Raw genomic sequence first — 57,671 nt, 5'->3', positions numbered from 1 at the left:
CGCGGCACTCCCCCGACCCCGGCCACCACCGCGAGCCCCGCCACGACTCCCCCGGCCACGGCCCCCTCACCCGGAGCCCGCCACCCGGCGGCCAGCGCCACCACGGCACCGGTCAGCAGCAGCGCGCCCGGCCCCGCGGCGTCGAGCGGGCCGTCCGCCGCCAGCGACGCGCCCAGGCCGATCAGCAGCCCGGCCGCCCCGGCCACGGCGGCGCCCAGCCAGGCGACGGCCCGCACCTCGAGCCCGCGCCCGCCCACCCCCGCCAGGACACCCGCGGCGGCCGTCGCCAGCAGCGCCCAGCCGAAGCCGAGCGGCGACGCCCCCGCCGACCAGGCCCACAGCACCAGCGGGAACTGGCCCGCCACCACCGCCGCGGGCAAGGGCAGGCGCAGCCGCCCCAGCCCCAGCCCGTACGCCGTCCACACCGCGGCGAGCGCCGCCGACGCCAAGGCCGCGAACCCGGGGCCCTCCGCGCCGGGCACCACCGCCGCGTGCAGCGCGTACGCGTCGAGCACCGTCAGCAGCAGGCCCAGCCCGGCCACCGCCTCCGCCGTCGCGGTCAGCCCCCTGCGCAGCAGCGGTACCGGGGCCGCCAGCGTCCCGGCCGTCACCGCCGCCAGCACCACCGAACGGCCGGCGATCCCCATCTCGCCCCAGCCGACCAGGGTGAACGCGACGGCGGCGACGGCCAGCAGCAGCCCGCCGAGGATCAGCAGCACATGCTGCACCCCGCGCGTACCGCCAACGGCCGGCGCCTGCCGTGCAGGCGGCCCCCACGCGGGCGGCGCGGCCTGCGGCCCGGCGCCGGACGGCGGCTGCCACGTCGGCGCGGGCCACGCCCGCCCCGCCGCCACCAGCCAGGCACGCCGGTGCAGCAGCTGACCCCGCCGGGAGTCCAGCCAGACCAGTTCACGGTCGAGGAGCGCCAGCTCCTCGACGGGCGACGACGGCACGTGTGTCATGGCCGGAGCCTGCTGCCATCCGGCCACCTCCTGCATGCGCTCGGGTACTCACTTCGGGTACTCACCTCAGGGGGTGAGTAGCTCGGTGCCGCCCCGCGGAAGGTGCGGGGCGGACAGCGGCCGGAGCCCGGGGCGCGGCCGCGGTTCAGGGTGAACGACGCTCGGCCCCCGAGACCCCTGCGCCCATGGGCGGGCGCACCTGATGCGGGGTGCGGTCGCGTGTGCGAGATTGAGGCTCACCGGGTCCGGCGGCCTCCCCGGTCCGCCGCCCGGCCTCTCAACGCTGATCGGCAGGCAGAGGGAGGCCGGCTTGTTCCCGCTTCCATCCGCCTCGGGACGGGAGGACCATGCAGACGTTCCTGCCCTATCCCGACTTCGCCGCGTCGGCCACGTCGCTCGACGCGCGGCGCCTGGGCAAACAGCGGGTGGAGGCCCTCCAGGTGCTGCGCGGTCTGACGGTTCCCGGCTACGGGTGGCGGCACCATCCGGCCGTGCGCATGTGGACCGGCTACGAGGAAGCGCTGGTGCGCTACGGGCTCGTGGTCTGCCAGGTGTGGACGGAGACCGGGCGCCGGGACACCTGCGCGGCTTCCCTGGTCGCCGATTTCACGGCCCGCCGGACGGACGGGCACGTGCGGACCCAGGAACAGCTCGCCGCCGACGGCGAGTTGCCGCCGTGGCTGGGTGACCCCGCGTTCCACCGCAGCCACCGGTCGGCCCTGCGGACCAAGGCCCCGGAGCTCTACGCTCCCCTGTTCCCGGACGACCCCGACGGCCTGCCGTACGTCTGGCCCGCCTCGGACCGCTCCCGTTAGGTTCTGTCCGGCGGATCACTGGCGGAGCCAGAGTCGGATCGCTGCGGCGGCGACGGTGCCGTGGAAGACGCAGGCAGGTTTGCCGTAACGGGTGGGTGCGCCACGAGGCGTTATGAAATCGAGTCAGGTGAGAGACCTCACCACCGGGTTGTCGTAGCAATCCGGTTGAGGCTGGGGGCAGTTCGATCCCGAGGGATGCCGAGCCGAGCGGTAAGCAGCCCCGACAACGCCGGGACGGGTCGGTACTGCCAGACGACCCGGGTCCGGCTAGCGAGACAGGAAGGTGCACGCAAGAAATCAGTGCCTGACGCCCCGTGATTACGACACCGGCTCGAACCCGGCGGATCTGGGCCGGACGCAGTGCACGACCACCAGCGCTCGTCAGTGGTCGACTCCGAAGCCGACTCTACTCATCGGTGAGGAGGCCACGCTGAAAGTCTGCGGCGTAAGCGTGGCGATGCTGCCGGGGCAGAGCTGGGCACCTCACCTGTCGATCGATTCGTGGTGAACGTGGGAACTGTCCGCGTTCGCCCCCATATCGGACCTCCAGTCCGATCGGGGGCAGGCCCATCGCCGGCTGATGGCCGTCGGGCAGGACGGGGGCTCCGTAGTACTCCGAGGCCGGGAAAGCCGGTCACATGGGGAAGGGGGCCAGCAAGCCAGCAGTAAGGAGACTGGAATGCCAGGAGGCTGTCGCCGGTGAATACCGGCGAGCTGGAATGCGCCTTGATGAAGGCCGAACGCCGGGTACTGGAGATCCAGACCAAGCTGCACCGTTGGGCTGCCGATGATTCTCATCGCAGGTTCGACGACCTGTTCAACCTCATCGCCGATCCCGCCTTCCTGTTGGTGGCGTGGGACCGTGTCCGGGGAAACAAGGGTGCCCGCACGGCCGGAGTGGATGGGAAGACCGCCCGCTCCATCGAAGCCGGGCAGGGAGTCGAGGCGTTTCTCGACAAGCTACGGACCCAGGTCAGAGACCGCAGCTTCCATCCGGTTCCTGTCCGCGAGCGGATGATTCCCAAGGCGAATGGCACCGAACTCGGTGTCGCGGGGATGGGGCGCGTATTTCCGTCCTGGAGTTTCGAACGTCGGTTTCTGTTACCTCAGCCACTACGCTTGGATGAGGGTGACACGATGGATCCGACGCAAGCACCCTGGGATCACTTGGAAATAGCTCCGCCGACGCTATTACGGTGGCGGCTGGTGGCCCGTCACAGAGGAAGCGGAACTGTTCAACCCGGCCAAGGTAAGCACGACCAGATACCGATACCGGGGAAAACTCATTCCGGCTCCGTGGCCACTACGGCATGAGGAACTGAACAGCCCGGAACGGGATTTGCGGAGAGCCCGGTGCCTGGAGACGGGCACGCCGGGTTCGGGAGGCGGCTCGGGGAAACCCACTGGTGGAAACACCAGCAGGGCGCCCCGAGTCGACCTCACCAACCGCGCGGGAGTCCTTTGTGCCTGCGGGTCGATGCCGGACGTTCGATCGCACACGTCGCTGCGGAAGCAGGAATCTCCCGCCACTGCCTGGCCAAGTGGTACGCCCGCTGGCTCGCCCACGGCGAGGACGGCCTTACGGATCGCTCCTCCCCGCCCATCGCCAGCCCCAACCGCACGAGCGAGGACATCGCCGATCTGGTGGAGGCGCTGCGGCGCCAGACCAAGTACGGGCCTGCCCGGCTCGCCGCCGAACTGGAGAAGCTGCACGCATCACCGTGGCAACGGCCACCGTGCACCGAGTCCCTCGTCCGGCGAGGGCTTAGGTTCCGCCCAATGGATCATGTGACTTTCCGACCGGTCGCTCGTTGGTTGGGGCGTAGGTCGGGGGGATCCGACGGGTCATGAGTGGTCATTACTGGAGCCGCACCTACCTCCGCCGGGTGGCCGGGGCGGCCGGTGGGACGACCACCGCACCGTGATCGACGGGATCCTGTTCCGGGCCCGCACCGGTGCCCCGTGGCGTGACCTGCCGGAACGCTACGGGTCGTGGAAGACCGTCTACGAACGGCATAGCCGCTGGTCGGCGGACAGCACCTGGGACCGGATCCTGCAGTCGGTCCAGGCCGACGCCGACCTCGCGGGCACATACCCAAGCCCTCCTCCGACTCGCCCGCCAACGCATCAGCGTCGTGTTCGCCATGCTCCGCGACGGCACCTTCTACGAACCCCGCACGCCCGCCGACGTCGGACTCGCCGCATGACTCCAGCAACCCCGAACCACCCCAAACCCGCCAGGGACGCCTTGACGAAAACATAGAGGCACCCCCCGGGAGAGAGTCACGACTGCGCCCTTCCTGCGGACACTCCTCCTCATTTTTGCCGCTACGGCAAGGGAACTTGTCTGCGCTATGCGGGGCCGGTGAACTGGGGCCCATGACTGAACGTTGGGACGTAATCGTGATCGGGGGCAGCGCCGCGGGCCTGTCCGCCGCGCTGATGCTGGGACGCGCTTGCCGCAACGTGCTGGTCGTGGACGCCAGCGAGCCACGCAACCGCTTCTCCGCCCACATGCACGGAGTGCTCGGCCACGACGGCGACGAGCCAGCCACGCTTCTGGAGCGAGGCCGCCAAGAGATCAGCGCCTACGGTGTGGAACTCCGGCGGGGCCTGGTCACAGGGGTGACGGAGCAAGAAGACGGCGTCGAGGTTTCGATCGAGGGCGCCGGCGCACAGCACGCACGCGCGGTGATCGTCGCCAGCGGGATGACCGACCGGCTCCCCGACGTCCCCGGGCTGGCGAAGTACTGGGGGACCAGCGTCCTGCATTGTCCGTACTGCCACGGGTGGGAAGTCCGAGGCCGCCGCCTCGGAGTGCTCACCACTTCTCCGATCGGCCTGCACCAGGCTCAGCTCATCCGCCAGTGGAGCGAGCAAGTGGTGGTGTTCACCGCCGGCCTCGAGGACCTCGACGAAGCCACCCGTCAGCGCCTGCGGGCCCGGGACATGCGACTGGTCGGAGCACCGGTCACCGAGGTTCTCGGCGACGACAAGCAGCTCAGGTCCGTACACACGTCCGACGGCGAGCTCATCGAACTCGACGCGCTCTTCACGGCTCCGGAGGCCGTTCCGCACGACGGATTCCTCGCCCACCTCGGCCTGGAGCGCGGCGAAACCCCGATGGGCAGTTTCCTGACCGTGGACGCGACCGGCAAGACCGGCAGCGAGCGCATCTGGGCCGCCGGGAACGTGGTCAACCCCGCCGCCAACGTGCCCATGTCGATCAACGCAGGCACCGTGGCCGCCGGCGCGGTGAACATGGCCCTGATCATGGAGGACTTCGACCAGGCGACCACCGGCCCTGGCGTGTAGCCCTCCTAGGCCCTGGTCGGCGCGCGCTGCTCGCCGCCACTCCTGCGCCCGCGCGCGCAGGACTGGACCGCTCTGGGGGGGACACGCCGCGTACGTGTTCCCCCGCTCAGTCTCATGGTCCACGTCCACCCGGTCGTGGTGATGGCCGCCTACGCCGTCGCGGGCGTCGGAATCGAATCGGCTTCGCCGCACCGGCCCTCGCCGCGCTCGCACCGGGCGCCCGGCACTTCTCGCGGCGGCGGGCTCCGGTGCCCGACTCTCTCCGGGGGCGCCGGTTCAGCGCAGCGCGGCCACCAGTGAGTCGCTTGCCGAACACCAGATCTGCCGTGCCTCGCTGAAGCCCTGCTCGCGCAGTGTGTCGAGGTGCCACTGGACAGCGGTGGGGCGGTCGGGCCTCGCGCCCGCCGGTCGAGGTTCGCGTGGGTCGCCGAGCAGGGCGAAGCGGCGGGCGGCGGGTTCGGCGAGGGCAGGGTCGTCAGCGACCCCGCCCCACCAGTCGGCCCAGTCGAGGGCGCCCTCGTTGCGCTGCCGCTCCTGGCGTGTGGTGAGCAGGGCGTTCATCGCCGCGTTGAGGCGGGGCGCGGACTCGTCGTACATGTGGTCGGCGTTGAGGAACACTCCGCCCTCACGCAGCAGTCCGGCGAGGGTGCCGTAGAGGCGGCGCAGCGGCTCGGTGTCGAGCCAGTGCAGGGCGGTGGCGGTGACGACGGCGTCAAAGGTGGTGTGGGGAAGGCGGACGGTCCAGTCGGGGTCGGTGAGGTCGGCTTCGGCGAAGGTGACACGGTCGTCGTCGGCGAAGTGGCCGCGGGCGATGGTCAGCAGGGCCGGGTCGATGTCCACGCAGACGGTGCGGGCGCCGGGGAGCGCACGCAGGACGCGGGTGGTGATGCTGCCGGTGCCGCAGGCGAGGTCGAGGACGAGCGGGGCACGGCCCGCCACGGCTTCGACAGCGTCGGTCATGACCCGGAAGCGTTCCTCCCGGTCCGGCATGTACCACTCCTGCTGGCGGTCCCAGCTCGTCTGCCACTGCTGCCAGTCGGTGGAGGCGGGGGTGGTGGTCATGGGTGGTGGTGTTCCTCTCACTGGCGGGTGGCGGTGGCGAGGTTGCGGGACCGCAGCAGCAGTCGGGTGGTGTCGGCGACGGGCGCGGCCAGGACCGTGGCGCGGTCACCGCTCTCCACCACCCTGCCGGTGTCCAGGACGACCAGGTCGTCGGCGAGCCGCTCGACGAGGGCGAGGTCATGGCCGATCCACAGCACGGCCGTGCCGCACTCCTCGCGCAGCCGCGTGATCTCGGCGGTGACCAGGCCGACGCTGACGGCGTCGAGGGCGGTGGTGATCTCGTCGCAGATCAGGACGTCTGGATCGGCGAGCAAGGCCCTTGCCAAGGCGGCGCGTTGCAGTTCGCCGCCGGACAAGGAGGCGGCGTGCCGGGTTGTGTGCTCCGAGGTGAGGCCGAGCCGTTCCCACAACTGCCGGGCCTGCCGTCCGGCCTCGACCGGGGTGAGGCCGCGCAGACGTACGGCGGTGCGGGCGACCTGGTCGAGGACGGTGCGGCGGTCGTCGAAGGAGTTGCGTACCTCCTGCCAGACGTACTGCACCCCCCGGAGCTGACGGGTGGTGCGGTGACGGAGGACGGGCAGCGGCTCGCCATGGTGGGTGAGATGCCCGCGGTGGCGTCCGTGCAGTCCGGCGAGGCAGCGGGCGAGGACGGTCTTGCCGCTGCCGGAGGGTCCGACGACCGCCGTGCAGCCTCCCTCGCGCACCCGCACGGTCACGTCGTGCAGGATCTCGCCCCGGTGGCCCGGGTGCAGCCACGCGGTCAGGTTCTGGGCCTCCAGTACGGCCCCGGCAGATCTCGTGGGTGTGGCCGGTTCCGGCGGAGGGGGCGGTGCCGGCGGGACCGGGAGGACGTTCGGTGTCGGACCGGTCGCGGTGACCCGGCCGTGCTCCAGCAGGACCGTGCGGGCGGCCACCGCGCGTACCAGGTCGTGGTCGTGGCTGAGCAGGAGTAGAGCGTATCCGTCTGCGGTCAGCCAGGTCAGTTGTTCCGCCAACCGCAGCCGGGCCACCGCGTCCAGACCGGTGCTGGGCTCGTCGAGGACCAGGACGCGCGGGTCGCAGGCCAACACCTGGGCGAGGGCGACACGCTGTCGCTGGCCGCCGGAGAACTGGTGTGGGAAGCGACGCCGGGTCGCCCTGTCGTCGGGCAGGCCGGCCGTGCGCAGGGCGCCGGCCGCGCGCTCCGTGGCGGCCGACCGGTCACGGCCGCCGCCGTCCGGCCGGTGCAGCCGGGCGAGTTCGGTGAGGACCGAGCCGATGCGTCGGGCGGGGTTGAGGGCGTGGGCCGGGTGCTGGGGCATGTAGGAGACGATCCGGCCCCGGACTGCGCGGGCGGCTCCCGTCGGGCCCTCGTCGCCCACCACCTCCACGCCGGCGACCCGTACCGTGCCGCTCAGCCGTACGCCGGGTGCGGCCTCGCCCAGAAGGGCCAGCGCGGCGGTGGTCTTGCCGCTGCCGGACGGGCCCACCAGGGCGGTCACCTCGCCGGAGGTGACGGTGAGGTCGACGCCGTTCAGGAGCCGGGCCCTTCCCGCGTGAGCGGTGAGCCCGTCGACCTCGATCACCGGTTCCACGCCAGCACCTTCTTCCGGTCCCTCGCGGCGCCCGGCAGCAGCCCGTCCGCCAGCAGGTTGACGCCGACGACGAACATCACCAGCATCAGCGTCGGGGCCAGTACCGCCCACGGCTGCACGAACAGTGCCTCCCGGCTCGCGGCGATCACCACACCCCAGTCCGGGGAGGTCGGGTCAAGTCCGAGGCCGAGGAAGTTGGCGGCAGCCACCGTGAACACCGCCCCTCCCACCCGGGTGCCCGCGTCTGCGGCGGCCACCGGCAGCACCACCCGCCCGACGTGCCCGAACAGGACGCGCGCCGGAGACTCGCCCTGCAGCCGCATCGCCTCGGCGACGGGCCCACTGGCCGCGTCCAGCGCAGCCGCCCGCAACAGCCGGGCCACAGCGGGCACGTTCAGCACCGCCACGGCCAGCGCCACCGCGACGGGATGGCCGCGCCAGCCGACCCCGACCACGCTGATCACCAGCAGCGAGGGCAGCGGCAGCAGCAGTTCCACCGGCCGCATCAGCAGATCGTCCAGCCACCGGCTGCGGGCCGAAGCCGCCGCCAGGCCGAGCACGGCGCCCACAGCGACGGCCAGCGCCACCGCGGCACACGCCACGCCCAACGCGCTCGCCCCGCCCCGCAGTACCAGCGTCAGCACGTCCCGGCCCAGCGCGTCCGTCCCGAGAGGATGCCCGTCGCCGGGGGCGTAGGGCATCCCGTCGGAGGGAATGGCGGCGTCCGTCACGAACGGGCCGACGACGGCCGCGGCGACCGGCACCACCAAGAGCAGCGCCCCGCCCGCCGCCCGCCGGGTACTTCCACCGGTACTCATCGCAGTACCTCCGTACGGGGAGCCAGGCGGTGGCTGACGAGGTCCGCCGCCAGGTTGAGCAGGCACGCCACGGCGGCCAGGGCCAGGGTGAGGGCCTGCACGGCGGGCACGTCACGGTTCTGGACCGCCTCCACCAGTGCTGTCGCGGTTCCGGGGACGGCGAAGACGGCCTCGACGACGAGTACGCCGCCGAGCAACTGGTCACCAGTTCGGGCCAGTTCCTGTACGCCGGGCACGGCCGCGCCCGGCAGGACGTGCCGCAGCACCAGCCGGGGCGGCGGCACACCGAGACGGCGGGCCTGCACCGTGTAACCCGCGTGCAGTGCGGTGACCGTTCCGGCGCGGATCTGCCGGGACAGTACGCACACGGTGCGGGCCAGCAGGACCGCCACCGGCAGCACGAACAGCTCCGGACGCTGCCACCAGTCGTCCGCGCCCACCCAGGTCGACGGCAGCCACCCCAGCCGCAGCGCGAACACGCCCACGAGCAGCAACGCGAGGACGAAGTCCGGTACGGAGGTGAGCGTCAGGGTCACTGCCGACACGATCCGGTCGGTGCGGCTGCCCGCCCGCAGTCCGGTCAGCAGGCCGACGGCGACGGCCACCGGCACCAGCAGCACAATCGTCACAGCGGCCAGCGCGGCCGTCACCGGCACCGAGGACGCCAGTATCTCGCTCACCGGGCCCCCACCGACCAGTGATGTCCCCAGGTCACCGGTGACCAGTCCGTGCGCCCAGTCGACGAACCGCTCGACGGCCGGCCGGTCGAGGCCCATCTGCTCCCGCAACCGGGCGACCTGTTCAAGGCCCGCCTGCTCGTTGAAGTCGACGGTCGCGGCGTCACCCGGCAGCAGGTCGGTCAGCAGGAAGACGATGACGCTGAGCGCGGCGAGCTGGACGAGCGTCCATCCGGACCGCCGCATGGCGTAGCGCAGCACCGGGGTCAGGCCAGCCACACCGTGTCGAACCGGGCCCAGTCCACGGTGTTGGGCGGGGCCTCCTTCACTCCCTGGACGCTGCTGGACACAGCGTTCAGCCACTCGGGGTGCCCCCACAGCACCAGCCCGCCCCGATCGCGCAGGGTCGTCTGCACCGATCGGTACCGGGCGGTGCGCTCGTCGTCGTCCACGACGGCCCGCGCGGCGGTGAAGGCGTCGTCGAAGTCGTCGTGCTTCCAGGCGCTCTGGTTCTGCGGGGCGTCGGTGAGCAGCCGTTCGCTGATGTAGGTCGGAATCGTCATGGCGCCACAGCGGTGGTTGGTGACGGTGCCCTTGGTCAGCGCGTCCGTGAAGTACGACTCCGGCGGTCCGTTGACGATCTCCACCCTCAGCCCGGCCTCCCCTGCCTGCTCTTTGAAGAGGTGGGCGGCCTGCGTGAATCCGTCGGCGGCGGTGGAGGTGTAGAAGGTGACCTTCTTGTTGTACAGGCCGGTGCGCTTGAGCAGTCGGCGGGCCTCCGCCACGTCCTGCTCGCGCTGTTCCAGGCCGTCGGGGTAGTAGGTGTAGCCCTTGCCGTACAGGTCGTCGCCGATCTCGGCGCGACCCGAGCAGACCACCTCCACCAGCCGCTTACGGTTCACAAGCAGCTTGACGGCCATCGCCGCGTCCGGGTCGTCGAACGGCGCCCGGTCCGTCTTCAGCGCGAATCCCTGCACCCCGCTTCGCTTGGTGGCCACCACCCGCACCCGGCTGTCATGGGCGACGGTACGGGCGAAGGTGGGCGTCATCTCGTGCGCGAAGTGCACCTCGCCGCTGCGGACGGCGGCAGTGCGGGCCTCGCTCTCCGCCGAGAGGATGCGTATCTCGTCCACGTGCGGGGCACCGTTCCAGTGGTCGTCGAAACGACGGCCGGTGAAGACGCGCCCGGCCGTGAAGGAGACGAACCGGAACGGGCCGGTGCCGACGGGCTTCGTCGGATCGTCCCAGCCGTCACGGACGATGGGCGTGCCCGTCATCGCGAGCAGGCTGGGCAGTTCGGCGTTGGGCCGGTCGAGGGCGATCTCCACACCCCGCTTGCCGACCTTGCGGCAGTTGGCCAGGTCGACGTGGGACAAGGAGTTCTTCGCCAAGTGGTCGGCGGCGTTCGGGGCGAGGATACGGGACAGGCTGTACAGCACGTCGTCCGCGCCGAGGGCGTGGCCGTCGTGGAAACGGGCCTCGCGCAGCTCGAACCGCCACACCCGGGCCTCGTCGTCGCTGGACCAGGAGCGGGCCAGCCGCGGCACCGGCCGCAGGGTCGAGTCCAGCTCCACCAGCTTGTCGAAGACGGCCTTGTGCCGGGCGATGTCCACGAACTGGCGCTGCGCGTGCGGGTCCATGGTCTCCTTCACGCCCGCACCGGGAAAGGCCGCGCTCAGCCTCCCGCCCTTCTTCGGAGAAGAGGAAGCGGAACCGGCGGACGAGCAACCGGGAAGCAGCAGTCCGGCGCCGGTCGCAACCGCCGCGGTGAGCACACTCCGGCGCGTGGGGGTGACCGGCATGTGGACGAACCTTCCTGCCTGTTGTGCTTCGACACCACGGCATATACATCACAACCGTAACTGCAAGCTTTGCGCAATAGGGACAGTTGTGGAACTGATCACTCAGTTCCACAACGCTGCCGGGCATACTGCGCGGCGTACACACGAGCGACGGGAACCAGGAAGCCGGTGCGAATCCGGCGCGGTCCCGGAGGGCAGCGGCAGCGTGTCCTGGTGGCCCGAGCGCTCTCCGTCGAACCGAGCGTGCTGCTGCTGGACGAGCCCTGCACCGGTCTCGACGTGCCGACGCAGGAGCTGCTCACCGACCTCTTCGGCGAACTGAGCGACGAGGGGAAAGCCGTTCTCATGACCACCCACGACCTGGTCGGAGCCGTCCACACCTGCGACAAGCTCTGCCTCGTCAACCGCACGGTGATCGCCACCGGGACCCCCGACACGCTCCGCGACGGTGAATCGTGGCGGTGCTCTCCTCAGCCGTGTGCGGTGTCGTCGGCTGTTATGTGGTGCTGCGTGGTATGGCGTTCGTCGGCGACGCGGTGGCCCACGCCGTCTTCCCCGGCCTCGCCGCCGCCTTCGTGATCCAGGGCAATCCGGTGCTGGGGGGCGCCGTCGCCGGTGTGCTCACCGCGATCGGGATCGCTGTCTTCGCGCAGAACCGGCAGCTGCGCGAGGACAGCGTCATCGGAGTGTTCTTCGTCGCCGCGTTCGCTCTGGGCATCGTGATCATCAGTCGCTCGCCCGGCTACTCCGGCTCGCTGCAACAGTTCCTCTTCGGCTCCATCACCGGTATCCCCGGCGAGGACATCATGGTGGTCGCCGTCACCACAACGGCACTCCTGCTGTTCGCCTTTCTCTTCCACAAGGAGTTCGTCGCCGTCACCTCGACCGGGAATCGGCTCGCGCGGTGGGCCTGCCCGTCTTCGCCCTCGACCTCGCGCTGTACGTCATGGTCTCGGTCGCCGTCGTCATCTCGGTCCAGACGATCGGCAACATCCTCGTGCTGGCGCTCCTGGTCACTCCTGCGGCCGGTGCCCGTCCTCTCACCGACCGGCTCGGCGTCATGATGCTGCTCGCCCCGCTTCTCGGCGCCACGTCGGCCTCTACCTCTCCTGGAGCCTGGACCTGCCCACCGGAGGGACGATCGTCCTGGCCGCCACCGTCTTCTTCCTGCTCGCCTGGGTCCTCGCCCCCGCCACGGCGCTCTGACCCGCCTCTGGCAACGCAGGCAGCGCACACAGATACCCGCTCTGTGAGAGAACAGGGCCCAGGCTCAGGCGTCCGCCGCTGACCTTCGGCTACTGGACCGGCTGGCCCAAGCTCCCAACCGAGCGGGGCCAGCCGCCTCCGGGTGTCCGGGCCCCGAGGCACGGGCCCGGACACAACCATCGCCCCAGAAAAGCGTCCGCCTCAGCTCACGAAGTCCGCACGACGGTCGACACGGGCGTCGTGCGCCCCGCCCCGCCCCGTCGTCATGGTCCTGGCGGGCACCAGGTGGCCGCTGACGGCGCGGAGTTTCTCCCGCGTCTCCTCCAGTTCCCGTTCCGGGTCGGAGTGCGCCACGATGCCCGCGCCCGCGCGCAGCCAGGTCCGGCCGCCCCGGCGCAGGACGGTACGCAGCACCAGGGCGGCGTCCAGGGTGCCGTCGGCCTCCAGGCGTACGACGGCGCCGCTGTACAGTCCGCGCTCGTCTTCCTCGGCGTGGCCGATGGCCGTGAGCGCAGGGCCTTTGGGTATCCCGGAAGCGGTGACCGCGGGGAACAGCGCGGCGAGGGCGTCCCACCGGTCGCGACCGGTCGCGAGCCGGCCCCGCAGACGGGAGGCGAGGTGCTGCACGCTGCCTCGTTCCTCGACCCCCATGAACTCCTCGGTGCGCACCGACTCCGGCAGGCACACCGTGTTCATCTCCTCCTGCACCAGGCGCACGGAGACGGCGTGCTCGTACACCTCCTTGGCGTCGCGGTGGAGTTCGGCACGACGGGCGGCGTCCGCGTCGCCATCGCCGGTCAGGGCGCGCGTTCCGGCCAGCGGCTGGGCCGTGACGAGGCCCTCGGCGTCGATCCGGGCGACGATCTCGGGGCTGAAGCCGGCGGCCTCCCACCCCCCGTGCCGCAGCAGGAAGGAACGGGCCGGAAGATGGCTGCGCCTCCCGGCCAGATAGGTGGCCGGCAGGCTGATCTCCTCCGGTACGGACACGGTGCGGGAGACGATGGCCTTGTCGAACTCCCCCGCCTGGATGGCGCGTACGACAGCCGCGACTGCGACGCGGTACCGGTCGGCGCCCTCCTCCAGATCGACAGGCACGCGTGCCTCGGTCGGCTCACCGGCCGAGGCCGTCGCGTCGCACAGCCGTCTCTCCAGAGCGTCGAGCGCGTCCGGGTCGCCGGCCCGCAGGACCGCGGTGGTGGGCGTCAGTACGATCTCGCGCTCGGGGACGACGAAGCGGGCGACGGCTCCGTGACCGGACGTGCCGCCTCCGTGGTAGGCGTGGGCGAGTTCGAAGGCGATCCAGCCGTGCGCCGGTCCGGCACCGCCGGTCCGGTTCCGCAGCAGTTCACCGGCGGAGGCCAACGGGTGCGGGCCGACGGGTACTTGCACCGGGTCGCTGCCCGGTCCGTGCAGGCTGACGTTGGCCCGGCCCACCTCGACGACCACGGACTCGCCCTCACTCCAGGTGACGTGACCGTCGTGCTCGTAGAGGAGGTGGGGGGCGTCGGTGTTCGCGGCGAGCGCCGCGGCGACGGCGACGGGATCGCCGGTGAAGGTGAGTTCGCGTTCGAGGATGGGTTCCCGAGGGCTCACGGGATGTTCTCGCTTTCCGGTAGGTGGTGGGGCGTCGGCGGTCGCAGCGGTGTCGATGGACCGGCCACGAGGCACGCCGGTGGCGCCTCGCGGCGGTGATGCGTGACTTGGACGGCGGGAAGACGGGCGCGGGACGGCCGGTGCCGCCTCGTCAGCGGATGAGCTTGCCGATCTCCGGCGAGCCCGGGACCCCCGCGGCACTCACCAGGCTGCTGCTCATCCCTGCCTCGCACGCGAGCTGTTCGAGGCTGAGGTTCTCCCAGTCGTAGCTGTCGGAGTTGGTGCGCACCAGCTCGCCTTGGCGGAAGACTTTCCAGGTGGTCCGCCAGCGCATCACTTGGCCCTCGACGGGTTCGGCCTCCGTCCACCACTCGTACGTCTGCTCGCCGATCGACTCGCGCAGCATCCGGAAGGGCGGCACATGCCGGGCGGCGCCCACCCCCATCAGCTCCACGATGACCGGTCCGCCGACGGGCAGTCTGCTGCGCAGGTCGCGCCAGAGCTGGCCGCGTTCGGCCGTAGTGAGGTGGCCGACCACGCCGAAGATCACCACGGCGCTGACGGTGCCGGGCAGCGTCAGCTCCTGCGCGGGTTCCGCCACGACCGTGACGCGCTGGCGCAGGTCCTCGTCCCCGAACACCCGGCTCGTGAGCATCGCCCGCATCGGGACGGACGGCTCCGCGGCGATGATCGGGACGCCCGGCAGGGCCTGGGCGATGGTGGCGGTGATCCGTCCGGTACCCGCACCGATCTCGACGACAGGACCGTGGGTGGTGTCGACTCCCGCCAGGGCGGCGGTGAGGGGACCGGCGCTCGTCCGGACGTGGCGCGCGGCCACCATCTCGTAGAACTCCGCGGAGGCGGTGTAGTAGTCCGCGACCATGACGGTGACGTCCTTTCCGTTCTCGTCGGCCTCAGGGGGTGCTGGGCCAGGTACGCGTGGGCCGGCGGAGGTCGAGACCGAGATCCCGGCCGATGGCCGCGACCAGCGGAGTCCGCTGGGGGACGAGGAAGAAGTGGCCGCCGTCGAAGGCGGTGACGGCCAGGGGCTGCCGTGTGGTGCTCGCCCACGTCTCGGCGTCCGGCGCGCCGCACTCGGGGTCCCGGTCCCCGAAGAAGACGCTGACCGGGCAGTCCAGGGGGGCGGTGGAGGACGGCCGGTACGTCTCGATCAGCCGGTAGTCGCTGCGGACGTATCCCAGGACGGCGGCACGCAGTTCGGGGTCCGCGAGCACTTCCTGAGGTGTCCCGCCGTAGCGCGCCAGTTCGTCCATCAGCGCGCCGTCGTCCTGGCGGTGGAGGTCCCCCACCACGGCGTGATGCGGTGACGCCCGGCCGGCGACCAGCAGCCTGGCCGGCGCGGGGAGGCCCCGGCGGCGCAGCTCAAGAGCCACCTCGTAGGCGACCGCACTGCCCATGCTGTGGCCGAAGAGGGCGTAGGGGCGGTCGAGTTGGTACTGGAGGACGTCGACGACCTCGCTGACCAGGGCGTCCATCGAGCTGACCGGATCGTCGGCGAACCGGTCCTCCCGGCCCGGGTACTGCACGGTCACGTGCTCGATCTCGTCGGGCAGCAGTCGCTGCCAGGGGCGGAACGAGGAAGCCGCTCCGCCCGCGTGCGGAAAGCACACCAGGCGCAGACGCGCTTCGGGCCGGACCACCGGCTTGCGCAGCCACGGTCCGAGAACCGACTGATTCACCATTCTCTCCTACCGCGAGAGCCGCAGCCCTTACCGCGAGTCGCACAAGGCGGTCTCACCGCCACCAGTCCAGTCAGTTCACCATCAATATGCAATCTCGTCCAGACCCACTTGGAGGCTGGTTGAGTAAATGCCTTACTTTTCCATAGCAACCGTAGAACGTCGGCGCCTATGATGCCGATGTCGCCGTACGAAGGATGGACAGCCATGACTGAGAACGAGGCGGCAGGCGCCGCTTCCCACGCTTTTCCGATGGCCCGCGGGTGCCCTTTCGGACCGCCGCGGGAGTACGCGGAACTGCGCGAGCAGGGCCCGGTGTCCCGGGTGACCCTGCCCACCGGCCGGTCGGCCTGGATCGTGACGGGTTACCAGGAGGTCCGCTCGATACTGGCCGACCCCCGGGTCAGCGCCGACATACGGCACCCGAACTTCCCGGCGCTCGTCGCCGGCGAGCAGGAGGTGGGCGCCAGGACCAGGCCGTTCATCAGGATGGACCCTCCCGAGCACACGCGGTTCCGGCGCATGCTGCTCGCGGAGATGACCGTCCGCAAGGCGCGCGGCATGCGCCGGAACATCCAGCGCATCGTCGACGAGCGCATCGACGAACTGCTCGCCGGCGGCCCCCCGGTCGATCTGGTCACCCACTTCGCCCACACCGTGTCCAGCACGGTGATGTGCGAACTCATCGGGGTACGACGGTCCGACCCGTGGTTCCGGCGCGTCACGGGGACGCTGGGTTCCCAGGTCTTCGGCGGCGGCGCCAGCACCGCCGAAGGCGCGGCGGAAGGCATCGGCGCCCTCTCCTCCGTGGTGGACGGGATCATCGCGGAGCGGGAGGCGGCCCCCGGCGACGACCTGCTCAGCCGGTTGACGACCCAGCGGCTGCACACCGGCGAGGTGAGCCGCGAGGAGCTGATCACGACCATCGCGATCCTCGTCGTGGCCGGCTGGGAGACCACGACGAACCAGATCGCGCTGAGCGTGCTGGCGCTGCTGGAACATCCGCACCTGATCGCCGAGCTGCGCGCGGACCAGAGCAGGTTCCCGGCCGCCGTCGAAGAACTCCTCCGCGTTCTTTCGGTCGGCGACTCCATCGCTCTGCGCACCGCCACCGAGGATATCCACTTCGGCGAACACGTGATTCGCAAGGGCGATGGAGTCATACCGCTATTGGCTGCCGCAAATCATGATGACAGCATCTTCCCTTCACCCGAGGAGATTGATTTCGAGCGGAAAGGAAAGCAGCATGTCGCATTCAGTTACGGCGTCCATCAATGCGTCGGGCAGAATATCGCCCGCCTGGAACTGGTGACCGCGATCAGCACTCTTCTCGACCGCGTTCCCACGCTCCGTGCGGCGGCTCCGCTGCACGCGGTCCGGTTCCGGCACGAAGGCATCGCCTTCGGGCCGGAACAGGTACTCGTCACCTGGTGACCACCGGCCGTTCCGCACCGCGCAGCACGGCCAGGTGCGGAACGGCCGCCCCGTGGGGAGGTGGCGGCGGTTCGAGGGTCAGTCCCGCCTCCTCAGCGATCCGCTCCAGGGTCACCGTGTGCCAGTGGTACGCGTCCCGCACCTCCCGCACCAGCCGCGTCCCGTCGAACACGCGCCAGGTCGTCTCCAGGCGCATCCGCTCCTCACCGGCGGGCTCACCGGCCATCCACCACTCGTAGCGCAGGCCGCCGAGAGCCGCCTGACGCAACCGGGTCGGCGGCATCGAGACCGGGGTGTACAGCCCCATGAGTTCCACGACGAGCGGGGCGCCGGGAGCGAGACGGCCGGCCAGCTCCCTCAGCAGCGCTCGGCGCCGGTCCGGCTCCAGGTGCCCGAGCATCCCGCAGGCGATCACGCCGCAGAGCCGGCCGGGCAGGGCGAGGTCGTTCGCGGCGTCGGGCAGCACCGTCACCCGCTCCGCCGTCCCGGGGTCGTCCGCGAGGCGGCTGGTCAGGATGGCCCGCATCCCGGGGGATGGCTCGGCCGCGACGATCCGGCAGTCCGGGTAGGCGGCGGCCACCTGACGTGTCACCAGGCCACTGCCCGCGCCGATGTCGAGCAGGGGGCCCGCTTTCGGGTCGATGCCCGCCAGCGAGGCGACCACCGCGGGGCCGGTCCGGTCCGTGTGCTCCCGGGCCCCCAGGTCGAAGAACTCGGCCGGCTGGGTGTACCCGGCTCCGGGAGCGTCACCCTCGGCCCCGGACGGCTCCGACGGCGCCGACCTGGGCGACGCGGTCTTCCCGGCCGGCCCGCGGCCAGGGCGCTCTCCCGGCCCGAGCGGGCCGGACGAGGCCAGGTCCGCCGCGGCCAGTGGAGTGGGCGCGGACGGGCGGATGAGTTCGGGCGGCCCGAGCCGGGCCATCAGGTCCCGCCACACGTGGAACACGGCGAGGTCGTGCTGGGCCGTGCGCAGCACGTCCGTGCCGTCCCGGATCGCGTCGCGCAGCGCGCTGAGCGCGTCGGTCACCGCCGACGGCCACAGACCGGAGAAGACACCGTCGAAGCTGCGCGGCTCCCGTGAGACGTCACCGACGAGAGAATGTGTGGGCAGCCGCAGCCACTCCGCACCGGGCCCGGAACGGAAGACCAGCCGGTGCCCGTCGTCGCGCGGCGAGTGCATCCGGGGGTGCCAGAGCACCGGCCCGTGGGTGTCCGCGAGCGTCAGCACACCGCCCTCGGTGGCGATGGCCACGCGGTGCCAGAACAGGGCGTGGTTGTCCCGGTCCCCCGGATGGATCTGGTTCTGCACGCGCAGCGTCAGCGGCGCTCCGGCCAGGGCGCCGTGCAGGGTCCGTACCGGTACGCGCCCCTCGGAGGCGGCGAGCACGTCGTCCCCGACGGCCGCCACGTCCCCGAGCTGCCACGGGCGCAGTCCGCCGAGCGCCCGGCCCAGGATGTCGATGAGCGGGGCCAGCACGTGTACAGGCGACGCCGCGTCCACGTACAACACCTTCTGCCGGGCGCGGAGTTGGCGTGCCGCGTCGAGGAAGACGCGGACGGGCTCCACGTGGGGGTAGTGAGTGTTGACGCGGTACTGAAGCTTCCGCTTCCTGGCGACGCGGAGGGTCTCGGACAGTTCGTCCGGGTGCAGCGGGTGCTCCTGGAGTACGTGCACTCCCCGGTGCAGGAGGCCTAGGCTCAGTTCGGTTCCGGGCCCGCCCATCACGGCTGACGGCACGACGACGCAAGCGACGTCGAGGTCGTCCGGCAGTTCGTCGACACCGGTGTGGCAGGGCACGCCGAACCGCTCGGCGGTCTCCTTGGACTGGCTGCTGCCCTTGGCGAGGATGCCCACCAGCTCGAAGTTCGGGTGCTCGCGCACGGCGTCGAGGTAGAAGCGGCCGAAGTTGGTACCGGCCACCACCGTTCGCAGGGGCCGGCGGGGGGAGGCGTTCACAGCTCACCGTCCTCGAAGTCGTCGCCCGCCCGCTCGCCGCCGTGGCCTTCGCCCTCGTAGACCGAGAACTCGGCCGCCCCGGAGCGGGTCAGGTCCTCGATCGCCTCGGCGGGCGTGAGCACGTCGCCCGCGAAGTGCAGGCCGGACGGGACGCGGCCGTCCGTGAGGGCGCGGACGGTGTGGGCCGCGACGGCGCCCGTCAGCCGGTAGCTGTCGTCCGCGCGCACGACGGCGGTGCGTCGGCGGTCGGGCCCGGACAGCGTGAGGACCAGGCGGTAGTAGGGCTCGGTGCCTGCCAGGTCGATCTCGCCCGCCCGGATGATGCGCCGGACCAGTTCCCTGCGCTGCTCGGGCGTATCGGCGGGAAGGGTCGGAAGCGCGGTGAACAGCGCCCGTACCTGGGTGCCCGGGAAGACGTTGTACCACTCGGCGTCGGCCAGGCCGGTCGCTCGCGCGCCGCGTTCCAGCTCCGCGGTCAGCAGGGGCTGAAGGGCGACGCGTTGGGGGTAATGCGGCACTTCGGCACTCTCGTCCACCCGCAGCGCCCGCGGGACGCGCCGGCCGTCGCGCCAGGCCGCCAGCGGGTGCCCGTAGGGCTCGCCTCCGGCGCCGCCGACGTTCAGCGAGAGCAGGATGTCGGCGGCGACGGTCTCGGTGGCGCGTTCGAGCCCGCCGGCGTAGGCCACCAGGCGCGTCGCACGCGCCGGGTCCTCTTCGGCCAGTTCCGCGAGCCGCCGGTGGACCAGGAGGGAGAGCCCGGGCACGGTGCCGGCCGACAGGACGACGGTCCGGCCGGCCGGCACCGCGCGGTCGGCGGTCAGCGCCTCGTGCACCGGGTCGTCCCCGAGTACGTCGACGTAGTCGGCGCCCGCGTCGAGGGCGGCCCGGGCCACCGTGTCCTTCAGTGCGTAGCTGGGCCCGGCGCAGTTCACCACCACACGGCAATCCGCGCAGAACTCGGCGAGTGAAGCCGCCTCCAGCGCATCCACCCGGCGGGTCTCCGCCTTCGCCCGGCTCGCCGTCCCGGCCTGGCCGGCTTCGTCGCCGATCACCTCCGCACGGATGGCGTCGGGCCTGCGGGCGCCCAGACGCAGCGGGCCGGCCCCCGCCCGTGCCAGGGCGGTGGCGGCGTGGTGGCCCACCGCCCCGGACGCTCCCAGGACGCCGATCACGCTTCCATCCCTTCGATGATCTCGCGCAGATGCCCGAAGACGGTCGGCACGTTGTCGCCGGTCATACAGGTGAAATGCTCACCCGGGATCTCGCGGCTCTCCAGGTCGCCGAGGCAGATCTTCGCCCAGTGGTCGGTGATGGTGTCCGCGCTGCCGGGGAAGGGGTACGCGCCGTTGTGCCGCAGAAAGGTGATGTCCCCCGCGTACGGTTCGGCCCGGTGCCGGCTCAGCGCGTACGTGCTCTGCTGGTAGGTGCGCAGGGCCCTCAGCAGCCCCTCGGGCTGGTAGGTGCCCTCCAGGGCGGGCGGCAGCGCCTCGCACATCCGGGTGACGCGGGCCATCCGGGGCAGCGATTCGAGGCGCGTGAAGGTTTCGGCGACGTCGGCGTACTCCCCGTCGAGGTCGGCGATCGCTCCGTCGACGATGGCCTCCGGCGAGCGGTCGAGGACGGCGCCGACCGCGGCGCCGACCCGGTCGGAGTCGGCCGGGAACCCGATGTGGGCGTGGTCCATGCCCATCATCAGGGAGAAGGAGTACTCGGAGAGCAGTTCGTCGTCGATCCGGAACGTCGGGCTGTGGCTGCTGATGACGGTGAGGCTGCGGACGTCCGCACCGGCCTCCGTCAGCCCGCGTGCCACCTCGGTGGCGATGACGCCGCCCACGCAGTAGCCGACCACGTCGAAGGCGGTGTGCCCGGTGTCGACCAGGGCCCGCGCGTACCGTGCCGCGAGCCGGTCGATGAGTCCGTCGGGGTCGGCGTTGAGGAACGTGTCCAGTTCCGGGATCTCCAGACCGACCAGTCCGTTGCGGCCGGCCGTCTTGTTGCGGATCTCGGTGATGAGCGGCCGGTAGGGAAGGAGTGTGCCCGTACCGGCGTGCACGAGGACGGTGACCGGCCGCGAGGGGGGCGTCTCGACGAGGGTGACGACGGGGGACGCCTCGCCGCTCTCACCCTGCTGGTCCGCCGTCACGTCACGCAGGTAACCGGCCAGTCCGGCGACGGTCGGCTGACGCAGCAGGTGTCGCAGGACGACCTCCCATTCCAGGTCCCACTCCAGGCCGTCCAGGCCGTCGAGCCCGTCCCGGAGCCGACCGACGATGCGTGCCACGAGCAGGGAGTCCCCGCCCAGCTCGAACAGGTCGTCGTCCCGGCCCACCTCGTCCAGTTCCAGCAGTTCGGCCCAGAGGGCCGCGATCGCCCGCTCCAGGTCGTCCTGGGGCCGGCTGGAGGCGGGTGCCTCGGCCTGCCGGTCGGTCTGCGCGGCCCAGCCCTCCAGCCGGGCGCGATCCAGCTTGCCGTTGGCGGTCTTCGGCAACTGGTCGAGGAGCTGCCAGCGGGTCGGCACCGCGTACTCGGGCAGCAGTTCCGCGCAGCCCGCGCTGAGTTCGGGCACCGTGATCGGTGCGCGCGTCGGCTTGGGCTGCACGAAGTACAGCCGCCGGCCGTAGACGGCGGTCTCCTCCGGTCCGGCGGGGAACTCGGCGGCGATGCGGCCGTCCTGCTCGCCGAGGAGTGTCGTCCACTGCGCGGCGGTGAGGAAGGACTGCTCGTCGCCCGCACGGACGTCGGTGAACGGGCCCGCGTGCTCGGGGAGGAACTCGGTGGAGACGCGCAGGGCATGGTCGTCGTCGGTGGCGTTCTGCAGCAGCACCAGCCAGCCGCCCGCCGTGACCAGGGACCGCAGCCGGGCGAGGGCGGCCTCGACGTCGGGGACGTTGTCCAGCACGCCGACGCAGATCAGCACGTCCACGGAGTGGGGCGGGAAGCCCTGTTCGCGGGCGTCCTGGGCAGGGTCGAAGGAGGCGCACCGCACCCGCGGGTCGTCCGCGAAGCGCTGTTCGACCGGGGAGCGGTGCCGGGCGGAGGAATCGGTGGCGAGATAGTCGAAGGGGAGATCGCCCAGAGCGGGCACCAGCTCGGTCACGGCACCGCCGCCGCGCAGTCCGACCTCCATCACCCGCAGCGGAGCGCCCTGCGCGCGGCCCCGGGCCATCTCCACGACACCGGCCACGAGCACCCGGTGCAGCGCGTGGGCCGCCGGGTTGTTCCGGTAGGCGGCGTCGAGCGCCTCGGCGGAGACACCGGAGAACGGGAGGTCCCCGGGGTCCGCCCGGCCGGTGAGCAGGGACGGCAGGACGCGCGCGCAGTTACGGACCATGGTGAACAGCTCGGCGCTCCACCCCGCCTCGCGTTCGCGCGTGGCGGCCTCCTCCCATGCCTCTTCGGTGGCGCCGGGCGCGGGGGCGGACAGGTTCCGGTAGCCGCCGTCGGCCTCGGTGAGCCTGCCCTCCGCCACCAGGCCGCGCAGCCAGCGACGGACCAGCCGGTGGTGCTCGGGGGCCGCCTCCAAAGCCTGGCAGACCCGGTCGGCGGTCAGGGGCTCCTCGGCTCCGGCGAAGACGGGCGCGAGCGTCTCGCACATGGACGAGAGCGCGGCCGCGTCCAGTGCCGCGCGGAACGCCGCGAGCGCGGGCAGGTCCACGCCTTCGGCCGCGTCCCGCCCGGCCCGCTCGAAAAGGTCCCGCAGCGCGCGCTGCACCGGCGGCGCTGCGCCGAGGTGCGCGGGCTCGACGAAGGCGGCGAGCGTACTGGGGGTCGTCCGGCCGGCGTCGCCCCGGCCGCCCGCCACGACGACGGCGGCGGCGCCGACGGAGGGGAGGGATTCCACGGCCGCCTGGATCTCCCCCAGTTCGATCCGGTATCCGCGGATCTTCACCTGGGTGTCCGCACGGCCCTGGAACTCGATGACGCCGTCGGGGTGGTAGCGCCCGAGGTCACCGGTGCGGTAGAGACGCTCGCCGGTGTCCGGGTGCTCGACGAAGGAGGCCGCGGTCCGCTCCGAGTCGCCGAAGTACCCCTGGGCCAGGCCGGCTCCGCCGATGTACAGGTCGCCGGTGACCAGGTCCGGGCGGGGCCGCAGGGCGGAGTCCAGGACGTGGAAGCTCTGGTTGGCCAGGGGCTTGCCGTAGGGGATGCTGCGCCGGGTCGAGTCGGTGCGGGAGACCGGGTGGTGGATGGACCAGATGGAGGCCTCGGTGGCACCGCCCAGGCTGTGCACCTCGGCGCCGGGGGCCCAGCGCCGGACCGCTTCCGGGAGGCTGACGGGGATCCAGTCCCCGGACAGCATCATGAGTCGGACCGAGGGCAGCGGCGGGTCGTCGGAGCGCAGGTAGTCGTGGAGCATCTGGAGCTGTCCGGGGACCGAGTTCCAGACGGTGACGCTCTCCCGCCGGACCGTCTCGGCCCAGCTGGAGGGGTCGCCCCGGCGTTCGGGGTGGGGCATCACCACGGTGGCGCCCACGGAGAGCGGGCCGAACAGGTCGTACACGGAGAGGTCGAAGCCGAGCTGGGCCAGGGCGAAGACGCGGTCGTGCTCGGTGACCGCGAACCGCCGGTTGATGTCGGCGATCGTGTTCAGGGCGGCTGCGTGACTGATCATCACGCCCTTCGGCGTGCCCGTGGAGCCCGAGGTGTAGATGACGTAGGCCAGGGAGTCGGGATCGGCTCCGGTGTCGGGGGCGACGGCGTCACCGGCGCGCTCGGGGAGGCCGTCCACCGCGATGACGGGGGTGCCGTCCGGCCAGTCGCCGTCGGCCAGCCAGGACTGGGTGAGGACAGCCCGGGCATCGGCGTCGGCCAGGATGGTGTCACGGCGCCGGGGCGGCTGCGTGGTGTCCAGCGGCAGATAGGCGGCACCGGCCATGAGGACGCCGAGGACGCCGGCCGCCTGCTCCCAGCCCTTGTCCATCGTGACGGCCACGATCTGCCCGGAGCCGACGCCTCTGGCCGTCAGGGCCCGGGCGACGCCGGTGGCCCGCGCGACCAGTTCGCGGTAGGTGAGCGTGTGGTCCTGGCCGACGACGGCCACCCGGTCCGGGGTACGGCGCGCGGTGTCGAGCACCGCCTCGTGGAGCAGGGCTCGGGGAAGCGGAGCGCTGGTGTCGTTCACGCGGGCCCGCACGGCACGGGTGTGCTCGGGCAGGTCGATCTCCGCCGGCGCGGACCAGCACGCGGGGTCCTCGGCCAGCCGGCGCATGAGGTGGGTGAAGGCACCGAACAGGTCCTCGGCGGTTCCCTGAGCGAGGACACCCTCGCGTACGTCCCAGCTCAGCGCGAGGCCGTCGCCGCGTTCCATCACCTGGCAGTCGATCCAGACCTGTGGTGTCTGGGTCTGGGCATGCCGGACCACGGCTTCCGGCTGCCGCATGGTGGCGGAGCCGAGGGTGCTGGTGAAGACGACCGGCGCCAGCAGCGTCTGGGCCTCGCGCAGCCGGGCCATCTCGGTCAGCACCTGGCTGCCGGTGAACAGCGAGTGGGCCAGGTCCTCCAGGAGGTTCGAGCTGACAGCGCGGACGCGGTCGGCGAAGGCCTGCCGCTCCCGCAGGTCCACGGCGAGCAGTTCGACGGCGGTGAAGTCGCCCACCAGCCGGTCGACGTCCTCGTGCAGCGGGAGCCGGGTGAAGGTGGGGAGGTTGAGCAGGAACTCCTGGTTGCGACTCCACCGGCCGATCACTTCGGCGAAGGCGGTCAGAGCCGCGGCGGACACGGGTATGCCCAGCGCCGTCGCGTGGGCCCCGAACGCCTCGCGCTGCCCGGCGCTCAGCACGGTCTCGTACCGGCGGAAGGGGCCGGGAGCCCCGGCTCCGTCCGCGAGCGGCAGCTCCGGCGGGCCGGGCAGGTCGGGCAGACGCCGCAGCCAGTAGTCGCGGTGCCGGTTGTACTCGCTGGTGAGCGTCTGCCGACGGCGTGCCAGCACGTAGTCACGGAAGCGGGCGTTCAGCGGCGCCAACGCGCGCCTGTGGTACACGTCCTCGAGTTCGGCGAGGACGATGAGGAGGCTGGCGTAGTCCACGATGAGCTGGTCGATGGAGAGGTGCAGCAGCAGCGCGTCGTCGCAGCGGGTCATCCGGAGCTCGAAGAGCGGCGGCCGGTCGGTGGGCGGTACCCGTGCGGCCAGTTCGTCCCGGACGCCGACCACCCGGAGTTCGACGTCCGCCGCCGCGAGGCCGCGCATGTCCTCCACGGGGATCGGTGTCTCGGGGATGGTGGGCAGCACCTCCTGGGAACCGTCCGGGTGCACGACGGCTCGCAGCATGTCGTGCCGCTCCACGATCGACCACCACGCCTCGTTCAGCCGGGCCGGCTCGGTGTCGGCGGGGTAGGCCAGCTCGGTGTAGACGTGGCAGGCGACGCCGCCGTAGCCGTACGCGCTGCCACGGCCCACGAGGTAGGCGCCCTGGATGTCGGTCAGCGGGAACGGCTGGTGCGCGGCCTCGGGTTCCGGGACGAGGCGGGTGGCCCGCGCCCGTTCGGTCAGATGGGCCAGCACGTCCCCACGGCGCGAGCGCAGCAGCGCGCGCCGCTCCTCGGTCAGCGCGCCCTGCGGGGCGCGGAAGCGCAGCTTGCCGTCCTCCTCCCAGAGCCGGATGCCGTGCCGCTCCAGATCCGCGACGATGTCCTGCGCTTTCATATCTCTCCACTCTCTTCGTACTGATCACTGATCTGGAGGGCGTCGACCCGGGCTGCCAGGTCCGAGAGGGTCGAGGCCGCCAGGAAGGCACGCACGGGGATGTCCGTGCCGAAGAACTCGTTGACCGCTGCGACGAGGCGCAGCGCGGTGAGGCTGTCGCCGCCCTCGCTGAAGAAGTTGGCGTTCCGGTCGGTCACTTCGGTGCCGAGAAGCTCGGCCCAGAGGGCCGCGACGTGGCGCTCGGTCTCGCCGGCCGGAGGGCCCGATGTCTCGTGCTGCGAGGCCACCGAGGCGGCGAGCGCAGCCCGGTCGACCTCGCCGTCCTCGGCGAGGGGCAACTCCTCCAGCGTTTGGACGAAGGTGAAGCGCCCGGGCGTCGCGTGTGCGGGGAGGAGGTTCTCCAGGTGCTCGGGGAGGCCGGTGGGCCGCTCACCGGCGGGGACGACCACCGCGTGCATCCTGCGGTCGTGCTCCGCTCCGGTGACGAGAACCACCGCGCGGGCGACGCCCGGGTGCGTCTCCAGGGCTGCCTCGACCTCGTCCGGTTCGACGCGCCGGCCGCTGATCAGGGTCGGCTGTCCGGACGGTGCGAACAGGTCGAGCGTGCCGTCCGGCCGGTGGCGCGCTCGTGTCCCGGTGCGGTACCAGCGTGTCCCGTCCTGTTCGACGAGCCGGCTGGAGCCGGTGTCGCCGACCCGTTCCGTGATCCCCTCATCGCTGATCCACAATTCGCCGCCCACCCAGTCCGGCCGGTCCCGCCCGGCGGTGTCGACCACGCGGTGCCGACGGCCGGCGAGCGGCAGGCCGGCGGGCATGGGCGTCGCTTCGGCGGCGGCCGTCGCGGGCGGCTCGTACGCGGCGGCCCACAGGGCGGTGCCGGGCACGGTGCCAAGCGAGACGAAGCGGCAGCCGGGGCCTGCCAGCTCGCGCACCCGGCGCGGCAGGGCGTGGCCCGCCCGGCCTCCCGAGACCATGGCCAGACGAAGCCTAGGCAGGACGCGGGGCCCGGCTGCCGAGGATTCGGATTGCGTCTCGGTGAGGAGCCGGTCCAGCTGAAGCGGGGTGCTGTTCCACACCGTGACGTCGTGCCGGAGGGCCACTCGCGCCGGTGCGGCGGGGTCGGCGCGCTCCGCGTCGGAGGTCAGGACGAGTGCCGCCCCCGTGCCGAGCAGGCCGAGGACGTCGAACAGGGCGCCGGCCGTGTGGGGTTCGCTGACCGCGATACCCCGGTCGTCCTCGCTCACGGAATACCGGGCGCGAAGGTCCGCCAGCGTTCCTTGCACCGCCGCGTGGCTGAAGGTCAGGGGACCTTGCTCAGTGAGGCGGACGAGGGCGGGGGCGCCGGGGTCACCGTGGAAGGATTCGCACGGTGTGGCCCGCGCCAGCACCTCGGAGAAGGTGACCGTGCGCACGCCGCCGATGACGGTGCCGGGCACGTCGGTGACGACGAGGACGGCACCCGCCGCCTTGCAGTTCTCGGCCACACCGTCGGGGTCCGGCGTGGGTCGCAGCGGCAGGTGGACGGCGCCCGCGGCCAGGGTCCCGAGGACCGCGGAGACCTGGTCGGCCCCGACGGGCAGCAGGGCCGCCACCGTGTCGCCGGGGCGGACGCCATGGTGGGCCAGGCCTCCCGCCACCAGGGTCGCGCGCTCCGCGACCTGCCCGTACGTGAGGGCGCTGCCGTCCGGCAGGAGAAGCGCCGTCCGCTCCGGGGCGGTCCGGGCCCACCGGAGCACGTCCTCGTGCAGCAGGGTGGTGGGGACGGGGACGGGAGTGCCGGCGAGCCGTTCCCGCGCCCGCTTCTGCTCGGGCGGAAGAGCTGCGGGGAGGGGGCCCTGCGTCCACTCCTCATCGGCCAGCCGGTCGAGCATGCGGCAGTAGGAGTCGAACATGGCGTCCAGCACGCCGGGACGGAACAGCTCCTCGATGGCGTCCCAGCTCACCAGGACGCCGCCGCCCGACTCCGTCACCTGGTTGTCGAGCATGACCTGCGGCGTCTGGGAGATGCCGAAGACCTTGGGCGGGAAGGCGCCGCTGAGGTCCTTGGTCTCCCGGTCGCCCACGCCCACCGTGCTGCTGAAGACCACGGGCATGGCGGCCTCCACGGTGCCCGTGCGCCGGGCGAGTTCCTGCATGAGCCAGATCGCGGACGCCTCCCGGTGGTCCAGGTCCTCGCCCATGACCCGCTGGAGGCGATGTGCCGCGTCGAGCCAGCTCTCGCCCGGGCGGGGCCGGTGACCGATGAGCGAAACCGAGGTGAAGTCGCCGACCAGGTGGTTGATCCGGGGGTGCACCGGAAGCCGGTTGAACAGGGTCAGGTTGACGGTGACCCCGTCCTGGTCGCTCCACGCGGCCAGGACCTCCACGTAGCAGATCAGCAGGACCACCGAGGGGGTCAGGCCCTGGCGGCGGGCCCGTTCGCGCAGCCTCTCCCAGCGGTCGGCCGGCAGCGGTCGGCTGCGGCGGGTGAACCGGGGGCGGATCACCGCGGCGGGGTCGCCGGCGAGCGGTAGCTCGGGGGCGGGCGGCAGGTCGTCCAGCCTGCGCAGCCAGTAGGCGCGGGCCCGCTCGACCTCGTCCTTCTCCGGTACCACGTCGAGCACGTAGTCCCTGAACGAGATGTCGATGGGCGGCAGTGCGGCGTCCGGATCGGCGTGGAGCGCGTCCAGTTCGGCGTAGAGCGCCATGATGGAGGCACCGTCGAGGACGATGTAGTCGAGACCGACGGCCAGCCGGGTCCGGGTGCGGCCCTCGCTCGGGTAGCGCACGGCCCGGATGTCGAAAAGGGGCCAGCGGGTCAGGTCCAGACGCCGGTGGGAGGACTCGGCGCGCAACGCCTCCAGCACGCCGGGCGCCTCGTCCTCCGTGCCGACCTCGGTGACCGGGATGGTGAAGCGGGGGGCCTCGCGCAGGATGCGTTGGCGCCCCTGGTCGTCGAAGACGGCGCGGAGCATCTCGTGGCGCTCGATCAGCGTCCGCCACGCGCGTTCCACGCGGGCCAGGTCGACATCGGCGCCGTCGAACTCGCTGTAGTGGTAGGTGCCGACGCCGCCGAGCGGCAGCCGGTCGTCGCGGCCGATCCAGAACGCGCGCTGCACGTCGGTGGGCGGGAACGGCTCGTACCGGTGGGCGAGGTCGCCGGTGCCCAGCGTCTCGGCACGGTGTTTCTGCCGGGTGAGGGTCGCGGCGAAGTCGGAGAGCCGGGGGCGTGCGAACAGCTGGGCGACCCGCGCCCCGCCGACATCGCGGGCACGCAGCGCGGCGATCACCCGGGTGGCCAGCAACGAGTCGCCGCCGAGGGCGAAGAAGTCGTCGTCACGTCCGAGCCCCGGGGCGCCGAGGAGTTCGGACCACACTTGCGCGAGGGCGGTCTCCGCCCATCCGGCAGGAGGCTCGCCCGGTCGCTCCTCGGCGGCGGCCGTGCCCGCGTCCACCAGCGCGGCGGCCTTCTTGCGGTCGGGCTTGCCGTTGGCGGTCAGGGGCAGCGCGTCGACGATCTCGATGCGGGACGGGACCATGTAGGCGGGGAGCTGCCGCGTGAGGCCGTCGCGCAGTTCGGCCCCGGTGGGCCTTCCTCCCGGTGTGCCGGCGGCGACAAGGGCCAGTTGAGCGGGGCTCCCGGTCACCAGGGCCACGCAGTGGGAGACGTCCGGCCGTGCGGCGGCCGCGGCCTCCACCTCGCCGAGTTCGATGCGGTGCCCGCGCAGCTTGACCTGGTGGTCGACGCGGCCGAGGAACTCCAGTACCCCGTCGGAGCGGTACCTGGCCCGGTCCCCGGTCCGGTACCAGCGCCTGCCCTCGTGCCGCACGAACTTCTCAGCGGTACGGTCGGGATCGCCCCGGTAGCCCTCGGCCAGCCCGGCACCGCTCATCCACAGCTCACCCGGGACCCAGTCCGGGCAGTCCCGGCCCCGCGCGTCGACCACCCGGGCCCGCATGTTGGGCAGGGGCACGCCCCAGGGGATGGAGGCCCAGTCCGGCTCGACCTGGTCGACCTCGAAGACCGTCGAGTGCACGGCTGCCTCGGTCATGCCGCCCAGCGCGACGAACCGCGCGTCGGGTGCCAGGGCGCGCAGGCGTCCCGGCAGGTCCATGCCCACCCAGTCGCCGCCGAGCAGTACCAGCCGCAGCGTGTCGCCCAGTCCCTCGGGGTCGGTCTCAGCCGCGGTGAGGATCATGTCGAGCAGCGCGGGGACACAGTTGACCAGGGTGATCCGGTGTTCCCGCAGCAGCCGGACCCAGTGCTGCGGGTCGCGCTGCGCCGCCTCGTCGACCAGGACGACCGAGCCGCCCGCCGACAACGGTCCGAACAGGTCGTAGACCGCCATGTCGAAGTCCAGCTCGGCCAGGGCCAGCCCCCGGTCGGAGGCGCCCACTGCGAACCGCGCGTTGATCGCGGCGAGGGTGTTCATCGCGGCGCCGTGGGAGACGTCGACTCCCTTCGGGGTACCGGTGGAGCCGGAGGTGAAGATCGTGTACGCCACCGCTGAAGCCGGCTGGTCCAGCACCGGAGCCACGGGCTGCCGGGTGTCGGCCGCGCCGAGAAGAAGCACGCGGGGCGAATCTCCGTCGGCGCCCTGGGCGGGCGACTCCGCCGCGCCGCCTGTCTGGTCGGTCAACACCGCCGTCGCCCCGGCGGCCGCCAGGACGCGGGCGGCGCGTTCGGCGGGCTGGTGCACACCGATGGGGACGTAGGTCGCGCCGGCTCCCAGCACGCCGAGGACCGCCGCGGCCTGCCCGACGCCCCTGGGGAGCCGCACCGCGACCGAGTCGCCCGGCCGCACACCGGCGTCGGTGAGCAGCGCCGTGACGCGCCCTGCCCAGGTCCGCAACTCCTGGTACGTGTGGGAGCGGCCCTTCTCGTCGATCAGCGCCACCCGTTCGGGCTGGGCCGACGCGGACCGGTGGAATCCTTCGTGCAGCAGTTCCGTCACCGGCGGCGCGTCGGTGTCGTTGACGCGTCCCCGGACACGGGCCTGGCCGGCTGGGAGCTGGGCGCCCACGGGGCGGGCCCACGCCTCCTCGTCGTCCAGCAAGGCTTCGAGCAGGTTCCGATAGGCGTCGAAGGCCGCCGCCGGAACGCCAGGGGCGAACAGCGCCTCCCGCACGTCCCAGTTGAGCAGGAGACCGCCGTCCAGCTCGGTCACCTGCGCGTCCAGCCACACCTGCGGACCCTGCGAGATGATCCAGGAGGGCTCGCCGAAAGCCTCCCGCACGGCACGGTCGTAGACCTCGCCGAGGCCGAGGGCGCTGGTGTAGACGACGGGCGCGAGTACAGGCGTACCCCCAGCGGCGCGCGAGAGGTCCCGCAGGACATCGACGCCCGTGTACGTCCCCCGGGCGATCGTTCGGCGCAGCTCCGCCTGGATGTCACGTGCCGAGTCGAGGAAGGGACGCTCGCGGCTCAGGTCCACGTCCAGCAGGACGGAGCTGCTGAAGTCGCCGATCAGCAGTTCGGTGGCGGGCCTGCTCAGGTCCCGGTCGAACAGCGGGAGGTTGAGCAGGAACCTCGGCTCGGCGCTCCAGGAGGCGAGCACCTCGGCGAAGGCGGCGGCGAGCACCGCCGTCGGGGTGACGCGGTGGCGCCGCGCCCGTTCGAGCAGGACACGTTTGCGCCCGGCTGTCAGGTGGTGGTGCAGGCGGGTGGTCCGGTGGTACTGCGGAGCCGCGGATTCCGGGCTGAGCGGATCGACGACCGTGGGCAGCTGGGGCGGGGCGCTGAGTCCGTCGAGCCGGTCGTGCCACCACGCGCGCGCCGTGGCCACCTCGGTCTTCCTGCGCTCCTGATTCTCCCGCAGATAGTCCCGGTAGCTGTGGCCGATGTCCGGCAGGGGCTTGCCCGGCTCGTCGTAGAGGTGCTGGAGGTCCGCCAGGAGCACGCGCATGCTGGCGGCGTCGGCTCCGACCATGTCGAGGTCGATGTGGAGACGGGTCCGGTCGTCGGGCAGCAGGCTGAGCGCCACGTCGAACACCTCGCCCTGCTCGACGTCCATGCGCCGGTGGGTGTAGTGGTCCCGCAGCCGGTCGAGCGCGTCGGTACGACCGTCGGCCGTCTCCTGTCTGAGGTCGTGCACGGTGACGGCCGGTCGGGCGGGTTCGGCGAGGATCTGCTGGCGACCGTCGTCGAGCACCTTGACCCGCAGCATCTCGTGGCGTCGGCGCAGTGCGGTGACGGCGACGGCGAGGCGCTCCGGGTCGACGCCGGTTCCGTCCAGTTCCGCGTAGAAGTGGGCTCCCACGCCGCCGAGGGGCTGATCGTCCTGGCGCCCGATCCAGTAGGCGTGCTGCATGGCGGCCAGGGGGAACGGGCCGTCCGGTGTCGTCTCGTCCGACCGCTGCGCCTCAGTTGCCAGAAGGCCGGCCCCCTCCGGTCCCGTGTCCGTTTCTCCCGGCGGGACGGCGGCCGGGGCAGCCCTCAGCACGGCCAACCACTCCCCCAGCGTCGCCGCCTCGGCCAGCTGCTCGTAACTGACCTTGACGCCCCGGCGGCGCCAGTCGGCGGTGAGCCGGATGATCCCCAGGGAGTCCAGCCCGAGCTCGAACGGATCGGCGTCCAGGGTCACCTCCGCGAGGGGAGCGTCCACGGCGGCGGCCACCGCCCGGAGCACCTCCGCCTCCCCGAACTCCGCTCGTCCCGGTGCAGGCGCTTCGCTCACGAGTTCCCGTTCCTCCCTCATCGGTCCACCACTATCTCAAATGACAATCATATTCATTTACCTTAGCCTAGACGTTCGACGGCGTCGGCACCAGCCGTAACTTCTGCACCACGGAGGCAAGATGGGCACGACCGCGATCCACGGAGCACCGTCCGGCACACCGGACTGGCCCGACTGGCCGGCGCAGGCCGCGCAGCACTACCGGGAGGCCGGGTACTGGCGTGACGAGGTCTTCGGCGACCTCCCGTCCCGTCAGGCGTCGATACGTCCGCGAGCCACGGCCCTGGTCGACGGTGACCGCCGCTGGACCTACGCGGCGCTCGCGGCGGACGTCGAAGTGCTGCACCGGTCCTTGTACCGCCGTGGAGTGCGCCGCGGCGACCGCGTCATCGTGCAGCTGCCCAACCGGGCGGAATTCGTGCTGCTGTGGTTCGCCTTGCAGCGGCTCGGCGCCGTGCCGGTGCACGCGCTGCCCGGCCACCGCCGCCACGAGATCGACCACCTCGCCCGGATCACCGGGGCGGTCGCCTACGTGATCCCCGACCGGCACGCCCGCTTCGACCACCGCCCCCTGGCCGTGGAACTGCGCGCCGAGCACCCCTCGCTGCGGCACACGATCGTGGTCGGCGACCCAGGGAGCCACGCCGACCTCGTGCCCTACGAGACGCTGCTCGACCCGCAGGCGCCCCCGGTCACCGATCCACAACCCCCGTTCGCCGCCGGGGCCCTGGCGCTTCTGCTGCTGTCGGGAGGTACCACCGGCACCCCCAAGCTCATTCCGCGGACGCACCAGGACTACGCCTACAACGCGCGGGCCGCGGCCGAGGTGTGCCGGCTCGACGCGGACTCGGTCTACCTCGCCGTCCTGCCGATCGCCTTCAACTTCACCATGAGCTGCCCCGGCATCCTGGGCACGCTACAGGCGGGCGGTACCGTGGTGCTCTCCCCCAGCCCCAGCCCGGCCACCGCCCTCGAACTGATCGAGCGGGAGAAGGTGACCGTCACCGCCGTCAACCCGCCGCTGGTGCCCTACTGGCTGCGCGAACACGAGGAGGGCAGCCACGACCTCTCCAGCCTCACTCTGCTCCAGGTCGGTGCCGCCCGGCTGGCCGACGACCTCGCGCGCCGCATAGGCCCCACGCTCGGATGCCGGCTCCAGCAGGTGTTCGGCATGGCCGAGGGACTGCTCAACCTGACCGACCTCGACGACCCGGACGAACTCGTCTGCTCGACGCAGGGCCGCCCGGTCTCCCCGGCGGACGAGGTACGCATCGTCGGTCAGGACGACGAGCCCCTGCCCGACGGCGAGGTCGGCGAACTCCTCACGCGCGGCCCTTACACCCTGCGCGGGTATTACCGCTCCCCCGAACTGGCGCGCACCCACTTCACCGAGGACGGCTTCTACCGCACCGGCGATCTCGTCCGGCGGCTGCCCACCGGGCACCTCAGCGTGGTCGGCCGCGTCAAGGAGCAGATCAACCGAGGGGGCGAGAAGATCGACGCCACCGAGGTCGAGGAGCACCTGCTCGCCCACCCGGGCATCGACTCCGTGGCGCTGGTGGCCGCGCCGGACACCGAACTCGGCGAGCGCTCCGTGGCGTTCCTCATGTGTGACGGCCCGGCGCCCGGGGCCCGGGAACTGGCCGTCTTCCTTCGCGGGCGCGGCCTGGCGGGGTACAAGGCTCCGGACCAGGTGGAGGTGATCGGGCAGATGCCGTTGACCCCCGTGGGGAAGACCGACAAGAACGCCCTGCGGAAGCTGGCTCGGCGCGCGGAGGGGAGGGCCTGATGGCGCCGGCTGCACTGACGGGCCCCGGGGTGGCCGCACAGGTGGGGAGGGGGCCCGGTGCGCGTATCCGTCGACCGTGACCTGTGCGTCGGTGCGGGGCAGTGTGTGCTGTCCGCCGAGGGAGTGTTCGACCAGGACGGGGACGACGGCCTGGTCGTACTGCGCGACTCTGGCCCCTCGCCCGCGGAGTGGGACGCCGTCCGCGACGCCGCGGACCGGTGTCCCGCCGGCGCCATCACACTGCGCGAGGAGTGACTGCCTCCGGGGCGACCATTGCTGCGCGGGAGCAGTGCTGACCGGTGGAGGCCGGTCAGCACTGCTCCCGCGCTTCAGCCGCTGGTCGTTCCCCGTCGTGCCTCAGCTCGGCGTCGAGGTGGACGCCGCCCCGCGGCCTGGGGCCGGAGGGTGCCGTCCGTCAGCATGAGGCACCGGTCCGCCGTCGCGGCGACGATCGCACTGTGGGTGATGAGCAGCAGGGCAAGCCCCTGCTCGTCCCGCAACGTCGCCAGGGTGTCGAGCACTTCCCGTTCGGTGGCTCCGTCGAGGGAGGCGGTCACTTCGTCGCAGAGCAGCACGCGCGGCCCGGCGGCGAGGGCCCGGGCGAGGTTGGCCCGCTGCCGTTCCCCGCCGCTCAGCTCGCTCGGGCGGCGGTGGCTCGCGCTCGGGGGGAGGGAGACCGCGCCGAGCAACTCCGTGGCCGGCAGCGGAGTGAGGCCGCCACGGACCGCTGCGCGTCGGGCCCTCTCCAGAGCCTTGCCGACGGTCTCGCGGGGATTGAGCGCGGCACGGCTGTCCTGATCGACATGGGCCACCGACAGCCGCTCCGCCACCGGCCTGCGCGCGGCGGACCACGGCTGGGCAGAGCCGTTCAACCAGAGGAGCCCCGCCGTCGGCTCCAGCGTTCCCGCCAGCATCCGCGCCAGCGTGGTCTTGCCCGCTCCGGACGAGCCCATGACGGCCACGGACTCGCCGGCGTCCAGTGTCAGGTCCACGTCTCGCAGGACGGGTTCGGGCCCTGGTCCTCCTCGGACGCCTTCCGCCTTCACGACGCAGGCTTTGTGCTCCCCGGCCCGCCGTGGTGAGGGGCTGTCGCCCGGTCGCCGAGGGGAGTTGAGGGCGACGCTGCCGACCACGTCGCCGACTTCGGTGAGTCTGCCGTGCGTCAGACCGACCTGGCGGTCGGTGAGACGGTCGACCACCGCCATGTCGTGGCTCACCACCAGCATGGCCGCCTGGCGGACCGCTGTGCGCAGCAGGTGGATCAGGTCTTCGGTCGTACCCGGGTCGAGGCCGCTCGTCGGCTCGTCCAGGACGATGAGTTCCGCGCCGGCGGCCAGGGCCGAGGCCAGGGCCACCCGTTGGGCCTGGCCTCCGGACACCTGGTGCGGGAAGGCCCGCGCCAGGTCGGCGGGCAGCCCCAACTGTTCCAGCGCCTCGGCGCGGAAGGACGCAAGCTCCGCCCGTGGCACTCCTGCCCGCCGGGCGGCACGGTCCAGTACCCATCCGATCCGGTGCTCGGCGGGCAGCGCACTGGCGCAATCCTGGGGCAGATAGGCGGCCAGGCGGCCGCGCACCCGCCGTGCGCCGACGGCGGAGAACGGGTCGTGGCCCGCGACTCGCACCGTCCCGCCGAGACGGGTCAGCCCCGGCCTCGTGTAGCCCAGCAGCGCGTGCGCCAGCGCCGTCTTGCCCGATCCCGACCGGCCGACCAGGCCGACCCGCTCCCCCGGGCGCATCGTCAGCGAACACGCGGAGAGCACGCCGCATTCCGCCCACGCCAGGCTCAGGTCCGCGACCTCCACCAGTGTCATGCCTCTGTGTTCCGTTCGTCTCGTGATCGCCTGACCGGAGACGTGAGGCGATCTGCGGCAAGGGTCGTCCCGAGCGCGAGCACGACCAGCAGGAGGGCGGGAGCCAGCACCGGCCACGGCTGGGCCCCTGCGCCCACCGCGTTCTCCCGGACCAGCCGGCCCCAGTTGGCGGCCGGCGCCGGTGCTCCCAGCCCCAGAAAGCCGATGGTCGCGCAGAGTTGCGTGGCGGCGATGAAGCGCAGTCCGGCCTCGGCCCACGCTTCCGAGGCGATGTTCGGAAGGATGTCGTGGCGGATGACCGCGAACCTGCTGTCTCCCCGGGCCAGCGCGGTGCGTACGTAGGCCAGATCTGCCAGCCGGGCGGTGGCCGCACCGATCACCCGCACGGAGAACGGGAGGCTCACCAGGGTGACGGCCACCAGCACGGCGACATCGCTGCCGGGGCTGCCCGCAGCGATCAGCAGAGTGATCAGGAGCGGCGGTACGGCCGCCAGGCCGTCCACGACATGGAGGAGGCCCTTGAGTGGCCCGCCCCGGGCCAGCCCCGAGCAGGTACCGATGACCAGGCCGACCATGCTGCCCAGTGCGGTCGCCGCCAGCGCCTGGAGGACGAGGGTCCGCCCGCCGTGCGCGGTCCTGGCCAGCGCGTCGCGGCCCAGCACATCGGTGCCGAAGGGCCTCGACCAGCTTGCCGGTTCGAAGGGGGCGCCCACCCGCTCGGTCGGCGAGGGCAGCGGCAGCCACGGGCCGGCCAGGGCGACCAGCGCAGCCAGGAGCAGAGCTGCCACCAGCAGCCGCCTGCCGAATGTACGTGTCACGGTGCGCTCCGTGCGGCCGGACGCCGGGACCACGGGCGGGAGCGGACGTTCAGCAGCCCGGCCAGCAGGTCGCCGACGCACAGGATCATCAGCGCGGCACCCGCGAGGCTCAGCCCGAGCCCCTGCACCATCGCCACGTCCCGGTACGTGACGGCTCGTGCCAGCTCACTGCCGACACCCGGGTAGTTGAACAGCGTCTCGACGACGAGACTTCCCCCGAGCGATCCGGCCGCCATCACGGCCAGGCCCTGGATGCCCGGAGCGGCGGCCGCCGGCAGCACGTAGGACCACGCCAGCCGCGCACCCGACTCCCCGTCGAGCCGGGCCTGCTCGACGGCGGGGCTCTCGGCGACGCCGACCACCGCGGCGCGGACGAGACGAGTCGCCACTCCGAGGCCGCCCAGCACCAGGGCGGTCACGGGCAGCACCAGCATCTCCGGATGCCGCCACGGGGAGTCGCCGGGCGGAAACATCGACACCGCGGGGAACAGCCCGCCGAGGTGGGCCAGCACCACGACCAGACCGGTGGCCAGGAGAAACTCGGGCAGCGCGATCAGCGCCACCGTCACCGAGGACAGCAGCCGGTCGCCGGGACGGCCGGCCCGGAGACCGGCGACCAGCCCGAACACCGTGGCGAGTACGGCGATGACGGCCACCGCGAGCCCGACCAGCACCACCGAGTTGCCGAACCGCGAGGCGAGCACCTCGGTCACCGGCCGGCCTGCGGCGGAGGAACGACCGAGATCGCCGGTCAGCACATCCCCCAGCCACGCCACGTAGCGGGTGACGGCCGGCTCGTCGAGACCGAGGCGTGCCCGGGCCTCCGCCCGCTGGTCCTCCGTGGCATCCGGGCCGACGAGAGCCCCCGCCGCGTCCCCGGGCAACGCCTCGGTCGAGAAGAAGAGCACGGCCGACAGCAGCAGCAGCGTGGAGACGACGGTCACACCACGGGCCAGCCCGAACCGGATCACGCGATCACGCCGACGTGATCTCGGCGGCCGAGAGGTCCGGGAACTGAAGCGACCGCACACCGCTCAGCCGGTCGGTGTGGGCGTCCAGGGTCGGGACGAAGACCGGGATGATCTGGTTGCCCTTCTTCCACAGCAGGTGTTGCGCCTGGTGCGAGGCGGCTTCCCGGTCGCTCTCGGAGAGGGCGCTGCGGGCGGTGGCCAGCAGCTTGTCCACGTCGGGGAACGATCCGGGGGTGTGGTTGGCCTCGAAGGGGGCCGGCGGGTTGTAACCGGCGGCGAACGGCAGGCGCTGGTAGGCCCCGTAGTCGGCGAAGAGCTGTCCGGCCGGCAGCTCCTTCAGACGGGCCTTCACCCCGATGGCCCGGAGGTCCTCCACGATCAGGGTGGCCGTCTCGACCATGCCGGTCAGCTCAGGACCGGCGGTCAGCTCGATCGCCATCCCCTCGTGGCCGGCCTCACGCAGCAGTGCCTTCGCCTTCTCGGGGTCGTGCGTCCGCTGGTCCAGGCTCTTGGCGTACCCGGGGAAGCCGAGTGCCGGGACGTCGTTGCCGAGCTCGGCGCGGCCGTAGTACACCGTGTCCACGATGGCCTGGCGGTCGACGGCGAGGCGGAAGGCCCTCCGCACCCGCTCGTCCTTGAACGGCGCGTGCGACAGGTTCATCTCGAAGCGCAGGTTCGACACGTACGGCGGCTCTCCGGCCCCCACGGTGAAACGCCGGTCCTTCGCCAGAGACCGCGCCTCGAAGGGCGAGACCCCGCTGACGAAGTCGGCCTGGCCTTCCTTGAGCGCGTTGACTCTCGCGGCGGCCTCGCCCATGGACAGCAGGTGGATCTCGTCCAGGTGGGCCTCGTCGCCGAAGTAGTCGGGGTTACGCCGCAGCACCGTCTGCTGCCCGGGCTCGAAGGTGTCGATCAGGAACGGCCCGCAGGACGGCGTACTCGGGGTGAACTCGGTGGTGCCGTCCTTGATGACCAGCATGCTCTGGCACAGCAGCAGCCGTCCGTCGGCGATCGGCTGCGCCGTGGGCAGGCGGAGGGTGCGCCGGTCGAGCTTGCGGGCGGCGGAGAGGTCGAAGTTGCGCCCGACGAGACGGGTGAACGGCAGGCCCTCCAACTCGTCCGGGGCGCGCAGCGAGTGGAGCAGGTCGGCAGCGGTCACCGGGGAGCCGTCGGTGAAGGTGACGGAGTCCCGCAGCCGCAGGGTGTACGACTTGAGGTCGTCGCTGATCTCGATGGACTCCAGGATCCCGTAACTGACCCCGTCCGGCTGTGCCGCGTCGATGGTTCCCAGAGGGGCGTGGACGAGCCGCGCCCGGACGAAGTCGAGGGCGGTCGGCCCGACGAAGTAGTTCAACGTCTCGCTCGATCCCCCTCCCGCGAAGGCCGCCCGCACCGTCGCTGGCGCGTCGTCGCCGCCCCCGTCCGAAGAGGAGGAGCAGGCGGTCAGCAGCCCGGAGAGGCTCGCTGCGGTCAAGGCACCGAAGCCCAAGAAGGTACGACGCGGGAGATCACTCACTGTTTGTCCTTGCTTGCGGGAGAAGAGACAGGGGACCGGGCACAGGCTCGTCGCCGCCGGCCGCCGAGGCGCGCGGCTCCGCCGGCGCTCACACGCGGGCAGGCCGGAGAAGCGGGCCCGGCCCGGCCGGTCGACGCATGGCCTGGTCGCCTCAAGCCATCATATGGAAATAATAATCGTTCTCAATAAGGTTTACATGAAAATGATTACCAACTAGGCTTCCGATCATGGCGGATGTCGATGAAGCAGGACTGATCACCTACCTGACGACCAATCGGGCGTTCATGACCCCGGCCGTCGAGCAGGCCGTCGGCCTGCTCGACCTGGCGGGCAGTCGCCGCGTGCTCGACGTGGGCACGGGCGCCGGCGGCGGCCTGGTCGCCCTCGCCCGCGCGGCCGGTGAGCAGGCGCGGGTCCTGGGTGTGGACCGCAACGAGAGCGCGCTCACGCTGGCCCGGCAGCACGCGGCGGACGCGGGCGTCCTCCACCAGGTGCACACGGAAGCCGCCGACCTGCTCCAGGTGGCAGCCAGGGCCTCGGAGAAAGGCCGTTACGACGCGGTCTGGGCGAGCGACGCGATCTGGCCGGGCAACGTCGAGGACCCTGCCGCGGCCGTCACACGACTGGCCGAAGCCCTCGCACCGGGCGGCGTACTCGCGCTCTTCACGAGCAACTACTACAGCTCGACCTTCCTCCCCGGCCACGCCCGCCTGGAGCGGCAACTCCTCACCGCGTCGGAGCTGGACTGGGGCGTTCCCGCCGACGGGCCGCACCACTACGCCAGGCACCTGCACTGGCTGACCGCGGCCGGCCTGCGCGACCTGCGCCTCCACGTCCTGCCCCGGATCGGTTTCCCCGTGGACACGGACCCGACGGTCCGCCCCTACCTGGAGGACGTCGTGTGGCCCCAACTGCTGGCAGGTGCCCGCTGCCAGGGCAGGGAGGCGGGGATGACCGGGGAGGACCTCGCGCGGGCAGAGGTCCTGCTCACGCCGGGAAATCCCGAGTACGTGGTCGACGAGCCCGGCTACTACCTCGTCCATCCCGCCCTGCTGGTGACCGGACGCCGCTGATGTCGTCGGTACGCCGTCCACCGCCGAACGGCAGAGCGGCGCCTCTCGTCGGCCTCGCACGAGAAGGCACCGCCCACATCCCCAAAGCGACGGACAACCCCGAGGACATCCAGACGCGCTTGGCGGAGCTTGACTCGGCCATCATCGAGCTGGTCCGACGCCGCACCGACGTCTGCGCGTATCTGACCAGTCGGAGACGGGCCACCGGAAGGCCGACGATCGAACTCGCCCGCGAGAACGAAGTGCTGCGACGCTACGGCGAGGCACTCGGGCGCCCCGGCGTCTCACTGGCCATGCTGCTGACAGAACTGGGGCGACCGTACTGACAGATCGACCGGTTGCCGCTCGGTACGACGAACCCACGTGAGCCACGCAACGGCGGTGCTGGGCTCAGCCACCAACGAATGGCTGAGCCCAGCACCGCCGTAAAACCCTCGCGCCTCCCCGGACGACACCAGCGCCCGAGCTTCACTCTTTGCATCCGGCTGTGATTCCCCCGCCCGGGAATTCCTTATCGGACCGTGTGGATCGACGCGTCAGTGGTCGTCCCAGTGGCCCTCGTGAGCCGCGTGCCGGTGGCCGTCGTGCACGTAGTCGACGTGGTCGCCGTGAGGAACGGCCGCGTGGCCACAGCCTTCGCCGTGCGTGTGTGAGTGCCCGGAGTGCTCAAGATGCTCGCCGACCTCGCACTCATCCACATGACCTTGATGTTCGCGGTGCAGATGCCCGTCGTGCACGTAGTCGACATGGTCCTCGTGCGGTACCGCCACGTGCCCGCACCCCTCGCCATGGGTGTGGTCGTGACCGGGGTGCGGCTGGTGGTCCGTAGCTGTCGCCACGCTGATCATCTCCGTGCGTTCATGGTGCCGCGCACTGCGCACGGCACGCCTGCACCATTTATTACCGATGCACGCGAGATCACCGCGAAAGACACGCGCGAATTCAACGCTCCGCGTATTGGAATTGATAACGCTTTTCACGCTGTATTACCCAAGCGTGATTCGAGCCTTTCAAGACACCTCGTGAACGGCACCGCTCCCCAGTCGCCACCCGTGCGCCTGCCTCCGTCGCTCCCAGAAGGAGGCGTACGTGCCGCCCGCTGTGATCAGCTCGTCGTGGGTGCCGCGTTCGGCGATCTCGCCCGCTTCCAGCACCAGGATCTGGTCGGCGTTCACGATCGTGCTCAGCCTGTGCGCGATGATCAGGACGGTCTTGCGCTCGGCCAGCGCGCGCACAGTCCTGGCGAACAGCGCCTCGTTCTCCTGGTCCAACGCGGCGGTGGCCTCGTCGAGAACGAGGATCGGCGCGTCCTTGAGCAGGGCGCGGGCGATGGAGACGCGCTGGCGCTGCCCACCGGACAGTCGCACTCCGCCCTCCCCCACCCTCGTCGCCCATCCCTCGGGCAGCTCCTCGATGACACGGTCCAGTCCGGACAGCGCAGCTGCCCCAGCCAATTCGCCCGGGCCCGCCTCGGGGGCTCCGATACGGACGTTCTCCTCGATCGTGCCGTCGAAGAGGTACACGTCCTGGAACACGAGGGACACCTGAGCGGCCAGGTCTTCGGCGGCGATCTCACGGACATCGACTCCGCCGATGCGGACGGCGCCCTCGGTGGGGTCCCGAAAACGGGCGAGCAGCTCGGCGATCGTGGTCTTGCCCGACCCGGAGGGCCCGACGAGAGCCGTCATGCTGCGTTCCGGCAGACGGAAACTGACACTCTTGAGGACGGGGAGCACGGCCCCCTCCTCCCTCTGGTCGCCCCCGTGGCGGAAGCCGACTCCAGTGAACTCCACACTGGCGTCGCCGGGCCTCCTCGGCTGGGCGGGCTGGGGAAAGGGCGGCGCGTCGAGGAACGCACCGAGCCGGTCCAGGGTGTTGCGGGCGATACGCATTCCCGCCCCGGTCTCGGCGGCCGACGACATGCTGTCGATCAGTCGGACCAGGAGCACGAGAAGAGCCAGCAGGGTAGGAACCGTGAGCGATCCGTCGAGTTGCCAGGAGACGCCCAGCACGAGCAGCAGCGCGAACACGATTCGGGTGGCGACCGAGAAGGACACCAGTCCGGGCAGGCTTCGCGTGATGAGCCGCCGGTCCGCTCGCGCCTCGCCGGCCAGGGCGTCGTCCAGCGCTCCGTACCCCTCCACCGTGCGACCGAACGCGCGCAGCACCGGCTGGTTCCGTGTGTACTCCAGGACGCGGTCGGCGGACTCGCCGATCGCGGCGTCGCGGCCGAGGTCGAGTCGGCGCATGGCCGCCGCGCTCGCCGCCTGCACGGCGAACAGCACGGGCGCGCAGACCAGCAGGACCAAGGCGATGCGCACGTCGAGGAAGAAGGTGGCCACCACGAGTGTCGCCGGAGTGAGGAAGGAGGTGACGAACGGGCGCAGCAGGTGGGCCGGCGTGCTCATCACCTGGATGACGTCCTGTCCGGCGAGCCTGCTGAACTCGGCGGTGCGACCAGCGGTGAACCAGCCGAGCGGCAGGCGCCATGCCTGCTCGGCCATACGGCGATGGAGCACGCGAGAGAGCTGGGAGCCGGCCGCGAAGCCTTGGCTGACCGCCGCTCCTTGAAGCGCGGTGTGTGCGAGCACGCAGAGAACGAACGCCGCCAGCCACGGCCACACGTCCTCGGGGTCGGTGCTGAGCAGAGTGTTCAGGACCGGCACCAGCAGGGCATGAGCCACGCCCTCCAGGACAGCTGCACCACACTGGAGAACGAGTAGCCGGTTCAGCGGGCGGGAGCTTTCCGGCCCAACGACGCGGTAGAGCTGACGGATCATCGTGTCCTTCCCTCTCGAACGTCGTCGGCCGCCCCGTGTGCGGTGGCGGGTGCGGGCTTGCGGCGGGACTCGTCGTCCGTCCGGTCCGGCTGCCCGGCGTCCTGGGCGTGCCACAGGGCCGCGTAGCGCCCCTCGGCGGCCAGCAGGTCGGCATGAGTGCCCTGCTCGGTGACGCGGCCGTCCTCCAGTACCACGATCCGGTCGGCGGAGCGGATGGTCGACAGGCGGTGGGCGATGACGAGCAAGGTGCGGCCGGTCGCCAACGCGGACAGCCCTTCCTGGATGAGTGCCTCGGAGTGCGGATCGGCATGAGCGGTCGCCTCGTCGAGCACCAGAACCGGGGCGTCTGCGAGCAACGCCCGGGCGATGGACAGACGTTGGGCCTCGCCGCCGGAGAGAAAGACGGTCGTGCCGAGTTCGGTCGCGTAACCGTCAGGCAGGGCCATGACACGCTCGTGAATGCGCGCGGCACGAGCACACCGTTCGACCTCCTCGTCGGTGGCGTCGGGGCGGCCCAGCCGGATGTTGTCGGCGACGCTCGCCCGCAGCAGCCGTACGTCCTGGAGCACGAAGCCGATCCGGCGGTAGATCTCGGTCGCGGGGATGGCTCGGAGCTCGACGCCGCCGAGAGTCACTGCGCCCGCCGTGACGTCGTGGAATCGGAGCAGCAACGTGGCGAGCGTGGACTTGCCCGAGCCGGAGGCGCCTACGAGTGCGGTGACGGTGCCCGGTGCGAGATCCAGGTCCACGCCACTGAGCACATCGGCCTTGCCGTCGTAGGAGAAGGACACTCCCCGCATCGACACATGGTGACCATCGGGCAGAGACGGACTCACCGGCTCGGGAAGCGCGGGGGACCGCAGGAGCTCGGTGATGCGCACGGCGGCGGCCTCTCCGGCCCGGATCTGCTGGACGCGGGGGCCCACGACACCCATGGGGGCGGCCACGGCCGGGCCGAGCAGGAGGAAGGGCACCAGTGCCGCACCGGTCATCCAGCCCTGCGTGACGAACACCGCGCCCACCACGGTCAGCAGCAGCAGAACGACGGCCGGTGCGACCACCAGTACGGCGGCGGTGGAGCTGACCAGCGTCGTCCGGACCCAGCGGGAGAAGAACTCGGCGAACCCGCGCGTCGCCTCTACGAAGCGCTCGTGCGCCCTGCGCTCACGTCCGAAGGTCTTGAACACCGCGATGCCCGACGCGAACTCCACGGCGGCGGAGGAGATCCGCCCCACCGCGGCACCGAACGCGGCCATCTGCGCCGCCGCCCCCGCCATGGCGTGACTGAACAGGAGGATACCCAGCATCAGAGGCACGACGCTGACCAGCGCGAGGCGCCAGTCGACCGTGCACAAGTAGGCCAAGGCCAGAGCCGGAGCGACGAGGACGGCGACGATGTCGAGCAGGGTGTGGGCGAACAGCGTGTGCAGCGCGCTCACGTCGTCCCGCACCGCCTGTTCGACTTCGCCGGTCCCCCTGCTGGTCAGCCGGCCGAGTGGCAGCTGCCCGATGTGCCGGGCAAGGCGCCGGCGGAGGATGAGCTGGAGGTCGTTGTCCGCGACGTGGGCCAGGACGCCGGCCGCCGTGCCGCACACCAGGGCGAGCAGCCCGCCTCCGCCGGCCACCATGACCCACGTCCACAGTGCGCCGCTGTCGGCATACCCGCCGGCCAGGTGATCAGCGATCTGTGAAACGGCGATGAACGGGACCACTCCGGCGAGGGCGGCGACAGCCTGAAGACCGACGGCCGCGGCCAGCCGTCCCCGGACAGGGGCCGCCAGCGCGAAGAGCGGACGCGAGGGCACCTCGACGCCCACTCCAGAGTCCTCCGAATCCCGGGGGACCGAGACCGAGGCAGGCTCGGATGAGGGTGACTTCACTTGATGAGCACTCCGATCTCGGGGATGAGCCTGTTGCGCGCGCCTCGGGAGGGGAACGGCGTCGAGCGCCGGCATCCGGGACGGTGGCGGCGGTCTTCACGCAGGTTCCCGGAGCGGGCTACCCCATAGAGCTGCGGCCCTCGATACGCCGCCACTCACCACCTGTGTCCGGCCCGCTCCTCTGCGCCATGCTGCGCGACCCGGGCGGCCTCGCTCGCGCGCCATGCGGTCACCGACGCGACAGGCGAAAGGTAGTCGACAATGACATCCATATTCAATACAGCCCTCCCGACTCCGGGGCCACCCGAGGCGAAAACCCGTCGACACTCCCGCCACACCCCCACCCGGCCAGGCTGCCGAACCAGCGCACAGCCCCGGGGAACAGTGGTGAGGGAAGCGAAACCCACCCCCAGGAGCTCCGCGCGACTGGCAAGGTACCGAGATGTGACAGCACACCAACCGACAGTCGCCCTGACCACGCAGATCAGCCGGCCGCAGGAAGCAACCGCGAGCCTCCGGCGCGAACTCACCGCATGCTGGACGGCCGTCATCAACGCCGGAGGAGCGGTCGTACCCATGGACTGCCCTCTCCCACCGGTGAGCGAAGCAGCACTCCGCCCGGCGGTCGAGACGATCGTCCGGGAATTGTCACCACCCCGGAGCAGGCTCCTTCTGGCAATCCTCGACGACGACACACTCGCCGGATGGGCGCTACTGCGGCGCGAACAGCACCCTCTCGCAGCCCATTGCGGCACGGTGAACCACGTGCAGACGCACGTCCGCTGTCGAGGCCTGGGGGTCGGTGCCGTGCTGATGCGGCGCGTGAAGACCGTTGCCCGGGACGAGATGGGCCTGGAGCGGCTCCAGCTCAGCGCCCGGGCCGGACTCGGGCTTGAGGACTTCTACCGCAAGGCGGGCTGGAGCGAAGTCGGCCGGTGGCCGGGCGCACTGCGCGTGGCACCCGGCGATGACCGGGACGACATCCTGATGAGCCTACGCCTCTGACACGGACCCTTGCGCGGGCCCTGGCCCCATGCGAGACCAGAGGCCATGAGCCCGAGGGGAAGAACCCCCTCCCGGTGGAGGTCGAGACTCCCCTCGGGCCTCCGCGCCACTCGCTCCCGGCGGGGACACCACAGGAGCGGGGACACCACAGGAGATGACGCACACCGACGCCCGACCCTATTGACCCACCCCCCCTTGCCAGACTCGCGCCTTCTGGCGCACCCCTCTAGCGTGATATAAAAATGGTAACCATTTTCATTAAGAGGGGAGAGATCCCACGTGGCCGACATCGCCCACCCTCCGACCGGTCCCTTCACGCTCGTCGTCTGCACCTCCTGCCACACCGAGGACAACGGCTCTGGGGACAGGCTCCGGCGCGCCGTCCGCTCATGCCCGCACGGCGTCATGGTCTCCACGGGGTGCCTTCAGAAGGTGTTGCACTGCCGAAGTGACCGTGGTCTGCACGCGGTCGCCCAGCCGTGCGAGGTGGACCGCTCCCCCACCGGGCCGCTTGTACGGCTCGGCCCCCTCAAGACCTCGGTGGACGTGGACGCGGTGGCCGTATGGCTGGAGAAGGGCAGGCCCGATGACGGAACACTGCCCGCCCGCCTCCACGCGGCACCCGCTCGCCGACACGTCTCCTGGCTCAACTGAGGCCAGCACTGTGCGAAAAGGCCTGTTGAGCGCGGTGTCGGGCAACACTCCCAGCGCCCGGGCCACCGTGCTCGACCACTTGTCACGCCGCTCCCCGCACGCCGTGATACTGGCCGTGTCGATACAGAGGACACGACGGGGGAAGTACCCGACGGTCCAGCGCTCTCTGTCGAGCGTGGACGGCTCCTTCCCGACGGAGTCCTGGGGGGCGACAGGCGACCCTGCTGTCATCCTCCGTCAGGACCTGCTGTCCTTGCGGCGCGAAGCGGGACCGGTACACGTCGTTCTCGTCCTGCCCGAAGACGTGGACGTCCTGCCGTTCCTGGTGGAACTGTGGCGGGCACGTATCGCGGGCGGCCCCTTGAGGGACCGTTTCGACGCCGCGCCGGTGATGGTGGGCCTCGCACCGACGTCCTTCATGAAGGAGATCGGACACGTACGCCGGAGCGTGCAACTGTGGAACGGTCGCGAGCATCGCGAAGGCGTGAGGGCGGCCGAAGCGGCCGCGCGGCAGGTGGAGGCGGCAGACACCCTGATCGTGTCGCCCGACAGGACGGACGACGGCGAGCAGACGTCCGCCGCGACGGCTGTGGCCTCCCATCTGAACCCACGCGCCGAGCTGGTCGCACCGGAAGGCGACCCGCGGACCGGCCTGGCACGGCCCGCCCCCTTCGACCGGCCCCTCCCCGCGGACTTCGAGGAGGAGTGGCGGGCCCGGCTCGAACCGGTGATCGTTCCGCATGCACGCCAGGGTTGCGACTTCGGCGTGGAGTCAATCCCGTGGCGAGCGCGCCGCCCTCTCCATCCCGGTCGTCTGGCCGACGCGCTCTCCGTCGTGATGCGCGGAGTTGTCCGCGGCCGAGGCCACCTGTGGCTCTGCAATCACCCCGAGTCTGTGCTGGCTTGGCGCTCCGCCGGCCCTTACCTGGAATTGCGGGAACGGGACCGCTGGCTGGAGCCGACCGCCTCTGACGCCTGGGCGGCCGCATCCCCGCAACGCCGCACCCTGGCTGCGTGGTTCTGGCACGAGTACTACGGCGAACGCCGAAACGAACTCGTCCTCACGGGTGTCGGTCTCGAAAAGGCTGTCATCCACGACACGTTGAGCTCCGCGCTGCTCACCGATGCCGAACTGTCTCTGGGAAGTGCCGGCTGGGCCGCTGTGCCGGACCCGCTCATGGGCGGCTCCGGCACGCGGTGACAGAGACAGGAACGCGGTTGCTCCGTCACGCACGGACGGGAGGAGATTCCGTCCGATGGGGATCAGTCTCATCTCAGCGGGCCAACTCGGCCGACGCCCAAGGCTGACCTGGCGGTGTGGGCCGTCATGGAGAGCCTGGACCATGCTGCTCAAGTGGCCCTCCACTCGGCCCGGGGTCACCTTCGCCCCCCACCGGTCGCAGGCCGCGAGACGCCACGCCGACTGTTCCGAACGGCGGGCTCGTACTCCGTACGCGCCTGTTCCAGGAGCCGCCGCCAGGAGGTGACGGTCGGCCTGCGCCTGAGCAGCGCCCGCCGTTCCCGCTCGGTCATGCCGCCCCAGACGCCGTACTCGATGCGTTCGTCCAATGCCTCAGCCAGGCATTCGGTCCATACTCCGCATCCGCCGCACAGCTCTTTGGCGCGCTTCTGAGCAGCGCCTTCAACGAACAGGTCGTCCGGGCCGACCGTCCGGCACAGCCCCCGGGCCGCCCAGCTGGAATCTGCCATACGGAACTTCTCCCTGTACCCGGCGGCCCCGTCTTCACGGAGGACAAGCGAGCGGTCGGAAATGAGCGACCAAATCGACGAGCCGCGACTCGGCTGCGAGAAAAGAGAAAGGACCGGGCCGGACGGTGCCGTGGCTGCGTCCACCGTCCGGCCCGGAGTTCAGACGCCCACCGCCGGCGCGGCAGTGGGCTCGTGCTCACAGGCGTCGTCGATCCCGTAGGTGTCCCACTCAGGGAAGGGATCAGATGTCGGCCACGGCTCCTCATCGCGCACCAGGCACTCTGTCAGCGCCGCGATGAGCGCCTCCGTGGCAAGCTCCGTGCCGATGAAGACAAGCTCCTGGCCGTGTGCCGCGGCGTCGCCGAGGCGAGCACCCGATGGCTCGAACCTGGCTACCGCGCCCGCCTGCGACCAGAGCCCGGTCACATGCGGGCGGCTGGCCAGCCAGAAGAAGCCTTTCGAGCGCAGTACCTTGCCGTACCTGCCATTCTCCAGCTCGTCCGTGACGAACGTCCACAGCCGTTCCGGGTGGAAGGGGCGGCTGGAGCGGAACACGGCACTGGAGATGCCGTACTCCTCAGTCTCCGGCACGTGATCACCATTGAGTTCCCGAACCCAGCCGGGAGCCTGTTGCGCCTTCTCCAAGTCGAAGAGGCCGGCGCCGAGGAGTTCGGAGGGTTCCACCCGCCCGTAGCTGGCGAGGACGATCTGGGCACTTGGATTCAGCCGGCTGAGCGTGGCGTGCAGTCGCTCCCGCTCCCGCTCTGCCACCAGGTCCAGCTTGTTCACCACGATGACGTCGGCGAACTCGATCTGGTCCATCAGCAAGTCACTGACGGTACGTTCATCACCCTCGTACTGGTCGAGTCCGCGCTCGGTGAGTTCGTCACCCCGTGCCAGCTCGGGGAGGAAGTTGGCCGCGTCGACCACCGTGACCATTGTGTCGAGCCGAGCGAGGTCGCTGAGCATCGCCCCGTCGTCGCGCGGGAAGGAGAAGGTCGCCGCCACGGGCATGGGTTCCGAGATGCCGCTGGATTCGATCAGCAGATAGTCGAAACGCCCTTCTCGCGCGAGCCGGTCCACCTCTTCGAGCAGGTCGTCGCGCAGGGTGCAGCAGATGCACCCGTTGGTCATCTCGACCAGCCGCTCCTCCGTACGCGACAGCGCGGCCTCACCACCGCGCACGAGCGCCGCGTCGATGTTGACCTCGCTCATGTCGTTGACGATCACCGCCACCCTCAGGCCCTCGCGGTTGGCGAGGACATGGTTCAGCAGAGTGGTCTTGCCGGCCCCGAGAAACCCCGAGAGCACGGTGACGGGGAGAAGATCTCGCACCACAGGAATCAGTCTCCGGGCGTGAGCAGGCCGCGCTCGTACGCCTTCGCCAGCCGCTGCGGCACTTGGTGGGTGACTCCGTCCACGACCACCGGCACGAGCTGGGGCGTAGTCGCCTTCCACTGCGCGCGGCGGTGCCGGGTGTTGCTGCGGGACATCTTCCGCTTGGGTACTGCCATGAGGGCCTCCTGTGGTGTCGGGAGGAACGCTACATGAAAATGATAGTCAACACCAAAATGACTGCCGCCCCCAAGAGGCGTGCGCTCGCGCCACACTCTCTCCATCCCACTCGGACCCTCCGGGGCGCCGCCTTCTCATCACCCTCCCCGCCTTCGCCGGCCACCACCGTCGGTACACCAGGCGAGTGAGCACAGAGGAGCCGGCTCATCCAATCCCTCCGCAGCACGAAAGCCTCGATACTGTGAATTCCTCCCGGACGACCGGAGCGGAGTACGAATGAGCAGGATTTGGCAGCTCGGGAACAACCTCCCGGCGTTCAGAGCCATTCCGCGAACAGTGCGGACGACTTCCGCCTTCCTCCCCTTACGTCGTGGGCGGAGCGCTTTCCCTCCTGGTTCTCGGCGCCATTCTGTGGGCAGGGGGGTTGGCTGATTGGGTCGCTCATCCAGGTTTCCGAGCCTGGCAGACCATCTGCGTGGCGGTGACCGTTCAGGCTCTGCCGTTCCTCGTCCTCGGCACCCTGATCTCGGGGGCGGTGAACGCCTTCGTACCGGCGGATGCCTTCACCAAGGCGTTGCCTCGGCGTCCCTCGCTGGCCGTGCCGGTGGCCAGTGCGGCCGGTGTGGTGCTTCCCGGCTGCGAGTGCGCGTCCGTTCCGGTGGCGGGCAGCCTCATCCGCCGTGGGGGGACGCCGGCCGCGGCCTTCGCCTTTCTGCTGGCGGCGCCCGCCGTCAACCCCATCGTGCTCGTCTCCACGGCAGTCGCCTTCCCAGGCAGCCCGGGAATGGTCCTTGCCCGGCTCGTGGCCTCGTTGGCCGTCTCGATGGTGATGGGGTGGCTGTGGTTGCGCCTCGGACGGGACCACTGGCTGCGGATGCCGCCGCGGCGTCACGGACATCAACATGGGAGCAGTCGGTGGGTGGAGTTCCGCCTCGGTTTCCAGCACGACTTTCTGCACGCCGGTGGATTCCTGGCCCTGGGTGCGATGGCCGCGGCAACGTTCAACGTGCTGGTTCCCAAGACCGTGCTGGAAACCTTTTCAGGGAATCCGGTCTTCTCCGTACTGTTCCTCGCGCTCCTGGCCATCGTCCTGGCGGTGTGCTCCGAGGCCGACGCCTTCGTCGCGGCCTCACTGACGGGTTTCTCTCCGACCGCGCGGCTCGCGTTCATGGTGGTCGGCCCCATGGTCGACCTGAAACTGATCGCCCTTCAGGCGGGTACCTTCGGACGCCTTTTCGCCTGGCGGTTCTCGCTCGCCACCGCGATCGTCGCGATCTTGAGCAGCGCACTTGTCGGCTGGTGGCTGCTGTGAGGCCACCTCTCCAGTCCGCACTCCTCCTCCTGATCAGCGCCGGGCTCCTGCGCGTCTCGCTCTTCAGCGACATCAGCCTGCGCTATGTCAAAGAAGGACTTCAGCCTTTCCTCGTCGCCTCCGGTTTCATCCTGCTCGCCACCGGCCTGCTGGGAGTCATCACTTCCGGCCTCTTCAGCCTTGGGCACGGCCTTCCGCACGCGGGCCGGAAGAGAGCCGTCAGCCGCCGTGGCGACGTCCCACCGCCTCCGGCATCGGAAGACGGCCATGATCACTCGCGGGGGCCCCGGGTCGCTTGGCTGATGTTCCCGCCGGCCGTGGCCTTGCTGCTTCTCGCTCCCCCGGCGCTCGGCTCGTACACTGCGGCGCGCGACACTGAAGTGGTCGTCGCGACCTACGAGCGCTTCCCGCCGCTTTCCGCCGCGGGCCCGGCCCCACTCTCCCTCACCGAGTTCATCGGACGAGCCCAGCAGGACAAGAAGGGAAGCCTGGAGGGCCGCAGCGTGGTCATGCGGGGCTTCGTCACACCGCGTGGGGACGGAACCTGGGACCTGACCCGTCATCTCATCGCCTGCTGTGCCGCGGACTCCCAGTCCCTCAAGGTCTCGGTGCGCGGAGTGCCCGCACCCAGGGAGGACTCCTGGGTGCGGGTCACCGGTACCTGGCACCCGGCCGGCAGACTCGGTACACCGACCGCGGCTCTCGCCGTGGACGCCACCACCATCCACACCATCCCCGAGCCGCCGCTCCCCTATACCGACCGGCCTCCGGAGGGGGCCGGCTGAAACCTCGTTCGCGGCACCTCACCGGGCCGGCCTGCACCGCGCTCAGCCAGAAACCTGACAACGAGGACAGACGCCCGTCACGACGACGGCATGCCGAACCTGGTCGAACCCGTAGCGAGGCCCCAGCTGCTCGACCCAGTCCTCCAGTACTCGCGAGACGAAGGGGACGCACGATCCGCAGACCCGGCATCTCATGTGGTGTTCGTGCACAGGCGGCAAGTACCGGTAGGACTTCCCGCCATTGCTTGCACGGATCACTTCGAGCCGTCCCGCCCGCTCCGCTTCCGACAATGCCCGGTACACCGTTGTGAGACTTATCCGCACTCCTCCTCGCGTCATCAGGGAGTGGAGGCCCTGAGCGGTCAGGAAGCCTCCGTCCCGCCGAAGGGCGTCCAGCACCTCGGGACGCCGGTCCGCGGCATGGGGTCGCGCCCGCCAGTCATCGGCAGCGGCTGACGAAGCAGTGGCCATTTCGTCTCCTCGGAGCGGGTTGACGCTGTCAACTAGTTGCGGCGCGCGTCACGCTCCGACAGGGATCTGCCAGACCTGCTCAATCGCCTTACCGGTCAGCACCTCCGTCGGGACACCCTCCCCCAGAACCACGCCGTCCTGGAGCAGCAGGAGGTGGCCGGCCGACCTGGCGGCCTCCAGGTCGTGAGTCGCCTGGACAACCGTGCACCCTTGCGCCGTCACCTCGGCCAGAACGTTCGAGATCAGTCGCTGGGCTGTGGCGTCGAGGCCCGTGGTGGGCTCGTCGAGCAGGAGCAGGTCCGCTTCCTGCGCGAGCCCCTGGGCGACGAGAGCACGCTGACGCTGCCCTCCGGAGAGCTCTCCCAGTTGGCGGTCGGCAAGAGAGGTGATGTCGAGCCGGTCCATGCTCTCCTCCACCACCACCCGATCCTGTCGGGACAGACGCCGCCACAGCCCGAGCCGCCCCCACCGGCCCATGGCCACAGTCTCCCGAACGGTCAGCGGAAGAGTGTCGGTGACCGCACTGCGCTGTACCACGAAGGCCGCGCGGTTCCCCGTACGGTGCTTCGCCGAACCCGATGTCACCGGGATCACACCAGCCATCACACCGAGCAAGGTGGACTTCCCGGAGCCGTTCGGCCCGACGATCGCGGTCGTGGTGAACGCTGGTACGTGTGCGGTCAGTTGCTTCAGTACCTCACGGTTGACGTAGCCCGCCGACACGCCCTCGAGCGCCACCTGGTCCTGCACGTCTGCTCCCTTCTCCGTCACCCCCTTGTGGAGTGATAATCATTTTCATTGTAGTGTCCTGCCCCATGGAATGGTTGGTGGGTCCCTTCGAAGTGACCTTTGTTCAACGGGCCCTGTGGGGCGGCGTCCTCGTATCGCTGATCTGCGCCCTTGCCGGCACCTGGGTGGTGCTGCGCGGGATGGCCTTCTTCGGAGACGCGATGTCGCACGGCATGCTCCCCGGCATCGCGCTGGCGTCTCTACTGGGAGGAAATCTGCTGCTGGGCGCCGCGGCGAGCGCGGCGGTCATGGCACTGGGCGTCAACGCGGTGGGCCGGTCCCCTCGCCTGTCGCAGGACACCAGCATCGGACTGCTCTTCGTCGGGATGCTGTCACTGGGCGTGATCATTGTCAGCCGGTCGCAGTCCTTCGCCGTCGACCTGACGGGGTTCCTCTTCGGTGACGTACTCGCCGTGCGCACCACCGACCTCGCCTACCTGTGCGGCGCGTTGATCATCGCTCTGACGATCTCCGTCCTCGGCTACCGGCCTTTCGTCGCGCTGGCCTTCGACGAACGCAAGGCACACACGCTGGGACTCCGGCCGCGCCTCGCCCATGTGGCGTTGCTGACGCTCCTCACTCTGGCGATCGTCGCGTCGTTCCACATCGTGGGAACGCTGCTGGTCTTCGGTCTCCTGATCGCGCCGCCGGCAACCGTGCTGCCCTGGGCCCGGCGCGTCCCGACGATCATGGTCGGAGCCGCCCTACTCGGAATCAGCGCGACCTTCGTCGGCCTGCTGATCTCCTGGCACCTCAACACGGCAGCCGGAGCGACCATCGCCGGGACCGCGGTACTCCAGTTCCTCCTGTCCACGCTGGCCGCCGGCCTCGGCAACCGCCGGGCGCGCTCGACTCCCCTCCCCACCACGACAGACCGCTCACACATGAAATACGGGCACGCGTCATGACCTTCAGGAAGAAACCCCTCACCGCAGCTCTCACCTGCGCCACCCTCGCAGGCACCGCCTTGCTCGTCGGCTGTCAGAGCCAGAGTGACGCGACGCCTGACGACAAGCCCGTCGCCTCGGAGAAGCCCCACGGCTATGTGGAAGGTGCCGAGGAAACCTCTGAACAGCAGTCCCGTCTTGTACTCGCCGACGGAGAGACGGGCGAGGTTCGGGTCCTGGACCTGATCACCGAGGACGTCACTCCGCTGAAGAAGGTCAGCGGAGTGGAGAGTCTGCGCACCGACGGCCGGTTCGCCTACCTCGGCAGCAGCGACGCGACACACATCGTCGACACCGGGGCCTGGATGGTGGATCACGGTGATCACGTCCACTACTACCGCGCCAAGATCCGCGACGTCGGCACTCTCAAGGGGAAGGAGATCACCCACGTCAGCAGCGATCCGGCCGTCACCGCGATGTCCTCCTCGGACGGCGACCACCTGCTGTTCGACCGCAAGAAGCTGGAGGGCGGCTCCGTCCCGAAGGCGGACGCGCTGACCGGCACCGCCGACGGGTCGGTCGTGCCCTACGAGGAGCATCTGCTGGTCACGGCGGCGGGCGCCGACCAGGACGCCGTCGAGGTCCGTGACCGGGACGGCGGCTCCGCGACCACACTGAAGGAGTCGTGTGCAGAGGTGAGCGGCGAGGCCGTCACCCGCCGCGGGGTGGTCTTCGGATGTGCCGACGGCGCGCTGCTGGTCAGCCAGGAGAAGGGCGAGTTCACCGCCGAGAAGATCCCCTACGGCACGAGGGTGAACGCCTCCGAGCGGGCCGTCGACTTCCACCACCGCGCCGGGAGCACCACGCTGACGGCCCCCTCGGGCGACGACGCCGTCTGGGTCCTCGATGTCACCGACCGCGCCTGGACGCGGATCGAGACGGGACCGGTGACCGCCGTCAACACCGCTGGGGAGGGAGCCCCATTGCTCGCGCTCGGCAAGGACGGCCGGCTCACGGCGTACGACATCGAGACGAAGAAGGCCACCGACCACAAGAAGCTGCTGTCCAAGAGTGGCGCCTCGGCCTCGATCGAGGTCGACACCACCCGCGCGTACGTCAACGACGCCGCGGCGCGAAAGGTCCACGAGATCGACTACAACGACCACCTTCGGGTGGCCCGCACCTTCCCCCTGGACTTCACTCCGACACACATGGTGGAGACCGGACGATGAGCACCAGCCCCGTGGCCTCGCGCACGCGCTCGTCGGCGGCCCTCGCGTTCCTCGCCGGCCTGATGGGCGTGCTGGCACTGGCTGTCAGCGGTTGCGCGGCCGGTGAGGAGGACCGGCCCTCCGTGGTCGTCACGACGAACATCCTCGGCGACATCACCCGCAACGTCGTGGGCGACCAGGCCGATGTGACGGTGCTGATGCAGGCCAACGCCGATCCGCATTCCTTCGGCATCTCGGCTCCCCAGGCCGCCGCCATGGAACAGGCCGACCTGGTCGTGTACAACGGCCTCGGCCTGGAGGAGAACGTCCTGCGCCATGTGGAGGCCGCCGAGGAGGCCGGCGTGGCCACGGTGGCGGTGGGCGACGCCGTCGACCCGATCACCTACGCGTCCGGGGAGAGCGCCGGTACGTCCGACCCCCACTTCTGGACCGACCCGGAGCGGGTCCGCGAGGCCGTCGATCTCATCGCCGACCAGGTGACGGACCACGTGGCGGGGGTCGACAAGGCCGCCGTCGCGAAGAACGCGTCCACCTACGGAAAGAAGGTGGACGATCTCACCGAATGGATGCGGGACAAGTTCGTCGCCATACCTTCGGAGAAGCGTCAGCTAGTCACGAACCACCACGTGTTCGGTTACCTCGCGGAGCGCTTCGGATTCCGGATCGTGGGCGCCGTCATCCCGAGCGGCACGACCCTCGCGTCCCCGAGCGCCTCCGACCTCAAATCGCTTTCCACCTCGATCGAGAAGGCGGGCGTCCGAGCGATCTTCGTGGATTCCTCGCAGCCCGACCGACTGGCCCAGGTGCTGAAGCGCGAGACCGACACCGAGGTGGACGTCGTCCCCCTGTTCTCCGAGTCCCTGACCGAGAAAGGGAAGGGCGCCGCGACCTACCTGGAAATGATGCGGTCCAACACCGCGTCCATCGCAACCGGCCTGAGTACCCCATAGCCACCCACCGTCATTCTCGATGAATGGCGGTCATGGAGAGGAAAGAACACAGAATGAAGCACATGGCCCGCCCCCGGACGGCTGCCGCACTCACCGTCCTCCTCGCGACCTCCGTCGCCCTCACCGCTTGCGGCGGTGGGAAGGAGGAGGCCGCCGGCACCGGCGAGAAGAGCGACAAGGCCGGCTCTTCGGCCACGGCCGTCAAGGACCCGATCGTCACCACCTACGACGGCGGCCTCTACGTCCTGGACGGCACGACCCTGAAGGTCGCCAAGGACATACCCCTGGAGGGGTTCAACCGCGTCAACCCGGCCGGCGACGACCGCCACGTGATGGTCTCCACCTCGACCGGCTTCCGCGTCATGGACGCGGTGGGCAGCAAGTTGACCGACGTCGAGTTCAAGGGCAGCAAGCCCGGTCACGTCGTGCGCCACGCGGGCCAGACCATCCTCTTCTCCGACGGCACCGGCGAGGTCACCATCTTCGACCCGGCCGACCTCGGCGACTCCAAGCCGAAGAGCGAGACATACTCCTCCGACGCACCGCACCACGGGGTCGCCATCCAGCTCGCCAACGGAGAACTGGTGACGACCCTCGGCACGGAGGAGAAGCGCACCGGCATCAAGGTCCTGGACAAGGACCGGAAGGAGATCACGCGCAGCGAGAAGTGCCCCGAGGTCCACGGGGAGGCGGCCGCGAAGGACGAAGCGGTCGTCATCGGCTGCGAGGACGGCGTCCTCGTCTACAAGGACGGCGCCATCAAGAAGGTCCAGAGCCCGACCGAGTACGGGCGGATCGGCAACCAGGCCGGTTCCGAGGAGTCGGCCGTCGTCCTCGGCGACTACAAGCAGGACCCCGACGCCGAGCTGGAGCGCCCCGAGAAGGTCTCCCTGATCAACACGGAGACCGGCAAGATGCGCCTGGTCGACCTGGGGACCAGCTACACCTTCCGCTCGCTGGCCCGCGGCCCGCACGGCGAGGCCCTCGTGCTCGGCACGGACGGAAAGATCCACGTCATCGACCCGGAGACGGGCAAGGTCGAGAAGAAGATCTCGGTGCTCGACTCCTGGAAGGAGCCGCTGGACTGGCAGCAGCCCCGCCCGGCCCTGTTTGTCCGCGACCACACCGCGTACGTCTCCGACCCGACCAGCAAGAAGCTCGTGGCCATCGACATCGAGAGCGGCAAGCAGCTGGCCAGCACCGACCTTGACGAGGCCCCCAACGAGGTGAGCGGCGTCAACGCCCACTGACCGCCGAACGGGCTGTAGCAGTCCGGCCTTGAGGTGAGGAGCGCGTTCCCTGCTGGGGGCGCGCTCCTCGCGTTCTCCGGCCTGGTCTGCGCGCCTGCTCGTCAGCATCCGTGACGCATCTGCCCGTCGTGGTCCGTGAACAGAGAACGGGTGGTGGGGGGGGGGGGGGGGGGGCCCCCCCCCCCCCCCCCCACCCACAAAACCAGGCGGGAGGGAGATGAAAAAAAAAAAACCACCCCCGACCACCCCGCAGCGAGGA

Annotated in this window: 44 protein-coding genes and 2 pseudogenes (1 of these 46 cut by a window edge); 21 read left to right on the top strand and 25 right to left on the bottom strand. The window is 71.0% G+C overall.

Annotation, left to right across the window (positions count from 1 at the left end):
- Positions 1-962, bottom strand: partial view of a hypothetical protein gene (locus ACFWMZ_RS09255; RefSeq protein ID WP_383171835.1) — the 5' portion only. The gene continues 712 nt to the left of window position 1, outside the view; the window shows 962 of its 1,674 coding nt (coding positions 1-962); its start codon is at positions 960-962; the stop codon falls past the left edge of the window.
- A 347-nt stretch (positions 963-1,309) separates the two neighbouring features.
- On the opposite strand from ACFWMZ_RS09255, the gene ACFWMZ_RS09250 reads away from it, so the two are divergent.
- The 5 genes and pseudogenes from ACFWMZ_RS09250 to ACFWMZ_RS09230 all read left to right on the top strand — a co-directional run bounded on the left by ACFWMZ_RS09250 (position 1,310) and on the right by ACFWMZ_RS09230 (position 5,092).
- Positions 1,310-1,777 carry an MSMEG_6728 family protein gene (locus ACFWMZ_RS09250; protein ID WP_383171833.1) on the top strand — a complete coding sequence of 156 codons (468 nt, stop codon included), beginning with the start codon at positions 1,310-1,312 and terminating at the stop codon, positions 1,775-1,777.
- Between the two features lie 1,030 nt (positions 1,778-2,807).
- Positions 2,808-2,954, top strand: coding sequence for a group II intron maturase-specific domain-containing protein (locus ACFWMZ_RS09245; protein WP_383200485.1), 147 nt, complete (start codon positions 2,808-2,810; stop codon positions 2,952-2,954).
- A 176-nt stretch (positions 2,955-3,130) separates the two neighbouring features.
- Entirely contained in the window at positions 3,131-3,628 is a 498-nt protein-coding gene (locus tag ACFWMZ_RS09240) for a helix-turn-helix domain-containing protein (RefSeq protein WP_383200482.1), read from the top strand.
- A 10-nt stretch (positions 3,629-3,638) separates the two neighbouring features.
- Positions 3,639-3,870: pseudogene (locus ACFWMZ_RS09235) on the top strand (transposase); the annotation flags it as partial.
- Between the two features lie 286 nt (positions 3,871-4,156).
- Complete coding sequence (locus tag ACFWMZ_RS09230) at positions 4,157-5,092, top strand: NAD(P)/FAD-dependent oxidoreductase (RefSeq protein WP_383200480.1); 936 nt, start codon at positions 4,157-4,159, stop codon at positions 5,090-5,092.
- A gap of 276 nt (positions 5,093-5,368) precedes the next feature.
- On the opposite strand, the gene ACFWMZ_RS09225 is transcribed toward ACFWMZ_RS09230, so the two are convergent.
- From ACFWMZ_RS09225 to ACFWMZ_RS09205, 5 genes are read right to left on the bottom strand one after another with little or no spacing between them, the layout of a single operon-like run.
- Positions 5,369-6,154, bottom strand: a complete 786-nt coding sequence (locus tag ACFWMZ_RS09225; RefSeq protein ID WP_383171823.1) for a methyltransferase — start codon at positions 6,152-6,154, stop codon at positions 5,369-5,371.
- A gap of 17 nt (positions 6,155-6,171) precedes the next feature.
- Complete coding sequence (locus ACFWMZ_RS09220; protein ID WP_383200477.1) at positions 6,172-7,728, bottom strand: ABC transporter ATP-binding protein; 1,557 nt, start codon at positions 7,726-7,728, stop codon at positions 6,172-6,174.
- Complete coding sequence (locus tag ACFWMZ_RS09215; protein WP_383171819.1) at positions 7,716-8,546, bottom strand: ABC transporter permease subunit; 831 nt, start codon at positions 8,544-8,546, stop codon at positions 7,716-7,718. Before ACFWMZ_RS09215 ends, ACFWMZ_RS09220 begins: the two co-directional genes overlap by 13 nt.
- Positions 8,543-9,484: an ABC transporter permease gene (locus ACFWMZ_RS09210; RefSeq protein WP_383172014.1), complete on the bottom strand. Its 942-nt coding sequence runs from the start codon at positions 9,482-9,484 to the stop codon at positions 8,543-8,545. Before ACFWMZ_RS09210 ends, ACFWMZ_RS09215 begins: the two co-directional genes overlap by 4 nt.
- Positions 9,485-9,489: 5 nt before the next feature.
- Positions 9,490-10,863, bottom strand: coding sequence for an ABC transporter substrate-binding protein (locus ACFWMZ_RS09205; protein ID WP_383171817.1), 1,374 nt, complete (start codon positions 10,861-10,863; stop codon positions 9,490-9,492).
- A 330-nt stretch (positions 10,864-11,193) separates the two neighbouring features.
- On the opposite strand from ACFWMZ_RS09205, the gene ACFWMZ_RS09200 reads away from it, so the two are divergent.
- Both ACFWMZ_RS09200 and ACFWMZ_RS09195 read left to right on the top strand, forming a co-directional pair.
- On the top strand, positions 11,194-11,604 hold the full coding sequence (locus tag ACFWMZ_RS09200; protein ID WP_383200474.1) for an AAA family ATPase: 411 nt from the start codon (positions 11,194-11,196) through the stop codon (positions 11,602-11,604).
- Positions 11,541-12,313, top strand: a pseudogene (locus ACFWMZ_RS09195) (iron chelate uptake ABC transporter family permease subunit). Before ACFWMZ_RS09200 ends, ACFWMZ_RS09195 begins: the two are co-directional and overlap by 64 nt.
- A 119-nt stretch (positions 12,314-12,432) precedes the next feature.
- Here ACFWMZ_RS09195 and ACFWMZ_RS09190 read toward each other — a convergent pair.
- The 3 genes from ACFWMZ_RS09190 to ACFWMZ_RS09180 all read right to left on the bottom strand — a co-directional run bounded on the left by ACFWMZ_RS09190 (position 12,433) and on the right by ACFWMZ_RS09180 (position 15,527).
- A complete protein-coding gene (locus tag ACFWMZ_RS09190) occupies positions 12,433-13,824 on the bottom strand; it encodes a salicylate synthase (protein WP_383171813.1) in 1,392 nt (463 codons plus the stop codon).
- Positions 13,825-13,975: 151 nt separating this feature from the next.
- Complete coding sequence (locus tag ACFWMZ_RS09185) at positions 13,976-14,707, bottom strand: class I SAM-dependent methyltransferase (RefSeq protein WP_383171811.1); 732 nt, start codon at positions 14,705-14,707, stop codon at positions 13,976-13,978.
- 31 nt (positions 14,708-14,738) lie between these two features.
- On the bottom strand, positions 14,739-15,527 hold the full coding sequence (locus ACFWMZ_RS09180; RefSeq protein ID WP_383171809.1) for a thioesterase II family protein: 789 nt from the start codon (positions 15,525-15,527) through the stop codon (positions 14,739-14,741).
- 204 nt (positions 15,528-15,731) lie between these two features.
- On the opposite strand from ACFWMZ_RS09180, the gene ACFWMZ_RS09175 reads away from it, so the two are divergent.
- The gene (locus ACFWMZ_RS09175) at positions 15,732-16,958 is read left to right on the top strand and encodes a cytochrome P450 (protein ID WP_383200471.1); all 1,227 of its coding nucleotides are present in this window, start codon (positions 15,732-15,734) and stop codon (positions 16,956-16,958) included.
- Here the strand turns inward: ACFWMZ_RS09175 and ACFWMZ_RS09170 are convergent.
- The 4 genes from ACFWMZ_RS09170 to ACFWMZ_RS09155 are packed head-to-tail and all read right to left on the bottom strand — an operon-like array spanning position 16,948 to position 32,214.
- Complete coding sequence (locus ACFWMZ_RS09170; protein ID WP_383171805.1) at positions 16,948-18,915, bottom strand: Gfo/Idh/MocA family oxidoreductase; 1,968 nt, start codon at positions 18,913-18,915, stop codon at positions 16,948-16,950. The two genes, ACFWMZ_RS09175 and ACFWMZ_RS09170, sit on opposite strands and share 11 nt — an antisense overlap.
- A complete protein-coding gene (locus ACFWMZ_RS09165) occupies positions 18,912-20,087 on the bottom strand; it encodes a saccharopine dehydrogenase NADP-binding domain-containing protein (protein WP_383171804.1) in 1,176 nt (391 codons plus the stop codon). Before ACFWMZ_RS09165 ends, ACFWMZ_RS09170 begins: the two co-directional genes overlap by 4 nt.
- Positions 20,084-25,558: an amino acid adenylation domain-containing protein gene (locus ACFWMZ_RS09160; protein WP_383200468.1), complete on the bottom strand. Its 5,475-nt coding sequence runs from the start codon at positions 25,556-25,558 to the stop codon at positions 20,084-20,086. Before ACFWMZ_RS09160 ends, ACFWMZ_RS09165 begins: the two co-directional genes overlap by 4 nt.
- Positions 25,555-32,214 (bottom strand): amino acid adenylation domain-containing protein, encoded by a 6,660-nt coding sequence (locus tag ACFWMZ_RS09155; RefSeq protein ID WP_383200465.1) that lies wholly within the window; start codon positions 32,212-32,214, stop codon positions 25,555-25,557. The genes ACFWMZ_RS09160 and ACFWMZ_RS09155 overlap by 4 nt, the downstream gene beginning before the upstream one ends.
- Before the next feature lie 121 nt (positions 32,215-32,335).
- On the opposite strand from ACFWMZ_RS09155, the gene ACFWMZ_RS09150 reads away from it, so the two are divergent.
- Positions 32,336-34,003 (top strand): (2,3-dihydroxybenzoyl)adenylate synthase, encoded by a 1,668-nt coding sequence (locus ACFWMZ_RS09150; protein WP_383171799.1) that lies wholly within the window; start codon positions 32,336-32,338, stop codon positions 34,001-34,003.
- Between the two features lie 57 nt (positions 34,004-34,060).
- Positions 34,061-34,258, top strand: coding sequence for a ferredoxin (locus ACFWMZ_RS09145; RefSeq protein ID WP_383171797.1), 198 nt, complete (start codon positions 34,061-34,063; stop codon positions 34,256-34,258).
- Positions 34,259-34,332: 74 nt separating this feature from the next.
- On the opposite strand, the gene ACFWMZ_RS09140 is transcribed toward ACFWMZ_RS09145, so the two are convergent.
- The 4 genes from ACFWMZ_RS09140 to ACFWMZ_RS09125 are packed head-to-tail and all read right to left on the bottom strand — an operon-like array spanning position 34,333 to position 39,077.
- The gene (locus ACFWMZ_RS09140; RefSeq protein WP_383200463.1) at positions 34,333-35,814 is read right to left on the bottom strand and encodes an ABC transporter ATP-binding protein; all 1,482 of its coding nucleotides are present in this window, start codon (positions 35,812-35,814) and stop codon (positions 34,333-34,335) included.
- Positions 35,811-36,632: an ABC transporter permease gene (locus ACFWMZ_RS09135; protein WP_383171793.1), complete on the bottom strand. Its 822-nt coding sequence runs from the start codon at positions 36,630-36,632 to the stop codon at positions 35,811-35,813. The genes ACFWMZ_RS09140 and ACFWMZ_RS09135 overlap by 4 nt, the downstream gene beginning before the upstream one ends.
- On the bottom strand, positions 36,629-37,603 hold the full coding sequence (locus ACFWMZ_RS09130) for an ABC transporter permease (RefSeq protein WP_383171791.1): 975 nt from the start codon (positions 37,601-37,603) through the stop codon (positions 36,629-36,631). Before ACFWMZ_RS09130 ends, ACFWMZ_RS09135 begins: the two co-directional genes overlap by 4 nt.
- Positions 37,604-37,607: 4 nt before the next feature.
- Complete coding sequence (locus ACFWMZ_RS09125) at positions 37,608-39,077, bottom strand: ABC transporter substrate-binding protein (RefSeq protein ID WP_383171788.1); 1,470 nt, start codon at positions 39,075-39,077, stop codon at positions 37,608-37,610.
- A gap of 269 nt (positions 39,078-39,346) precedes the next feature.
- On the opposite strand from ACFWMZ_RS09125, the gene ACFWMZ_RS09120 reads away from it, so the two are divergent.
- Both ACFWMZ_RS09120 and ACFWMZ_RS09115 read left to right on the top strand, forming a co-directional pair.
- The gene (locus tag ACFWMZ_RS09120; RefSeq protein ID WP_383171785.1) at positions 39,347-40,192 is read left to right on the top strand and encodes a class I SAM-dependent methyltransferase; all 846 of its coding nucleotides are present in this window, start codon (positions 39,347-39,349) and stop codon (positions 40,190-40,192) included.
- A gap of 119 nt (positions 40,193-40,311) precedes the next feature.
- Complete coding sequence (locus ACFWMZ_RS09115) at positions 40,312-40,518, top strand: chorismate mutase (RefSeq protein ID WP_383171783.1); 207 nt, start codon at positions 40,312-40,314, stop codon at positions 40,516-40,518.
- Between the two features lie 210 nt (positions 40,519-40,728).
- Here the strand turns inward: ACFWMZ_RS09115 and ACFWMZ_RS09110 are convergent, their stop codons facing one another.
- From ACFWMZ_RS09110 to ACFWMZ_RS09100, 3 genes are all read right to left on the bottom strand, one after another.
- On the bottom strand, positions 40,729-41,040 hold the full coding sequence (locus ACFWMZ_RS09110; RefSeq protein ID WP_383172012.1) for a hypothetical protein: 312 nt from the start codon (positions 41,038-41,040) through the stop codon (positions 40,729-40,731).
- Positions 41,041-41,202: 162 nt separating this feature from the next.
- Complete coding sequence (locus tag ACFWMZ_RS09105) at positions 41,203-42,972, bottom strand: ABC transporter ATP-binding protein (protein ID WP_383171781.1); 1,770 nt, start codon at positions 42,970-42,972, stop codon at positions 41,203-41,205.
- A complete protein-coding gene (locus ACFWMZ_RS09100; protein ID WP_383171779.1) occupies positions 42,969-44,789 on the bottom strand; it encodes an ABC transporter ATP-binding protein in 1,821 nt (606 codons plus the stop codon). The genes ACFWMZ_RS09105 and ACFWMZ_RS09100 overlap by 4 nt, the downstream gene beginning before the upstream one ends.
- A 507-nt stretch (positions 44,790-45,296) precedes the next feature.
- On the opposite strand from ACFWMZ_RS09100, the gene ACFWMZ_RS09095 reads away from it, so the two are divergent.
- From ACFWMZ_RS09095 to ACFWMZ_RS09085, 3 genes are all read left to right on the top strand, one after another.
- Positions 45,297-45,857 (top strand): GNAT family N-acetyltransferase, encoded by a 561-nt coding sequence (locus tag ACFWMZ_RS09095; RefSeq protein ID WP_383171777.1) that lies wholly within the window; start codon positions 45,297-45,299, stop codon positions 45,855-45,857.
- A gap of 279 nt (positions 45,858-46,136) precedes the next feature.
- Positions 46,137-46,511, top strand: coding sequence for a hypothetical protein (locus ACFWMZ_RS09090; protein ID WP_383171775.1), 375 nt, complete (start codon positions 46,137-46,139; stop codon positions 46,509-46,511).
- Between the two features lie 175 nt (positions 46,512-46,686).
- Complete coding sequence (locus ACFWMZ_RS09085) at positions 46,687-47,712, top strand: GTP-binding protein (protein WP_383171773.1); 1,026 nt, start codon at positions 46,687-46,689, stop codon at positions 47,710-47,712.
- Between the two features lie 176 nt (positions 47,713-47,888).
- Here the strand turns inward: ACFWMZ_RS09085 and ACFWMZ_RS09080 are convergent, their stop codons facing one another.
- The 3 genes from ACFWMZ_RS09080 to rpmF form a co-directional block, all read right to left on the bottom strand.
- Positions 47,889-48,221: a WhiB family transcriptional regulator gene (locus tag ACFWMZ_RS09080; protein WP_383171771.1), complete on the bottom strand. Its 333-nt coding sequence runs from the start codon at positions 48,219-48,221 to the stop codon at positions 47,889-47,891.
- 159 nt (positions 48,222-48,380) lie between these two features.
- Complete coding sequence (locus tag ACFWMZ_RS09075; protein WP_383171768.1) at positions 48,381-49,559, bottom strand: GTP-binding protein; 1,179 nt, start codon at positions 49,557-49,559, stop codon at positions 48,381-48,383.
- 5 nt (positions 49,560-49,564) lie between these two features.
- On the bottom strand, positions 49,565-49,735 hold the full coding sequence (gene rpmF / locus ACFWMZ_RS09070; protein WP_383171766.1) for a 50S ribosomal protein L32: 171 nt from the start codon (positions 49,733-49,735) through the stop codon (positions 49,565-49,567).
- A 407-nt stretch (positions 49,736-50,142) separates the two neighbouring features.
- On the opposite strand from rpmF, the gene ACFWMZ_RS09065 reads away from it, so the two are divergent.
- On the top strand, positions 50,143-51,048 hold the full coding sequence (locus ACFWMZ_RS09065) for a permease (RefSeq protein WP_383200593.1): 906 nt from the start codon (positions 50,143-50,145) through the stop codon (positions 51,046-51,048).
- Positions 51,045-51,833 carry a TIGR03943 family putative permease subunit gene (locus ACFWMZ_RS09060; protein ID WP_383200460.1) on the top strand — a complete coding sequence of 263 codons (789 nt, stop codon included), beginning with the start codon at positions 51,045-51,047 and terminating at the stop codon, positions 51,831-51,833. Before ACFWMZ_RS09065 ends, ACFWMZ_RS09060 begins: the two co-directional genes overlap by 4 nt.
- A 42-nt stretch (positions 51,834-51,875) precedes the next feature.
- Here the strand turns inward: ACFWMZ_RS09060 and ACFWMZ_RS09055 are convergent, their stop codons facing one another.
- Positions 51,876-52,304 (bottom strand): Fur family transcriptional regulator, encoded by a 429-nt coding sequence (locus tag ACFWMZ_RS09055; protein WP_383200457.1) that lies wholly within the window; start codon positions 52,302-52,304, stop codon positions 51,876-51,878.
- A gap of 48 nt (positions 52,305-52,352) precedes the next feature.
- Positions 52,353-53,054 carry a zinc ABC transporter ATP-binding protein AztA gene (gene aztA, locus ACFWMZ_RS09050; RefSeq protein WP_383171760.1) on the bottom strand — a complete coding sequence of 234 codons (702 nt, stop codon included), beginning with the start codon at positions 53,052-53,054 and terminating at the stop codon, positions 52,353-52,355.
- A gap of 65 nt (positions 53,055-53,119) precedes the next feature.
- Here aztA and aztB point away from each other — a divergent pair, with 65 nt between their 5' ends.
- The 4 genes from aztB to aztD all read left to right on the top strand — a co-directional run bounded on the left by aztB (position 53,120) and on the right by aztD (position 57,412).
- Positions 53,120-54,001 carry a zinc ABC transporter permease AztB gene (aztB, locus tag ACFWMZ_RS09045; RefSeq protein WP_383171758.1) on the top strand — a complete coding sequence of 294 codons (882 nt, stop codon included), beginning with the start codon at positions 53,120-53,122 and terminating at the stop codon, positions 53,999-54,001.
- Positions 53,998-55,212 carry a hypothetical protein gene (locus tag ACFWMZ_RS09040; RefSeq protein WP_383200454.1) on the top strand — a complete coding sequence of 405 codons (1,215 nt, stop codon included), beginning with the start codon at positions 53,998-54,000 and terminating at the stop codon, positions 55,210-55,212. Before aztB ends, ACFWMZ_RS09040 begins: the two co-directional genes overlap by 4 nt.
- Positions 55,213-55,274: 62 nt before the next feature.
- Complete coding sequence (gene aztC, locus ACFWMZ_RS09035) at positions 55,275-56,162, top strand: zinc ABC transporter substrate-binding protein AztC (RefSeq protein WP_383172008.1); 888 nt, start codon at positions 55,275-55,277, stop codon at positions 56,160-56,162.
- Positions 56,163-56,215: 53 nt separating this feature from the next.
- On the top strand, positions 56,216-57,412 hold the full coding sequence (gene aztD / locus ACFWMZ_RS09030) for a zinc metallochaperone AztD (protein ID WP_383171754.1): 1,197 nt from the start codon (positions 56,216-56,218) through the stop codon (positions 57,410-57,412).
- Positions 57,413-57,671 lie beyond the last annotated feature (259 nt).

The organism is Streptomyces sp. NPDC058373 (assembly GCF_042723275.1).
In the GTDB taxonomy this organism is placed as follows: Bacteria; Actinomycetota; Actinomycetes; order Streptomycetales; family Streptomycetaceae; genus Streptomyces.
This window is presented reverse-complemented; position numbering and strand designations above follow the sequence as displayed.

Bases quoted from the DNA above. Each gene is read 5' to 3' on its own strand.
- ACFWMZ_RS09250 (WP_383171833.1), top strand. From the start codon at position 1,310: ATGCAGACGTTCCTGCCCTATCCCGACTTCGCCGCGTCGGCCACGTCG.
- ACFWMZ_RS09245 (WP_383200485.1), top strand. From the start codon at position 2,808: ATGGCACCGAACTCGGTGTCGCGGGGATGGGGCGCGTATTTCCGTCCT.
- ACFWMZ_RS09230 (WP_383200480.1), top strand. From the start codon at position 4,157: ATGACTGAACGTTGGGACGTAATCGTGATCGGGGGCAGCGCCGCGGGC.
- ACFWMZ_RS09225 (WP_383171823.1), bottom strand. From the start codon at position 6,154: ATGACCACCACCCCCGCCTCCACCGACTGGCAGCAGTGGCAGACGAGC.
- ACFWMZ_RS09215 (WP_383171819.1), bottom strand. From the start codon at position 8,546: ATGAGTACCGGTGGAAGTACCCGGCGGGCGGCGGGCGGGGCGCTGCTC.
- ACFWMZ_RS09205 (WP_383171817.1), bottom strand. From the start codon at position 10,863: ATGGACCCGCACGCGCAGCGCCAGTTCGTGGACATCGCCCGGCACAAG.
- ACFWMZ_RS09185 (WP_383171811.1), bottom strand. From the start codon at position 14,707: ATGGTCGCGGACTACTACACCGCCTCCGCGGAGTTCTACGAGATGGTG.
- ACFWMZ_RS09180 (WP_383171809.1), bottom strand. From the start codon at position 15,527: ATGGTGAATCAGTCGGTTCTCGGACCGTGGCTGCGCAAGCCGGTGGTC.
- ACFWMZ_RS09175 (WP_383200471.1), top strand. From the start codon at position 15,732: ATGACTGAGAACGAGGCGGCAGGCGCCGCTTCCCACGCTTTTCCGATG.
- ACFWMZ_RS09160 (WP_383200468.1), bottom strand. From the start codon at position 25,558: ATGAAAGCGCAGGACATCGTCGCGGATCTGGAGCGGCACGGCATCCGG.
- ACFWMZ_RS09150 (WP_383171799.1), top strand. From the start codon at position 32,336: ATGGGCACGACCGCGATCCACGGAGCACCGTCCGGCACACCGGACTGG.
- ACFWMZ_RS09140 (WP_383200463.1), bottom strand. From the start codon at position 35,814: ATGACACTGGTGGAGGTCGCGGACCTGAGCCTGGCGTGGGCGGAATGC.
- ACFWMZ_RS09120 (WP_383171785.1), top strand. From the start codon at position 39,347: ATGGCGGATGTCGATGAAGCAGGACTGATCACCTACCTGACGACCAAT.
- ACFWMZ_RS09110 (WP_383172012.1), bottom strand. From the start codon at position 41,040: ATGATCAGCGTGGCGACAGCTACGGACCACCAGCCGCACCCCGGTCAC.
- ACFWMZ_RS09105 (WP_383171781.1), bottom strand. From the start codon at position 42,972: ATGATCCGTCAGCTCTACCGCGTCGTTGGGCCGGAAAGCTCCCGCCCG.
- ACFWMZ_RS09080 (WP_383171771.1), bottom strand. From the start codon at position 48,221: ATGGCAGATTCCAGCTGGGCGGCCCGGGGGCTGTGCCGGACGGTCGGC.
- rpmF (WP_383171766.1), bottom strand. From the start codon at position 49,735: ATGGCAGTACCCAAGCGGAAGATGTCCCGCAGCAACACCCGGCACCGC.
- ACFWMZ_RS09055 (WP_383200457.1), bottom strand. From the start codon at position 52,304: ATGGCCACTGCTTCGTCAGCCGCTGCCGATGACTGGCGGGCGCGACCC.
- aztB (WP_383171758.1), top strand. From the start codon at position 53,120: ATGGAATGGTTGGTGGGTCCCTTCGAAGTGACCTTTGTTCAACGGGCC.
- ACFWMZ_RS09040 (WP_383200454.1), top strand. From the start codon at position 53,998: ATGACCTTCAGGAAGAAACCCCTCACCGCAGCTCTCACCTGCGCCACC.
- aztC (WP_383172008.1), top strand. From the start codon at position 55,275: ATGGGCGTGCTGGCACTGGCTGTCAGCGGTTGCGCGGCCGGTGAGGAG.
- aztD (WP_383171754.1), top strand. From the start codon at position 56,216: ATGAAGCACATGGCCCGCCCCCGGACGGCTGCCGCACTCACCGTCCTC.